The organism is Pseudomonas taiwanensis DSM 21245 (genome assembly GCF_000425785.1).
Taxonomy (GTDB): domain Bacteria; phylum Pseudomonadota; class Gammaproteobacteria; order Pseudomonadales; family Pseudomonadaceae; genus Aquipseudomonas; species Aquipseudomonas taiwanensis.
The window spans coordinates 1-57671 of record NZ_AUEC01000019.1 but is presented as its reverse complement, the minus strand read 5'-3'; the positions used below and the strand labels follow the sequence as shown (position 1 = coordinate 57671).

General features: G+C 63.0%; 48 protein-coding genes and 1 pseudogene (1 of these 49 running past the window's edge). 23 read left to right on the top strand and 26 right to left on the bottom strand.

What is annotated here, in order from left to right; translation table 11 throughout:
• Window positions 1-338: the start of an MFS transporter gene (locus H620_RS0108485; RefSeq protein ID WP_027907176.1), read on the bottom strand. 964 nt of this gene lie to the left of the window's left edge; only the first 338 of its 1302 coding nucleotides appear in the window; it begins with the start codon at window positions 336-338; its stop codon lies beyond the left edge, outside the window.
• 372 nt (window positions 339-710) lie between these two features.
• Between H620_RS0108485 and H620_RS0108480 the strand changes: the two genes are divergently transcribed.
• Window positions 711-1841: a porin gene (locus tag H620_RS0108480; protein ID WP_027907175.1), complete on the top strand. Its 1131-nt coding sequence runs from the start codon at window positions 711-713 to the stop codon at window positions 1839-1841.
• Here the strand turns inward: H620_RS0108480 and H620_RS0108475 are convergent.
• Complete coding sequence (locus H620_RS0108475; protein WP_027907174.1) at window positions 1818-2756, bottom strand: LysR family transcriptional regulator; 939 nt, start codon at window positions 2754-2756, stop codon at window positions 1818-1820. The two genes, H620_RS0108480 and H620_RS0108475, sit on opposite strands and share 24 nt — an antisense overlap.
• A gap of 133 nt (window positions 2757-2889) precedes the next feature.
• Complete coding sequence (locus tag H620_RS25660; protein ID WP_202676079.1) at window positions 2890-4245, bottom strand: carbohydrate porin; 1356 nt, start codon at window positions 4243-4245, stop codon at window positions 2890-2892.
• A 248-nt stretch (window positions 4246-4493) separates the two neighbouring features.
• Here H620_RS25660 and H620_RS0108465 point away from each other — a divergent pair, with 248 nt between their 5' ends.
• The 3 genes from H620_RS0108465 to H620_RS0108455 are packed head-to-tail and all read left to right on the top strand — an operon-like array spanning window position 4494 to window position 8225.
• Window positions 4494-6029 (top strand): GMC oxidoreductase, encoded by a 1536-nt coding sequence (locus tag H620_RS0108465; protein WP_049818746.1) that lies wholly within the window; start codon window positions 4494-4496, stop codon window positions 6027-6029.
• Window positions 6016-7077 carry a sugar phosphate isomerase/epimerase family protein gene (locus H620_RS0108460; protein ID WP_027907172.1) on the top strand — a complete coding sequence of 354 codons (1062 nt, stop codon included), beginning with the start codon at window positions 6016-6018 and terminating at the stop codon, window positions 7075-7077. Before H620_RS0108465 ends, H620_RS0108460 begins: the two co-directional genes overlap by 14 nt.
• Window positions 7074-8225 carry a Gfo/Idh/MocA family protein gene (locus H620_RS0108455; protein WP_027907171.1) on the top strand — a complete coding sequence of 384 codons (1152 nt, stop codon included), beginning with the start codon at window positions 7074-7076 and terminating at the stop codon, window positions 8223-8225. Before H620_RS0108460 ends, H620_RS0108455 begins: the two co-directional genes overlap by 4 nt.
• Here the strand turns inward: H620_RS0108455 and H620_RS25655 are convergent.
• Window positions 8148-9116, bottom strand: coding sequence for a LysR family transcriptional regulator (locus tag H620_RS25655; RefSeq protein ID WP_023380168.1), 969 nt, complete (start codon window positions 9114-9116; stop codon window positions 8148-8150). The genes H620_RS0108455 and H620_RS25655 overlap by 78 nt on opposite strands.
• Complete coding sequence (locus H620_RS25650; RefSeq protein ID WP_023380167.1) at window positions 9098-10003, bottom strand: LysR family transcriptional regulator; 906 nt, start codon at window positions 10001-10003, stop codon at window positions 9098-9100. Before H620_RS25650 ends, H620_RS25655 begins: the two co-directional genes overlap by 19 nt.
• 280 nt (window positions 10004-10283) lie before the next feature.
• On the opposite strand from H620_RS25650, the gene H620_RS0108440 reads away from it, so the two are divergent.
• Complete coding sequence (locus tag H620_RS0108440) at window positions 10284-10910, top strand: TetR/AcrR family transcriptional regulator (RefSeq protein ID WP_023380166.1); 627 nt, start codon at window positions 10284-10286, stop codon at window positions 10908-10910.
• Between the two features lie 95 nt (window positions 10911-11005).
• Window positions 11006-12232, top strand: a complete 1227-nt coding sequence (locus H620_RS0108435) for a multidrug effflux MFS transporter (RefSeq protein WP_023380165.1) — start codon at window positions 11006-11008, stop codon at window positions 12230-12232.
• A 62-nt stretch (window positions 12233-12294) separates the two neighbouring features.
• Here the strand turns inward: H620_RS0108435 and H620_RS0108430 are convergent, their stop codons facing one another.
• From H620_RS0108430 to H620_RS0108400, 7 genes are all read right to left on the bottom strand, one after another.
• Window positions 12295-13518 (bottom strand): MFS transporter, encoded by a 1224-nt coding sequence (locus tag H620_RS0108430; protein WP_209439656.1) that lies wholly within the window; start codon window positions 13516-13518, stop codon window positions 12295-12297.
• 100 nt (window positions 13519-13618) lie between these two features.
• Window positions 13619-14011 (bottom strand): C-glycoside deglycosidase beta subunit domain-containing protein, encoded by a 393-nt coding sequence (locus H620_RS0108425; protein WP_023380163.1) that lies wholly within the window; start codon window positions 14009-14011, stop codon window positions 13619-13621.
• Between the two features lie 11 nt (window positions 14012-14022).
• On the bottom strand, window positions 14023-15033 hold the full coding sequence (locus tag H620_RS0108420; protein WP_023380162.1) for a sugar phosphate isomerase/epimerase family protein: 1011 nt from the start codon (window positions 15031-15033) through the stop codon (window positions 14023-14025).
• A 22-nt stretch (window positions 15034-15055) separates the two neighbouring features.
• Window positions 15056-15823: a hydroxypyruvate isomerase family protein gene (locus H620_RS0108415; RefSeq protein ID WP_027907169.1), complete on the bottom strand. Its 768-nt coding sequence runs from the start codon at window positions 15821-15823 to the stop codon at window positions 15056-15058.
• A gap of 109 nt (window positions 15824-15932) precedes the next feature.
• The gene (locus tag H620_RS25645) at window positions 15933-18386 is read right to left on the bottom strand and encodes a beta-glucosidase family protein (RefSeq protein WP_081669659.1); all 2454 of its coding nucleotides are present in this window, start codon (window positions 18384-18386) and stop codon (window positions 15933-15935) included.
• Window positions 18379-18999, bottom strand: a complete 621-nt coding sequence (locus tag H620_RS25640; protein ID WP_049818744.1) for an NADPH-dependent FMN reductase — start codon at window positions 18997-18999, stop codon at window positions 18379-18381. The genes H620_RS25645 and H620_RS25640 overlap by 8 nt, the downstream gene beginning before the upstream one ends.
• 16 nt (window positions 19000-19015) lie before the next feature.
• Entirely contained in the window at window positions 19016-20113 is a 1098-nt protein-coding gene (locus H620_RS0108400; RefSeq protein WP_023380157.1) for an LLM class flavin-dependent oxidoreductase, read from the bottom strand.
• A gap of 243 nt (window positions 20114-20356) precedes the next feature.
• On the opposite strand from H620_RS0108400, the gene H620_RS0108395 reads away from it, so the two are divergent.
• Window positions 20357-21070, top strand: coding sequence for a GntR family transcriptional regulator (locus H620_RS0108395; RefSeq protein WP_023380156.1), 714 nt, complete (start codon window positions 20357-20359; stop codon window positions 21068-21070).
• A 7-nt stretch (window positions 21071-21077) separates the two neighbouring features.
• Here the strand turns inward: H620_RS0108395 and H620_RS0108390 are convergent, their stop codons facing one another.
• The 4 genes from H620_RS0108390 to H620_RS0108375 form a co-directional block, all read right to left on the bottom strand.
• On the bottom strand, window positions 21078-22028 hold the full coding sequence (locus H620_RS0108390) for a PDR/VanB family oxidoreductase (protein WP_027907167.1): 951 nt from the start codon (window positions 22026-22028) through the stop codon (window positions 21078-21080).
• Window positions 22029-22084: 56 nt separating this feature from the next.
• Entirely contained in the window at window positions 22085-23146 is a 1062-nt protein-coding gene (locus H620_RS0108385) for an aromatic ring-hydroxylating dioxygenase subunit alpha (RefSeq protein WP_023380154.1), read from the bottom strand.
• A 219-nt stretch (window positions 23147-23365) separates the two neighbouring features.
• Window positions 23366-23788, bottom strand: coding sequence for a PA0061/PA0062 family lipoprotein (locus H620_RS0108380; RefSeq protein WP_027907166.1), 423 nt, complete (start codon window positions 23786-23788; stop codon window positions 23366-23368).
• A gap of 126 nt (window positions 23789-23914) precedes the next feature.
• Complete coding sequence (locus tag H620_RS0108375; protein WP_027907165.1) at window positions 23915-26785, bottom strand: HD domain-containing phosphohydrolase; 2871 nt, start codon at window positions 26783-26785, stop codon at window positions 23915-23917.
• Window positions 26786-27144: 359 nt separating this feature from the next.
• On the opposite strand from H620_RS0108375, the gene H620_RS0108370 reads away from it, so the two are divergent.
• The 9 genes from H620_RS0108370 to H620_RS0108330 all read left to right on the top strand — a co-directional run bounded on the left by H620_RS0108370 (window position 27145) and on the right by H620_RS0108330 (window position 39404).
• Complete coding sequence (locus H620_RS0108370; RefSeq protein WP_027907164.1) at window positions 27145-30069, top strand: aminotransferase; 2925 nt, start codon at window positions 27145-27147, stop codon at window positions 30067-30069.
• Between the two features lie 118 nt (window positions 30070-30187).
• The gene (locus H620_RS0108365) at window positions 30188-31093 is read left to right on the top strand and encodes a LysR family transcriptional regulator (protein WP_023380150.1); all 906 of its coding nucleotides are present in this window, start codon (window positions 30188-30190) and stop codon (window positions 31091-31093) included.
• Between the two features lie 135 nt (window positions 31094-31228).
• Window positions 31229-32140, top strand: a complete 912-nt coding sequence (locus H620_RS0108360) for a LysR family transcriptional regulator (protein ID WP_023380149.1) — start codon at window positions 31229-31231, stop codon at window positions 32138-32140.
• A gap of 173 nt (window positions 32141-32313) precedes the next feature.
• Window positions 32314-33768, top strand: coding sequence for a gamma-aminobutyraldehyde dehydrogenase (locus tag H620_RS0108355; RefSeq protein ID WP_049818749.1), 1455 nt, complete (start codon window positions 32314-32316; stop codon window positions 33766-33768).
• 50 nt (window positions 33769-33818) lie between these two features.
• Window positions 33819-34964 carry a putative ABC transporter substrate-binding protein YdcS gene (gene ydcS, locus H620_RS0108350; protein WP_023380147.1) on the top strand — a complete coding sequence of 382 codons (1146 nt, stop codon included), beginning with the start codon at window positions 33819-33821 and terminating at the stop codon, window positions 34962-34964.
• 150 nt (window positions 34965-35114) lie between these two features.
• Complete coding sequence (locus tag H620_RS0108345) at window positions 35115-36143, top strand: ABC transporter ATP-binding protein (RefSeq protein WP_023380146.1); 1029 nt, start codon at window positions 35115-35117, stop codon at window positions 36141-36143.
• A gap of 1 nt (window position 36144) precedes the next feature.
• Window positions 36145-37095, top strand: coding sequence for an ABC transporter permease (locus H620_RS0108340; RefSeq protein WP_027907162.1), 951 nt, complete (start codon window positions 36145-36147; stop codon window positions 37093-37095).
• Entirely contained in the window at window positions 37085-37906 is an 822-nt protein-coding gene (locus tag H620_RS0108335; RefSeq protein ID WP_023380144.1) for an ABC transporter permease, read from the top strand. The genes H620_RS0108340 and H620_RS0108335 overlap by 11 nt, the downstream gene beginning before the upstream one ends.
• A gap of 73 nt (window positions 37907-37979) precedes the next feature.
• Window positions 37980-39404, top strand: a complete 1425-nt coding sequence (locus tag H620_RS0108330; protein ID WP_023380143.1) for a gamma-aminobutyraldehyde dehydrogenase — start codon at window positions 37980-37982, stop codon at window positions 39402-39404.
• 65 nt (window positions 39405-39469) lie between these two features.
• Here the strand turns inward: H620_RS0108330 and adhP are convergent, their stop codons facing one another.
• Both adhP and H620_RS0108320 read right to left on the bottom strand, forming a co-directional pair.
• Entirely contained in the window at window positions 39470-40480 is a 1011-nt protein-coding gene (gene adhP, locus H620_RS0108325) for an alcohol dehydrogenase AdhP (protein WP_023380142.1), read from the bottom strand.
• Window positions 40481-40562: 82 nt separating this feature from the next.
• The gene (locus H620_RS0108320) at window positions 40563-42050 is read right to left on the bottom strand and encodes a DASS family sodium-coupled anion symporter (RefSeq protein ID WP_049818743.1); all 1488 of its coding nucleotides are present in this window, start codon (window positions 42048-42050) and stop codon (window positions 40563-40565) included.
• A gap of 349 nt (window positions 42051-42399) precedes the next feature.
• Between H620_RS0108320 and mrdA the strand changes: the two genes are divergently transcribed.
• Window positions 42400-44292 carry a penicillin-binding protein 2 gene (gene mrdA, locus H620_RS0108310; protein WP_023380140.1) on the top strand — a complete coding sequence of 631 codons (1893 nt, stop codon included), beginning with the start codon at window positions 42400-42402 and terminating at the stop codon, window positions 44290-44292.
• A gap of 72 nt (window positions 44293-44364) precedes the next feature.
• Here mrdA and H620_RS27085 read toward each other — a convergent pair whose 3' ends face one another.
• Both H620_RS27085 and H620_RS25635 read right to left on the bottom strand, forming a co-directional pair.
• Window positions 44365-44826, bottom strand: a complete 462-nt coding sequence (locus H620_RS27085) for a hypothetical protein (protein ID WP_162144443.1) — start codon at window positions 44824-44826, stop codon at window positions 44365-44367.
• A gap of 200 nt (window positions 44827-45026) precedes the next feature.
• Window positions 45027-45950: a LysR family transcriptional regulator gene (locus tag H620_RS25635; RefSeq protein ID WP_023380138.1), complete on the bottom strand. Its 924-nt coding sequence runs from the start codon at window positions 45948-45950 to the stop codon at window positions 45027-45029.
• Between the two features lie 113 nt (window positions 45951-46063).
• Between H620_RS25635 and H620_RS25630 the strand changes: the two genes are divergently transcribed.
• Window positions 46064-47137, top strand: coding sequence for an AbrB family transcriptional regulator (locus H620_RS25630; protein WP_023380137.1), 1074 nt, complete (start codon window positions 46064-46066; stop codon window positions 47135-47137).
• 179 nt (window positions 47138-47316) lie between these two features.
• Here the strand turns inward: H620_RS25630 and H620_RS0108290 are convergent, their stop codons facing one another.
• Window positions 47317-47796 (bottom strand): VOC family protein, encoded by a 480-nt coding sequence (locus tag H620_RS0108290; protein WP_023380136.1) that lies wholly within the window; start codon window positions 47794-47796, stop codon window positions 47317-47319.
• A 203-nt stretch (window positions 47797-47999) separates the two neighbouring features.
• Here H620_RS0108290 and H620_RS0108285 point away from each other — a divergent pair, with 203 nt between their 5' ends.
• The gene (locus tag H620_RS0108285) at window positions 48000-48650 is read left to right on the top strand and encodes a TIGR04211 family SH3 domain-containing protein (RefSeq protein ID WP_027907159.1); all 651 of its coding nucleotides are present in this window, start codon (window positions 48000-48002) and stop codon (window positions 48648-48650) included.
• A gap of 87 nt (window positions 48651-48737) precedes the next feature.
• Here H620_RS0108285 and H620_RS25625 read toward each other — a convergent pair whose 3' ends face one another.
• Both H620_RS25625 and H620_RS0108275 read right to left on the bottom strand, forming a co-directional pair.
• Window positions 48738-49688, bottom strand: a complete 951-nt coding sequence (locus tag H620_RS25625) for a LysR family transcriptional regulator (RefSeq protein ID WP_023380134.1) — start codon at window positions 49686-49688, stop codon at window positions 48738-48740.
• 153 nt (window positions 49689-49841) lie between these two features.
• Window positions 49842-50723, bottom strand: a complete 882-nt coding sequence (locus tag H620_RS0108275) for a LysR family transcriptional regulator (RefSeq protein WP_027907158.1) — start codon at window positions 50721-50723, stop codon at window positions 49842-49844.
• Between the two features lie 104 nt (window positions 50724-50827).
• Between H620_RS0108275 and argC the strand changes: the two genes are divergently transcribed.
• Both argC and H620_RS0108265 read left to right on the top strand, forming a co-directional pair.
• Window positions 50828-51763, top strand: coding sequence for an N-acetyl-gamma-glutamyl-phosphate reductase (gene argC, locus H620_RS0108270; RefSeq protein WP_023380132.1), 936 nt, complete (start codon window positions 50828-50830; stop codon window positions 51761-51763).
• 85 nt (window positions 51764-51848) lie between these two features.
• Entirely contained in the window at window positions 51849-52535 is a 687-nt protein-coding gene (locus H620_RS0108265; RefSeq protein WP_023380131.1) for a GNAT family N-acetyltransferase, read from the top strand.
• 60 nt (window positions 52536-52595) lie between these two features.
• Here the strand turns inward: H620_RS0108265 and H620_RS0108260 are convergent, their stop codons facing one another.
• Window positions 52596-53477, bottom strand: a complete 882-nt coding sequence (locus H620_RS0108260) for a LysR family transcriptional regulator (RefSeq protein ID WP_023380130.1) — start codon at window positions 53475-53477, stop codon at window positions 52596-52598.
• Between the two features lie 128 nt (window positions 53478-53605).
• Between H620_RS0108260 and H620_RS0108255 the strand changes: the two genes are divergently transcribed.
• Both H620_RS0108255 and H620_RS0108250 read left to right on the top strand, forming a co-directional pair.
• Complete coding sequence (locus H620_RS0108255) at window positions 53606-53965, top strand: hypothetical protein (RefSeq protein ID WP_027907157.1); 360 nt, start codon at window positions 53606-53608, stop codon at window positions 53963-53965.
• A 139-nt stretch (window positions 53966-54104) separates the two neighbouring features.
• Window positions 54105-55124 carry a branched-chain amino acid aminotransferase gene (locus H620_RS0108250; protein ID WP_023380128.1) on the top strand — a complete coding sequence of 340 codons (1020 nt, stop codon included), beginning with the start codon at window positions 54105-54107 and terminating at the stop codon, window positions 55122-55124.
• A gap of 51 nt (window positions 55125-55175) precedes the next feature.
• Here H620_RS0108250 and H620_RS25620 read toward each other — a convergent pair whose 3' ends face one another.
• Entirely contained in the window at window positions 55176-57359 is a 2184-nt protein-coding gene (locus H620_RS25620; protein ID WP_049818742.1) for a lipase family protein, read from the bottom strand.
• Between the two features lie 3 nt (window positions 57360-57362).
• Window positions 57363-57671 (bottom strand): annotated as a pseudogene (locus H620_RS27260) (hypothetical protein); the annotation flags it as partial.

Sequence of the window (57671 nt, the reverse complement as noted above, 5' to 3'; positions counted from 1 at the left end):
AGCCCGGTGCCCAGGGTCATCAGCCCGAGGGTCAGGCTCAATGCTGCCTTGCGTCCATGCCGATCGGCGTAGCGACCGATGACCATCGCCCCGACCGGTCGCATCAGGAAACCGACGCCAAAGGTGGCCAGCGACATGAGCAATGAAGCCATCGCCGAGTCGGAGGGGAAAAAGTGCTTGCCGATCAGCACAGCGAAAAAGCTGTAGATCGTAAAGTCGTACATCTCCAGCGCGTTGCCCAACGAGCACGCGATCAAGGTTTTGCGGGAGGAGGATGCTTTCGCGGCTGAATGCGGGCCTGTCTGCACGACTGACGGCGCGGGGGGCGTTCTGGTCATTGTTGTCTCCGATGGCAAATCGCGGCGTGCAACGAATATCTGCCAATCGGGCACTCAACACACTTGCAGTTTCGGCATGAAGCTAACCTCTGGTTAATTGGCCTCATCGGTGGTTGGCCAATTTGCCCTGAGCTAGCGCACAGTTTGCCCTGCCTCGCCACACCGCCCCAATTATGCCCACCGAACCGCGCCTGAAGGGCCGCTTCTCGGCGGCTTGGCAGCCTCTGTAGAAACGGCGCTCCCGCGAAACACAACGCCGCGTGAAGCTGCTATTAACCAAACGGCATGACATGGCCGAATAAGCAATCACGCTGAAACGTTCCGTTCACCGACGCTACGGGCACACATCACTGTGCTGGCTTGGAGTCGTGAATGAACACTCGCATGACGTCGTTGCTGTTGATGATCCAAGGGGCTTGCCTGGCCGTTCAGGCGCAAGCCGAAGGCTTTCCGGCGCTCGATCGCCTTGCGCCAGGTTTTGGTTACTACGGCGTGGATTACGGTTTCGATGACCAACTCAAGGTCTATGGCACCGTGGATGCATTCGCCAGCTATCACGATTCGCAGCACCATTCGGGCTACCGGCTGGCCGGGGGCGGCGCATGGACCAACAAGCTCGGGTTGTATGCCCGCAAGGGGCTCAGCCCCGATACGGTGCTGGAGCTCGACGTCGAAGAGGGCTTCAACATCAACGGCAAAGCCCTGGACGCAACCTGGGACAGCATTGGAAGTCTGCGCCTGGCAACGATCGCCCTGCGCTCGCGAACCCTGGGCAAGCTCGAGTTCGGCAAGACCTACAGCATGAGCACGCCCACCTACGCCGACCCGTTCCTGGCCACCTACGGCTCGCCTTACACCTACCTGGCCCTGCCTGCCGCTGGCAAGGGCGCCTATTACCTGGACCTGCGCCCCAAGCACACCCTGGCCTATACCAGCCCGAACCTGGACGGTTTCAGCATCGGCACCGCACTGAGCTTCGGCTTCGATGATGCCGCCAGCGCGGGGCGCACCGTCCGTGGCGGCGGTGCCAAGTTGCAGTACCGCAACAGCCAGGTCATGCTGCTGGCCTCCTACAACCTGTACTACAGCGATCCGTATGACGACGGTGGCGTCTCCCGGCAGACGGCCAACCACTACAAGAGCCTGTCAGCGTTCTATGACTTCGGCCCGTTGTCCACCAGCATGACCTGGCAACGCCAGGAGGTGGACCAGTCCGGTACGCCCAGCACCACGCTGTACACCTTCGGCGTGCTGGCACCGGTCGGCAATCGGGACGTCCTGCGTCTGGCCGTGATGCAACGCCAAGTCAGCGCCGGCGACAAGGACGCAACCGGGGTGATGATCGGCTATGACCATTTCATCACCCCGCGTTGGGCCATCTATGGGCGACTCGGCAGGATCGTCAACCAGCGAGCTTCGTCGGTCACCTACGCCGGCACACCGGTGGACCAGGTTGGCGATGATCCAAGCAATGTCGCGCTAGGAATGTACTACCACTTCTGAGGGTACCGGGCGAGTTTGCCTGAGCACCTGCCCGCGCAAGCTGTGGAACAGCTCCTGGGCAGGTGCCGTAAGGCTATGGCGGTCGATGCAGACCAAATTGATGGGGTAGTCCGGAATCAGCTCCTGCACCGGCATGGCCACGTAGTCGCACTCGACGCCAAAGGTGAACCCCTGGTCCACGGCCAGCTCACTGATCGTCATCAACGATTCGGTGTTCTGAAGCAGCTTGAGCGCCATCATCACGGAGGTGCATTCGACGGTGTTCTGCGGCACCCGAAGGCCATTGCTTTCGAACAACTGATGAAACTGCGACGCCTGGTCCGACAGTTCATCCAGGCTGATCCAGTTGGCATACTGCAAGGTGCGCAGCGACTTGGCGAACTTCTGCTGATTCGACGCATGGCAGATCACCCTGCCCTTGATACTGCCCAGTGCCTCCCAATCCAGACTCATACGGCTCAGCGGCTGCTGGGAGGTAATGGCGAAATCGAGGCTGCCATCGCGCAACCGCTGCAGGATCTGGGACGGCCGCAAGTCGGTGATGGTGATCTTCACCCTCGGGTACTTACGCCGAAAGGCCAGGATGCTCTCATCGACACCGTCGAGCATCGCAGTCAGCGAAGTGACCCCGATGGATACCGCGCCCAGCGCGGCATCCTGAATGCTCGCAGCTTCGATCTGCAGGCGCCGGATACTCTCCACCACGAGGTTGGCATGGCGAATGACGCGCTTGCCTTCCTCGGTGAGCGCCATGCCTTTGTGCGAGCGCTGCAACAGGGTAAAGCCAACCTCCCGTTCCAGCTCCTTGATCGAACGGCTCAATGCGGGCTGCGTGATGTGCATGAGCTTGGAGGCTTCAAGGATGCTGCCTGCGTTATGGATGGCGACCAGCGCCTTGAGTTGGTGAAGTTTCAACCGTCTGTACCTTGTTGTTAGCGGGCCGGGTTGATGCCCCGTACAGATTACACGGCCACACACGCCCTTGAAACATGCAGGCACTTTTCACATTCACCAACTAAGCACGTGCTCTACCCTATAAAGTCCCCACCTAGAAGTTCCAATACATGCTGGTCTGCCACAAGAAGGCATCCCCGCGCTTGGGCACTAACGTTGGATTATCCTGATACGTAAACCCGTTGATCCAATAGATACCCTTGGTGACCCGGAAGGCGTGGGAAAGTGAGACGGCGGTAATAGTATCGGCGGGCGCCAAACCTCGTTCGCCCATTACGTCGCGAAAGTCCTTACTGATAAATGAGCGGGTAAAGCCAATGGATGTCATATCACGAGGCCGCCCCGGAAACAGGCCGATGTCAAATAACGTGAACTGGACATCGCCGTTGTAAGCGTTGCGGTCCTTTGGCGCCCAGCTTGCCTTGGTATCCAGGTACAACCCTTGCGCAGTACCCGGGCTGGGGGTGGTCAACTGGATCGTATTGGCAACATACGCACCGTAGTTACTGTCGGTCGGCTGCTGCGTCTTCAAATAGGTGTAGTGCGATGTGTTATAGATCAGCCCGGCTCGGAACCAATGCGAATGGCTGCCCTGACCGGGCTGGACTTTGTAGCCGAACTCATTGACGAACAGGGGATTGGCGCCATCCACGTGCCACTTCAAGCCATAGGGGTTCTTTTGCACATCGGCCAGGAACCCTTCAGGTGTCATGCTTCGGCTGATGGAGGAATGGTTGTACCAGCGTTTGCTGTCGTCGCGGAAGGTGACATCGAATGACGGCGTCGGTGCGTTCAGGCTCAGGCCCACCTGAACCGGTATCACGCTGGTCGGACCAAGGGCCGCCGATGCCGAGTTACCGCCCAGAATCATGCCGTAGAACTGGCGAATCAGGGGGTAGAAGCCGTATTGCAGCTCCAGCTTGCCGTCGTTGAACGGCTGGTTGACCGCGAGAATCGCGACGTTGTGCAACCTTGGGTAGCCCTGTTGGTAGTTGGATGTCTGCACCTGCGGCGTGAATGTCAGCTGTGCATCCTTGCTGAAGCCGATGCGCTCAAGGTCATAGGTCAAGGTCAGGGCGACACTCTGGCTGTAGGTGAAATTCTGCCCGCCGTATTCTTGCGGGTCGCGGTTCTGACCTTTCAGGTCGTAAAGCCCCATCGGGTTCCAGGTCAGCTGTGCGCCGATACCCCGGTCGGCCAGTTCGGAGCGAATGCCGCCGGCATCGCCAAGCAGCGACTCACAGTTCGATTGAGGGCGGATGACAGCGGTCGCCCGCGAGAGAAACTGGTCAAAGTATTCACAACTGTAAGGTGCCGGTGCCTTGGACGCTTGGCCGACCGTGTCGTTTGTTTCTTCAGTCGACCCGGCAAACGCCGAATGGGTGAGTACCGATGAAACCAGCAGCATTAAAATGGACGGCAGGCAACTGCCCTTGTGACTTTTAAGCACGTCAGGACTCCCGAAGTTCTTGTAGTTGTACGGAAACCATCGCAAGGCGTGGACTTGCACCACAAGTAACCCACAGCAGCCGTTAACTTAGAAATCGTTTATGGCGAGCACCTCCTATCTTCATTGATTATGCCTCGGCATTACCCATCAGCTGGACGGATACTGCCACATCGATATTTATCATGCCCCGCCGCAACGTTTGAAACGCATACTTCCGGGCTGTTAGCCACTCGCGGAGAATTCCAATAATGCGTGACGCGATGATCGATGTAGATGTGCTGATCGTTGGCAGCGGGCCGGTCGGTGCGACGTGCGCTCGCCTGCTCGTCGACCAGGGCCACTTGCACGTGCTGATGGTGGATGCCGGCCCACGATTGACCGAGCGCGCCGGCCTGCACGTTCGCAACCTGCCTGAAGAGGCCCGCGTGGCAGCACAGGTCGCCGCGCAAGGGCCGACCGCCTTCCGCTACGCAGTGCCCAGCATGCCTGAACGCGCCGGCGCTGCCGTGTCGGGCCGCTATCGACTCGAGCATCTCGTGCGCCCCGGCACTCACCTGCCGAACGGAGAACGATGGGGTGAACTGCCTGCCGCCGCTTGCTCGACCAATGTTGGCGGCATGGGCGCGCACTGGACGTGCGCGTGCCCACCGCCGGCCGACGGTGAAGCCATCGGCTTCATCCCCACCGACGAGATGCAAGCCGCCTTGGCGACAGCCAGGGAGCTGCTGCAAGTTACGGCGGCCGCGTACCCAGATACCCCTGTCAGCCAACGCCTGCGTGAACGCCTGAGCAATGCCTTCGCTGAGGTCACTTCGCGCGATCGCGCCGTGCAGCGCATGCCGCTTGCCTGCAGTGCCGAGCACGACCAACGCCGATGGAGTGGCAGCGATACGATTCTCGGTGCCCTGGCGGACGAAGCAGGCAGGCCGGAGCGATTCGAACTACGCCATGACACCGCCTGCCTGCAGTTGCTGGTCAGGCACGACCGCGTGATCGGTGCCCAACTGCTGGACCGCAGCAGCGGCACACGTTACCGCGTCGACGCCAAGACCGTCATCGTCGCCGCCGATGCACTGCGCACCCCGCAACTGCTCTGGGCCTCGGGCATACGCCCCCAGGCCCTCGGCCGCTACCTCAACGATCAGCCCCAGGTCGTGCATGCCGTTCGACTCGATGCCGAGGAATGCGGTATCACCCGCCCTGGAGAGGATGCGACGGTTGGCGTGTACTGGGTACCCTTCGACCGGCAGCATCACCCGTTTCATGGCCAGGTCATGCAGATGGAAGCGTGCCCGGTTGCACTGACGGATGAAGCCCAGGCGAACGTCGAGCACATCGTCGCCATGGGCTGGTTCTGCTGCAAGCAGGACATCCGCGCCGAAGACCGTGTGCGCTTCAGCGAGACCGAGAAGGACTTCCTCGGCATGCCCGCCATGACCCTCGAGTACAGCTTGACCGAACGCGACCTGGCACAGGTCGACAAGGCGCGCGACCTGTTGCAGCGCGCAGGCAAAGCCCTCGGCCAGCCACTGGGTGAAGCACCTTTGATGTTGCCGCCAGGCAGCTCGCTCCACTACCAGGGCACGACGCGCATGGGCGAAGCGGACGATGGCACCAGTGTCTGTGACGACCGCGGCCAGGTATGGGGCTTCAGGAACCTGTTCGTCGCAGGCAACGGCGTCATTCCCACTCCGACGGCCTGCAATCCGACGCTGACCAGCGTCGCCCTCGCCGTACGCGCCTGCGAGCGCATCCTGCAGGAGCACACCCATGGTCACGCTTAAAGGCCCCTCGCTGTTCGTTGCGCAGTTCGTGGGCAATACCGCCCCCTTCGACACCCTGGACAACCTGGCCGAGTGGGCAGCGAGCCTTGGCTACAAGGCCTTGCAACTCCCCTGCGATCCACGCCTGTTCGACCTGCAGCAGCTTGCGCAAAGCCAGGGCTATGCCGATGAGATCCGCGGTCGGTTGGACCGACACGGGGTCGTTGTCAGCGAGCTTTCCACTCACCTACAAGGTCAGTTGATCGCCGTGCACCCTGCCTACGACACGCTCTTCGACGCGTTCGCTCCCCGTGAAGTGCGCGGCAACCCCGGCGCACGTCGGCAATGGGCCAGCGAACAAGTGGCGCTGGCTGCGCGGGCCTCTGCGCGCCTCGGCTTGACGGCCCACGCGACCTTCTCCGGTTCGCTGGCATGGCCCTACCTCTATCCTTGGCCGCAACGTCCGAAAGGGCTGGTCGAGCGAGCTTTCAAGGAACTGGGCGATCGCTGGCGTCCTCTGCTGGACACCTACGACCGGCACGGCGTGGATGTCTGCTTCGAGCTGCACCCCGGCGAAGACCTGCACGACGGAGTCAGTTTCGAGCGCTTTCTGGCCGAGGTCGACCAGCATCCCCGGGCAAAACTGCTGTACGACCCCAGCCACCTGCATCTGCAGCAGGTCGACTACCTGGCCTTCATCGATCACTACCATGCACGGATCGGGGCATTTCATGTCAAGGATGCCGAGTTCCGACCCGATGGCCGCCAGGGTCTCTACGGCGGCTATGGTGACTGGATATCACGCGCTGGCCGATTCCGCTCGTTGGGCGACGGACAGATCGACTTCAAGGCGATCTTCTCGCGCCTGGCAACCTACGACTATCCAGGCTGGGCCACCCTCGAATGGGAGTGCTGCCTCAAGCATCCCGAGGACGGTGCCCGCGAAGGCGCGCGGTTCATCGCAGAGCACATTATTCCCGTGGCGCGCTACGCCTTCGACGACTTCGCAAGCAGCACCCTCGACGCAACGGCGCAATCGCATCTGCTGGGCATAGGAGGCGAGCGATGAGTGCACAGACACGGCGTCTGCGACTTGGCATGGTCGGCGGCGGTGACGGCGCGTTCATCGGTGCCGTCCACCGCATGGCAGCCCGCCTCGACGACCGCTTCGAGTGGGTCGCGGGCGCATTGAGCAGAGATCCCGCACGAGCCGATTCCAGCGCCAGGGCATTGTTCATTCATCCAGGGCGCAGCTACCACGACTGGCAGGTAATGGCGCGCGCCGAAGCGATGCGTGACGATGGCATCGATGCCGTGGTGATCGTCACGCCCAATCACCTGCACATACCGATTGCGTCGGCATTCATCGACCATGGTATCGATGTGATCTGCGAGAAGCCCCTCGCCCGCACGTACGCCCAAGCTCATGCACTGGCCGCGACCGTACGTGCGAGCGATCGCATCTTTGCCGTGACCTATCCCTACAGCGCCTACCCCATGGTGCGTGAGGCGCGCCGATTGGTAGCCGCCGGAGCCATCGGCGAGGTACGCGTGGTCCAGGTCGAGTACGCCCAGGAATGGCTCACGGATCTGTCGCAGAGCCCGCAGGCAACCTGGCGCGATGACCCTGACCAAGCTGGGCCGGCCGGGGCACTGGGCGATATCGGCAGCCACGCCTTGCACCTGGTGGAGTTCGTCAGTGGCCTGGTATTGAACGAAGTCTGCGCAGACCTCGCATCGCTGGTGTCTGGACGTCGCCTGGACGACCAGGTGCAAGCGCTGTTGAGGTTCACCAACGGCGCTCGGGGCGGCCTCTGGGCCTGCCAGGTGGCGCCCGGACAGGAGAATGGGCTACGCCTCCGGCTGTTCGGTAGCAAGGGCGCATTGGCCTTCGATCAACAACAACCCGAGGCGCTGCTGTTCACCGAAACCGGCCAGGCGACGCGCATCATCAAACGCGCAGCGGGCGAACATGCGCGACAACGGGATGCGCTGTTGCGCCTACCCGCGGGCCATCCGGAGGGATACCTGGAGGCATTCGCCCAGCTTTATTGCGATTACGCAGAGCTCTGGCTGGCACGACAAACCCTGCGTCCCGCCGCCTACGCAGCTACCCTGCTACCTGATTTCGACACAGGACTACGCGGTCTCGCCGCTATCGAGGCCATGTTGCGCAGCCACGCCCTGGGTGGCCAATGGGTGAAGCTGGGACACTGAGCGCCCTTCCCCCACTGGCGCTTGCACAAGCTGGGCTGCGCATGTGAGCAACTGCTCGCGCAGCCACGTGTGCGCGGGTTCCTGATCACGGTGTCTGGGCCATTGCATCACTTGCCGGCAACGCGGTGCCTGTTGTGAGGCGTTGAGCATCCGCAGGTTCGGGTAGCGTTGGCAGAACCTGCGCGCGATGAAATCCGGCAGCCTCACGCGCAGATTGCTCGCCCCGAGCAGTGTCGGCAGCGCCAGCAGGTGGTCGGTGCGCCAACCCTCGGTCGACTTCAGCCCAAGGTCCGAAGCGATCACCTCGCAGCCATCGTCTGGATCGACGACAAAGCTCGGCTCGACCGGGCGCTGGCAGACCAGCGTCGCCAGCGGCACGTCGAGCAGCATCTGGCTGGCGTAGGCCTCGTCGTGCTCATCGAATGGGCGGATCAGCACATCTGCGCCATGACGCTGGAAAGCATCCTGGACTGCGCTCTCGCCCAGCTGGGAAATCGACAGCACTTCCAGACGAGCCCCAGGCGCAAGCTTCACCAGGCGTTGATACAGCAGCGGAATGAGAAAACCCGCGTCGAGGTCCGAGCACATCACCTTGAACGATTGCCGGGTATGCGCAGCATCGAATACCTTGTCGCGACGCGCGATCTCGGCCGCTCGATGCACGGCATGACGCACTTTCTCGCGCATTTCCAGTGCCAGCGGGGTCGGGCGCATCCGTCGGCCGTCCGGCTCCAGCAGGGGGTCATCGAAATGCAGGCGCAACCGGGCCAGGCCAGCGCTGATCGCGGGCTGGCTGACGTACAGCTGCTCGGCTGCCCGACTGACACTGCAGTGTTCAAGCAATGCGTCCAGCACGACCAGCAGGTTCAGGTCTAGAGCCCGATAACGCATGGCAGCGCTCCTTTGTCCGGCAGGTTCACACAGCCTCGGATCATCTGACGTACCCAATCGTGCAGTGGCTCTTGTATGGCGCCAGCCCGCCAGGACAGCCGCTGCACCAGCCTTGCGGTGTCGAAAGGCAGCGGCCACACCTGGAGCGGTCTCTGCGTCCTGTACGCACGACTCAGGGACGCGGGCACGCAGGCAATCGCCTGCCCTGCGTCCAGGTAGGTATCAAGGGCCAGGTAACCCGGCACCCACGCACAGATGTCGCGGGTTTCATCGCCCGCGAAGTGCTGCCCCGCCACCCGCAGGTGCGGCAGGCGGTTGAACGTTTCCAGGCTCAGGCCGTCTTGCAAGGCGGGGTGATCGGTCCGGGCGAGACACTGCCACTGCTCATCGAAAAGTGCCTCACTATGGCTGCAGGCGTCGCTGGCGATCATGAAATCGATCTGCTGACGCGCCATCCAGGCATCGAGGTTTTCAGCGCTGCCCCGGGGTGCGGCCAGCAGTTGAACGCGCATGGCAGGCGCTTGCCGGCCCAAAGCCCTGATGATCCGTGGCAGCAGTTGCTGGGCCAGATCGTCGGTGCAGGCAATGCGCAACGTAGCATCGCACTGCGCGGGCACGAAGGCCGTTGATTGTTCGAGCAGGCCGCCCACATCCTGCAACCACTGCCTCACCAAAGGCTTGAGCTCCTGACTAAGCGCGGTGGGCAGCATGCTGTGATTGCCCTTGACCAGCAGTTCGTCTGCGAAATGCTCGCGCAACCTGGCCAGCGACGAGCTGACGGTGGACTGCCCCAGGCCCAGGCGTTGCGCGGCCCTTGAGACGTTGCACTCCTGCAGAAGGATATCCAGCACCATCAGCAGATTCAGATCCAGCCCCTTCAATCGCATGAGCGCGGCCCCTCAACGACGTGAAGACTGAAGATGGAGACACCCAAGCGCATTAGGATCGGACGGCCCTCCTGGTTGCGGCGTTGGCATTCTTGCTGGCATTTCCATGTCGACCTCCTGCACCCGCCTCGGCGAGCGGGCCTTTCTTGTTGTGGGTGGCGAGCAAAGTCGCTTGCAAATAGAACCATAATTCTGGTTCTATGAGTCATACTTAATTGCCTTTTCATGTCCGTCAAGTTTTTCCTTGCGGGCCATCGGAAAAAACTCCAAGCTTGCCACCATGACTACCCCAAACGTACGCCCGCCCCAGCAAGACCGAAGCCGCCAGTCCCTGGAAAAAGTGCTCACCGCAGCGCGACAACTACTGTGCGAAAGCCTCACCGCAGACCTCACGCTGATTGAGGTCAGCAAGGCAGCTGGCGTATCGATCGGCTCGATCTACGGCCGTTTCAAGGGCAAGGACGACTTGCTGCAAGTAGTCTTCGAAGATGCGCTCGAGAAGATGGATCTCGAGTGGCAGTCCTCGATGCGCGAGCTTGGCGCCCGCCAGCTTGACCTCTCGGAACGGTTACCACTGTTGGTGGACACCCTGGCCGAACACCTGGCCCGGCATGCCGCGATCCTCAAGCCATTCATGAACCGCGCCAGCCACGCCGATATCGCCCGTTCAGGCAAGGAATATCACGCCAGGATGGCAGCCGCGTTCATGGCACAGATCAACGCTCACCAGGATGAAATCCGTCATCCAGACCCTGACCGCGCCATCCATTCCTGCTTCCGCATCATCTACTCCTCGCTTGCCCGTTTCCTTGGGCTGGGCTCGGCGGCCGACGCCGCGGGCGAAGGCGACTGGAACCACTTGAAGCAAGACCTGGGCACCATGAGCGTGCTCTTCCTCACCCATTGACCGCCTCCCGCCTCGGCTCAACCGCCGAATCGGGATTGGCACTGCCTTAAATTAGAATTAGAATTCTTGTTTTATCCAATCAGGAGGTTAGCCCCTTGAAGGCGATAGACCCGCATGCACGCGCGTTTCTGATCCTCATGGCCGCCGTGAGCGCCTTGGGTGCGCTAGGAATCGACATGGCGCTGCCGGCCAACGGCAGCACCGCTTCAGCGCTAGGGATCGCGCCGGAGGCGATGGTCTGGTCACTCAGCGTGTTCCTTGCTGGCTTCGCCGCCGTTCCACTGATCGCGGGCCCGCTGTGCGACCGCTACGGCAGAAGGCCGGTGCTGCTTGTCTCGCTGGTGCTGTTCAGCGTGGCCAGCCTGGGCTGTGCGCTGTCGGACAGCCTCGGTACGTTGCTTTCCTGGCGGTTGCTGCAGGGCGTCGGCGGCGGCGCTGGCCGGCCGGTGATCCTGGCAATCATGCGGGACTGTTTCCAAGGCAGCGAGGCGCGCAGCAAGCTGTCGTTCATGGCCGCCCTAGGGATGCTCGCGCCTCTGCTTGCGCCGAGCCTGGGCTCGCTGCTGATCGGGTTTGCACGCTGGCAGATGCTGTACGTGTTCCTGGCGGTTTACGGGATCGTGATCGGGCTGCTGCTCGCCCGTGGTTTCAAGGAAACCCTCAAGGTTCCCCTGCCCCAGCTCAGCCCAAGGTCCCTGGCCGCGGGATACATGAAGGCGCTGGCAGAACCCCTGTTCCTTGCCGGCACCCTCGTTACGTCTGCCTCGTTCGCCTCGATCTTCGCCTACGTCGGTGCCGCCCCCAGCCTGTTCATCGATACCCTGGGGCTGACCCCACAACAATTCGGGCTCACCTTCGGCGCCTGCTCGGCGGGACTGATCGTGGGGGCCGTCAGCAACGGGCGCCTCAGCGCCAAACATGTCGAAGCACACAAACTGCTGCTCGCCGGCGCCGGGTTGGCCGTCGCGGGCTGTGTAGGGCTGGCGACCTGCGCACTCACCGACGCCCGTTCGATCTGGCCCTGGTTGGTCGCCATCCTTGCATTGACGATGTCTGGCGGGCTGGTCAGTGGCAATGCAACGCAAATGGCGCTGCAGCCTTTCCGTCAGCACGCCGGCACTGCCAGCGCGCTGATGAGTGCCATGCAGATGGCCGGTGCATCGCTGGCTGGGGCACTGGTTGCCGCCCTGGCGTCCTTCGGCAGCGGCCTGTCGATGGTGATCGTCTGCGCCCTGTGCCAGGCGTTCATGGTTGGCGGAATCGTCTGGCTACGTGCCCAGTGGCCTTCCAGGGAGAGTGCGAGCGTGGCTGCAGAGTCGTGACGCTGACAAAACAAAGGGCCTCCTGAACAGGAGGCCCTTTGTTTTACTGCCGATAAAGCGTTTCAGGCGGGAAGCTTGCGTAGCGCATGCCCGTGTCCGGAAAGCGAATAGGCGAAGATCGCGGCTGCTAGCACCAACGCCACGCCACCGAATACCGAAAACGGCACCATGATATTGCCCTCAGCCTGCACGCGCAGCAGGTTGACGAACAGTGGGCTGACGAACATCCCGGCGAAGAAGGCACTGGACCACGCCCCCATCGCCCGACCGCGATGCGCAGGCCCCACCAGCGAGGCCACCCAGAAGATCATCGCGCTGACGGCCATGCCGGCACCGACCTGTTGAACCACCGCGCCAACGCCCATGACCATCGGGTTGCGTGCCTGCCCGATAGCGATCATGCCCGCACCGATCAACGCCAACGTGACGGTGAGCACACGCTCCGGCGTGGTCCGGCTGGAGACCCAGCCGAACAGCAATGCCCCCAGCGGCACCGCCAACGACGCCAACGACATCAGCATGCCGATGCGCTGCGGCGATGCGCCGTCCAGTGCATGGAACGCGGTACCGGCGTTGATGGTGTAGACGTAGTACACGACGGCAATGACGAAGGTGGTCAGGCAGATGGTCGCCATGCGCAGCCAAGGGAAAACGCTGTCGTCGATCAGCGGCTCGTCATCGTGGCGGGTATCGGCATCGGGCTCGAACATCCATACCTTCATGGCCAAGCACAGCGGGAAGGCGATGGAGTAGATCCAGAACGCGCCATTCCAGACCAGGGCGGTCAGGTAGCCAGAGCTGGCGATGACAGCGGCGGCGAGCGAAGGCCCGACGAACCCTTGCAGCGCCAGCCAGAAGCGACGACGGCGGACATTGAAATAGTTCACCAGCATGGTGTTAGCCAGCGTCAGTACCACGGCCTCCGCCAGACCCACGCCCAGACGGCTGGCGAAGATCAGCGTCAGCGACTGGCACCACAGCGGCATGGTACCGCACACGCCGAACAGGAATGTCGCACCGATGAGCAGACGACGACGCCCCAGCCGGTCGGCAAGCAAGCCGGCAAAAGGCGCCACGAAGGCGATGACCAAGCCCGGTGCGGTGATCATCAACGGGATAAGCACCTGCGCATGGGCGACAGGCGCGAAGTGCTCGATCAGCGTCGGTACAGCCGGTGCCAGCGAGACAATAGCCAGAATGGGCAGGAATCCGGTCAGCACCATGATCAGGCCTTGCGCCACCCCGGCGCGTGGAGCGGTTTGAGCAGCAGAAAGGGGAGTTCCCACGATCTTCTCCTTCATTGTTCTTGTGGAGATCAAACGGACTGGGCACGCAGCAAGGCGAATCGGGAAGGCCCGACTCGCCCGCGTTCAGGACAGGTTCAGTTCATTGCGTCAGCGCGACATCCGCCTCGCACGTCGTGGTGGGCACGAACGGCAGGTAGGAAATCCGCAGCTTCTCGGCAAGCTTCAGGCGATGCTTGCCCTCGGCGAGGCCGCCGGGCTTGAGCACGATCAGCTCGGCTTTCTCACCAAAATTCCAGCGGTCGTCGTACACGGTTTCCAGCTCATCCAGGCTCCAGCTGCGGCCCCTTACGCTAAAGCGAATCGCACTGCGTTCGATCGCCTCGCCGTCCACGCTGATAGCGATGTCTTCGATCATCGACAGGCCCAGGCCGCGGTAATACGGCAAACGCGCGAGGAAGCGGAAGCCGGTGACCTTGCCGCCTTCGATGACATTGTTGAAGCCTTCCTGGCAAATCATGTGTTTATCGAACATCGGGGCTATCCTCAGGCGGCCAAAGCGGCGGGCAGATCTTCGTTCAGCAGTTTGCAGAACATGCGGTGTTGCAGGCGAACCTGATGCAGGCTGTCGACTTCGAAGGCGTCTTCCACCCAACGGTTGCCCTCGTACTCGGAACAGACATAACCCTCATAGCCACCTTTTTGCAGCACGCGGAAGATCTCGTCATACGGGATCGACCACTCTTGCAGCGACTCGGTCATCTCGTAGAACTTGGCGTGGATATTGTGGATGCGCGGCATGAAATCGAGCATTCGCTTGGGTTCGAACGCCGCGTTGTGTCGCAGGGTCTCGGCCATCGCCAGTTGCGGGCCCGGCCCCCATTTCTCCATGACGTCCAGGATGACGTACTCGCTGAGGCGGCGGTCTTCGTAGCTCTTTTCGATGAAGTCGGCGGCAGCGACCGGGCAGCCATTGCGGATGAACCGCTCCTTCCAGACCCGCGGGAAGCGATCGAGAAACATCCCCATGTCCGGCAAGAAGCCCAACGCCTGGGTACCGGCGCGCTCATAGGCTTCGGCGTGGCGGATGATCCAGGGATGGTCGAAGTGCAGCGGAGCATGAACTTCAAGGAGAATCTTCAGCCCCAGTTCTTCGGCATAAGGTGCGGCGGCCACCAAGACTTCCGGGTCGACCGAGACCAGCGAGCGGATGTATTTCATGCCCAGGCGCGCACCGAACTCCAGGTCGTTGCGCACACTGCGAACCTGCTCTTCGAAGGGCATCGGCCGCCCTTTGTAACGCTTGTAATCGAGCATGAAGTCGTGGCTCACCGGCACGGTGCCGTACTTCTTCATCAGGTGATGCCAATGCTCGATGGCCGTGTCGGCCACGCCCTGCTCCGGCCAGCCCGCGAAGCTCTGCTCACCGATGATCTCGATACCCAGTGCCCCCATCTGCGCGCACTGGTGGATGCAATCGGCCAGGTCCATCTTGCCGAGGAAGGTTTCGTTCTGGAAGCTGTACAGACTGACGCCGCGTTTGATCTTGTTGTTCATGGCATTTTTCCTGGAGTGGCTGTTACAGGCCGGTGGCTTGTCGCACGGTGGCCAGCGATTGCAGGGAAGGCAGGGTGGGCTTGTACTCGAGGCCGATCGCTTGCCGGTACCCCAGCGTCTCGAGCCGTCGCAGCACATCGTCCCAGTCGAGTTGCCCGGTGCCAGGCTCATTGCGCCCTGGCAGGTCGGCGATCTGCACGTGGCGCACCAGGTGCATGCGGCCGCGCAGCACATCCTCCAGCGATTCATCCATCACGCTGGAGTGGTACACATCGAACAGCAGCTTGAGGTTCGGACTGTCGACCTCCTCGATGATGTCCAGGGCTTCGCGGGTGTCGTGCAGGAACATACCGGGGTGGTCGATACGGGTGTTGAGTGGCTCGATCAGCAACTCCACGCCGGCCTGTTCGGCCAGGTGGGCGGCGTTGCTCAGCGCGTCGATGGCGGCTGCGCGTTGCTCGGCATGCGACACGCCCTCACGGGTGAAGCCAGAGGCCACGATCAGCGGAGGCGAACCGACCTTCTGGCTGGCCGCCAGACTGTCGCGCACCGCTTCGATGAACTCGGCATGCTGCGCCGGATCGACCAGGCTTCGTCGCGGATCGACGCAGAAGCTGGTCAAGGTCACGCCGGTTTCACGCAAGGCGTGCGCTACCTGGTCCATGGGTTTGTCGCGCCACAGGTGAAACTCGACATGGCTGAGCCCGGCGGATTTCGCCGCACGGATGCGATCGGCGAAATTGGGACAGTCATCCTGAAAGAGCCATTCGATACAGGCTGATGGGTACACGTCTTACCTCCTTGTAGGGCGGTTCCTGACCGCCATTGTTATTCTGAACGAGGATTCTTATTCTGATTGTCTGGCAGTGAGCCACAGCACTCGCGCCACTGCACATCATTTATCTCGTGAGCGGCCTATCGCTGGCTTGGATGGATTGATCGAACAGCGAATGCCATGCGCCCGCCTCCACGCCGCCCTTCTCATCGACCTCAAGCGCCAGCTGCAGCCAGCCGTCAGTGCTCGAAGCGCCCAGGGTCATGCGGTAAAGCCCAGGTTGCAGTCGCCACCGCTGCTGCTCGCAATCCCAACGGGAAAAACTGCGCGCCTGGAGCACCAGGTCGACAGCGGCCCTCCCCGTCGCGGGAACGTCCACCGCCGCGAAGGCCTCCAGAGAATATCGCCTGTCCTGGCCTTCTTCGGGGGGGGCCAGCAGGTAGAGCTGGGGAACAGCCTTGCCCTGGCGAGACGAGTTGTTCAGCAACCCAAGGCGCACGCTCAGTGTCTCGACGTGCTCCCCGGACAACTGGGCCACTTCAGGCTCGATCGATGCATAACCCAAGCCATGGCCGAAGGGAAAGGCAGGCGTTAGCGAGTGCGCCGCAAAATGGCGATACCCCACCCACCAACGCTCGTGGTAGTGCACCTCACCCGCCGGATCAGGCGTGAGAGACCAGACCGGATAATCCTGCTCCCGCTCAGCGAAGGTCACCGGCAACCGCCCACCTGGCTCGAGATCGCCTGCCAATACCGAGGCCAGTGCAGGCCCGAAGGCCTGCCCCGGATACCAGGCGACGATGACAGCGGCGGCGTGCTTCAGGCAGGCCGTATCGACCGGATGCCCCACATTGAGCACAACGACCGTACGCGGATTGACCTCGCAGACCGCACGAACCAGGGTTTGCTGTGCGGCGCTGAGCTGGGTGGTGTCGCGGTCGACGCTTTCCAGCCCCGCATCGGCGGTCTCCCCCACCATGAGCACGACGCTATCCACCTGCTGCGCCAACGCCACGGCTTGCGCGAGCAGGTCATGTGACTGAGGTGCTCGACAGCCGAACCACAGGCCATGCGCCAGACTTCGGCCAATGTTCATCGAGAATTCAAGCGAACACTGCTGGCCCGCCTCCAGTATCACATCGACCCAGGTGTGTGGGCTCTGCATCAACTTGCCCATGATGTCACCGGACAAGGTGACGCCATCGAAGCTGGCATAGGCCTGCCCGTTGATGGAGAGGCTGACCTCGCCCGTACCGCCGAGGAAGAAGCGATACACACCACTGTTGGCCACTTGCATGACCGTGCTAGCCGTAACGTTGGCAATGCCTTCGAGCGACAGAAGATCGCCCACACCGGGCATGTCCTTGAACCAGACCAGCGAAGAAGCATGGCGCGTTTCCTCGTGCACCAGGTGCCCTTCGGCATCGCGGAACGTCACGCTCAGGTCCAGCGGCTCGCGGGTCAACGGGGGAATCCGGTACTCGGCGACCACGCCTTCGGCATACACCACCTCGTGGAAACGTGCCGTGATCGAGGTGACCGGCATTTCCGTCGCCGGGTCGAGCGCTACCTTGGCGAACGTGCCACCTTGGAAACAAGGCTGGATCGCGTTGGGGCCGATGACCGCGATGCGCTTTTCCTTATCCGGCCGCAACGGCAACAGGCCGTCGTTGCGCAACAGCACCATTCCAGCCGCCGCCGCCTCTTTCAGCACCTCGATGCGCTCCGATTCGGCAGCGACGCTGGCGTCATAGGGAAGCGGGTTGTCGACTCGACCAGCAAGGCGCTGCAGGCGTTCGACGGCATCGACCAGGCGTTCGCCGATCGGCGCAGCGACGTCCAGCGCCGCGCCCATATGCCGGGCAGGGCCGGGCATTTCCAGGTCCAGCCCTGCCGCCAGGCTAGCGACGCCGTCGTGGGTGCCAAACCAGTCCGACATCACCAGTCCGTCCCAACCCAAGCCCTGCTTGAGCCAGCCAATGGCTTGGCCAAGCTCGGCACAGCGCACCCCATTGACGCTGTTGTAAGCCGTCAACATGCCCCACGCTCCCTGCCTGGCCGTGTGCTCGAACGGGCGGAAATACACCTCCCGCAGGGTCTGTTCGTCTACCGTCACGTTCATGTTGCGCCGGTCGGTTTCCGAGTCGTTGCACACCAGGTGCTTGATCACCGACGCCACCCCACGGGACTGCACCCCTGCAGCCCAGGCCCCACCAAGATTCGAGATCAGCAGTGGGTCTTCGCCGAACAACTCGAAGGCCCGGCCCGCCAACGGGCTACGCATCAGGTTGAGATTGGGCGCAAGGATGCCCTGGATTCCCAGACGCAGCGCCTCGTCGCCCACCACCTGGCCGACCTTGCGCACCAGCGCCCCATCCCAACTGGCCGCCAGCGCCAGACCGCACGGTGTCAGCAGCGCAAGATCGCGCTCATCCACCCGCCCTCCAGTGATGCCCATCGGGCCGTCGGAAAAACGCACGGACTTGAGCCCGATTGCCGGCAGCGGATGAGTCGACCACATATCCTGCCCGGCCGTGAGGTGCGCCACCTGGCGCCAATCGAATACTGGGCTACCCATGGCTGAACCTCTGCCCTGCCCCCTGACGCTGCTGCACCAGCGCAAGGCTCTGCTCTGCCAGTGTGGCCAACGACGCCGCTATCTGCTCATGGGTGCAACGGCCCTCGGCGTCGAACAGCGCAGCGCCGGCAGTGTTGAGCGTTACGCCCAATGGCGTTGGCCAGCCCCGCAGTGCATGGACGATGGAGCGCAGGGCTCCCAAGGTGGTGTTACACCCCTGCCATCCGGCCGCTGTGACGATGCAACCCACCGCACGGCCATCCAGGTAGACGCGGCGATCCTCACGCAGGTCTTCCAGCAGGTCGATGGCGTTCTTCACCAATCCGGAAACGCCGCCGTGGTACCCGGGTGTTGCGAAGATCACACCATCGGCGGCACGCACCGCCTCGATCAACGCCACCTCGGCCGGGGTGCGCTCGGTCACCTGCGGATCGAAGCTTGGCAAGGCAGAGAGCTCGGCGCCACCGAACAAAATGGTCCGTGCGCCCAACTGCCGCGCGCGCTCCAAGGCACAACGCAGAGCCTTCTCGGTGCTGGACCCCGGCCGGGTGGTGCCGCCGATGCCGACGATCAGTGGCCGATCAGCATCATGCAATTGAACAGTACGTTTCATGACTCAAGCCTCCGGCTCAACGAAATTGCGGCATGACTTCGCGGGAGAACAGATCCAGCGACTGGTTGGCAAAGCCGATGCGCTGCTCAGTGAGCGGCCCATTGGTGAAGCCCATCAGTACGTTGCCGATGCCAAGCTGCTTGTGCTTGTGCAGTTCTTCGGCGACCTGCTCCGGTGTCCCGTGCAAGCACCAGGTCTTGATCCATTCCGGGCTGAAGCAGTCAGGGTGTGGGTGCAGCGAGACGCCGCTGAGCACTTCGGCGCGCTTGTTGTAGTGGTACTCGCGGTCGATGGCCTGCTTGTAGGCCTTGAGGATCTGCATGAGCTCCTCTTGCGCCTGCTCCGCACTAGGGGCCAGGTGCACGCATTGGTAGGTATGTGTGGTCCAGGACAGGCAATGTGCGACGACCTCCGGCGCATGACCGGCTTCGTGCAGCGCGTCGCGGTAGCGGTGGAAGTACTTGGTCAGCTCGGTGAACGGATCGGCACTGGCCGCCACTGGCGGGGTGAACGCCGGAATGAAGGCTGGCCAGCCCGAGTCGGCGGCCCGCTGCATGCTGGTTTCGCGCAGCGCCACCGGCATGATGCGGTTGAACTTCTTCTGGTAGGCCGTCGGCACGATGCGTTGCACGACGGCGCCCTTGTAGTGCGCGGTTTCGAAGGAGATTGGGGCGTCTTCCAGTTCCTTGTCCCAGAGGCGCTGGACCAGGTCGAGATTTTCCTGCAGCAAGGCCGAAGCATGCTTGTAGTTCACACCGAAGCCAATCATCTCCTCCGGTGTGGTCCCGCTGCCCACCCCCACCAGCAAACGCCCATCGGTCAACTGGTCAAGCAGATTCACCCGCTCGGCGAAACGCACCGGATGGTGCAGTGGCACCGTGGTGACCGACATGCCGAAATGTACTCGCTTGAGCTGCGCTGCCAGGTAGGCCGCGAACATGAACGGGTCGCTGGACATGGGGGCGTAGCCGGTGAAGTGGTGATCCGGCATGAACACCGCGTCGAAGCCCAACCGTTCGGCAGCGCAGGCATGCTCTACCAGGGCGTCCATGACGAAACGGTCTTGTTCAGGGGCGGTCGAGCGGCCGACCAGGAATGCTGAGAAGCGCATCATGTGTGTCCTCTTATTGTCATGATGAGTCGCTGGGCGAGGGCTGGGAGGCCGGCGGTACCGATTCGAACCCCGCAACAGAATTAGAATTCTCGTTCCAGTTTCGAGAGAATAGTCAGCAATCGCCGCGCGCGTCAATGCATCGACCGAGGAAAAAACCGTCGACCCGGAGGCTGCCCTGCCAGCACCGCGCACGCCTGTGCTCGTTGCGTTACCATGGCGGCTCATTCCCCGAGGTCGCCTGCAATGAGCAAACATGGCCAGACCATCCTGGTCGCCCTGCGCAAGATGATCGCTTCCGGTGAGTTGGCCGGCGGTGAGCGCTTGATGGAAGTTCCCACGGCGGAGCGCTTCGGCGTTTCGCGCATGCCGGTGCGCATGGCGTTTCGTACCCTTGAACAGGAAGGCTTGCTGGTCCGCCATGGCGGCAAGGGCTTTCAGGTTCGCGCACTGAGCGTCGAAGACCTTACCGGCGCCGTCGAGGTGAGGGGTGTACTCGAGGGCCTGGCAGCACGGCAGTGCGCCGAGCGCGGCCTGGACGCCAAAGCCATGGCCACGCTCAAGCAATGCCTGGACGAGGGCGACGCGCTGTTCGACAAGGGCTACATCACCGAGCAGGACCTGGCGGCCTACCACGACCTGAACGTGCGCTTGCATCAGGTAATCATCACCGGCAGCGGTAACCCGGCAATCGCCGAGGCACTGGCACGCAACGATCATCGGCCATTCGCATCGGTGTCGGCGCTGGCCTTCGACCGCGACGACATGGCCCGCGAATACCGGCGCTTCAACTTTGCCCATATGCAGCACCACTCGCTGGTCGACGCCTTGCGCAACCGTCAGGGCGCGCGCGCCGAAAGCATCATGCGCGAGCATGCCAATGCCACGCTGCGCTACGCCGAGGTGTTCGGCGCAGCCAGCACGGCAAGTGGCGTCCAGGTGATTTCCAGGGGCGACTAGACGCCCGTTACAGATCGAGCACCAGCATGGTTGTCCTAGCCCGTGAGCAACAGGGTGTGAACTGATCGTTGGCCGCCTGCTCGTCTTCGGTCAGGTACAGGTCGCGGTGTTCTGGCACGCCTTCCAGCACCCGGGTCAGGCAGGTACCGCATACGCCCTGCTCGCACGAAACGGCAATCGACACGCCATGACGCTCCAGCACCTGGACCACGGTCTTGTCTGCTGGGATCTCGAATACCTGACCGGTGCTGCCGAGCTTGACCGAAAACGCTCCGTCATCGCGGGTGTCGACCGGCTCGGCGGCGAAGTACTCCCGATGCAGCCGGGCATCTGGCCAACCGTGGCTGCGGGCACTGTCCAGCACATGCTGCATGAACCCACCGGGGCCGCAGACATACAGATGGTCCTGCGCCCCAGGGTTTGCCAACACCTGCTCCAGGTCGAGCCGCGTGTTTGGATGCGCGTCGAAATGCAGGTGAACCTGGCTGGCATACGCGGCGCTAGTCAGACGCTCGAGAAACGCCGCTCGCTCGTGGGAGCGTGCGCAGTAATGCAGTTCGAACTCCTCGCCCTGGCTCCACAATTGCTCCGCCATGCACAGGATCGGGGTGATGCCGATCCCGCCGGCAAACAGCAGACTGCGACTGGCCTTGGGGGCCAGGGCAAAGAAATTGCGCGGCTCACTGATCAGCAGGGACTGCCCCGTCACGACCTGCTCATGCAGGCAACGGGAGCCACCGCGTGAAGCAGCGTCGTTGAGAACGCCGATCAGGTAGCGATGGCGTTCCTGGGGGTGGTTGCACAAGGAATACTGGCGCACCAGCCCTCCTGGCAGGTGCACGTCGATGTGCGCCCCGGCGCTGAATGCGGGCAGCGGGTTGCCGTGGGCGCAGCTCAGTTCGTAGCTGCAGATACCTTCAGCTTCACGGGTACGGGATGTGACGACAACTTCAATCATGGCTCACCTTCCATTGACGGCCACCCGGTGGCCGTGCTGGACATCGACAGGGACGGTTACTGCGCGGTAGCGATCAGCTGTGCTGCGACGCCAGCCTGCTCCTGAGCCACCAACCGCTCCAGGATGCGTCGCGACTGCACGCCGCCTGCGTCGATATTGAGCTTGAGCAGAGTGCGCTGTGGGTTGGCGAGCAGGTTGGCTTGCTGCTGCTCGAGCATGTCCAGGTCTTCGCTGAAGATCTTCCCCTGCCCTTCCCGGATGCTGTCGGTCAACGCCTGGTCCTGCGGATTGAAATTGCGCGCCATGCCCCAGAAGTACCAGATCGAGGTCTCGGTTTCCGGCGTGATGAAGTCCACAACGATGCTCGACGCCTTGTGTTCGGGCGCTGCGTCATAGCCTCCCTTGCCCGCGAGCGCCACGCCCACTTCGATCAGTACGTGACTCGGCGGAGTGAAACGGCAGATCTGCCAGCGATCCACCGGCAGGTCGTCAGGCAGATGATTACCCCGCAAGGCCATGCGCCAGAACGGCGGTGCCATGATGTTTTCCATGTGCCGGGCCGTGACGACTTCGTCGCCATTGACCGTTGTCACCGGAGGCGCTTCATCGATCTCCTTCTGGCCGATGCTCGAAGCATGCACGTAGGTTTCATGGGTCAGGTCCATCAGGTTGTCGATCATCAGGCGATAGTCGCACCTGATGTGGAACAACCCACCGCCGTAGGCCCATTCTTCGCTCTCGGCCCACTCCAGGTGGCACAGGGTCGCGGGATCGGCCAGTGCCTGGTCGCCGGGCCAGACCCAGACGAAACCGTAGCGCTCAACCGTGGCATAGGCCTTGTTGCATGGGAAGCCCCGTACCCGCTGGCCAGGCATTTCGAGGGTCTTGCCATCGCAGCCCATGACCAAGCCATGGTAGCCGCAGACCAGGTTGCCGTTCTCGACATACCCCAAGGACAAGGGTGCGCCGCGGTGCGGGCAGAAATCCTCCACGGCGCAGACCTGGTCCTGCTGCCCGCGGTAGAACACCATTTTTTCCCCACAGATTTGTCGGCCTAACGGCTTCTCGGTGATTTCATCAGGGGTGCAAGCCACATACCAGGCGTTTTTCGGGAACATTTGACTCTCCGGCTATTTATTTTTGTGGATCCATTAACTGATACAGAAGCGAGAAAAGTCAAATTATTTAGGCAATGGAAACTTTTTGTGGATCCACAAATCGCATCAAAGGTCATGTTCCTCAGCTAAACGCACGCGCGCGCCCATGCCCTCACAGCGAGCGCGACAACAGGAGCAAGGCGTGGATTCAGGGCGGGGGCAGATGGCCAGTGCACCACCTCAGGTGAGGCAGTAGTACTCACTGGCCTGGGCAACGACCTCATGCTTGGCGTTGAACAGCCGAGCCTCGGGGGTGAACGCCATCGAGCGGCCTTCGAGCACGTAGCGCTGGCCGGCCTCGAAATGCGCGTAGTGAAGCGTCAGGTAACAGACACGGGTGGAAGGACCGCCCATCATGCTCATGCTACCGCCACCGGCCACTTCGAAATCGAACCGTACGATCAGCTCATGGCTGCCAGGGGCGACCTCGAAGAAGCGGCCATCGCGCAGGCGCTGTTTGTCCAGCCGCTCGGCCAGCAGCAACCTGTCATTGGGAAACGGTGTGGAAAAATCGACCCAGGCCTTTTGCGGGTCTGCCACCGGCATCGGAGCCTGGCAGCCCGCGATGACGCTGGCAACGAGTAACAGCACTAACCTGCGCATGCTGAGTGTTCCGATAAGTGAGTCACCAGCATAACGCCGGGATAGCTCGCCAGCCAGTGAAAAAGCCAGGGCCGCATGCACACCCGGCAGCGGGACCTGCCCGCGCCGACGGATTCCTCGACCGCCTCAACTTTCCAGCAGCGACTGCCCCGCAATCTGGGCCAACCAGTACGTTACGTCCACCTCGTCAAGCTGCTCGGGACGCAGGAACCGCTCGCCATACTCGCGGTATACCCCACTGCTCAGGAACAGCTGAAGCAGTTGCCCGTCGACATGCCTGTCGCGCGCCATGGAGACCAGGATCTTCACCGATTCGGACAGTGTCTTCGGCGCTTTGTACGGGCGATCGGCGGCGGTCAGTGCCTCGAAGATGTCGGCAATGGCCATGACCCGTTCGGCGAGGCTCAGCTGGTCCTCGCCCAATCGGCGCGGGTAACCATTGCCATCCATGCGCTCGTGGTGGTTGCCGGCGATGGCAGGCACGCGCCGCAGCTGCCGTGGAAACGGCAAGGCACTGAGCATGATGATGGTCTGCACGATGTGTTCGTTGATCTTGAAGCGTTCCTCGTCGTTCAGCGTTCCCCGCCGAATCGACAGGTTGTACAGCTCGCCATGGTTGCTGGCATTGGCCGGCAGGCGCATGTCGAACCCCCACAGGTTGCGCGGGTCGTCGCGGGTCACGGGGGGCTTGCGCGGGCCCCAGGGTACGCGGTGCTCGTCCCGGTCAGCCAGCAATGGCTCCTCCACCGGCAGGGGCACCGGCGCCAGGCCAGCAAAGCGCTGCTCTTCATCGCGTGAAATGCCCAGACGGTCATCGAAATGCCGTTGCCAGCGGCGTTGGCCTATACGCTGCAACCGCTCGACATCTTCGTCCTGCATGAACTCCCCGCCAATGTTGGCCTTGGCGACGAACGCGAACTCATCCTGCAACTGTGCCTGGTACAGCTCCAGGGTGCGCTGCAGCCCTTGCCGGTCGCCGCCGGCGGCCAGCCCTTGCCAGTAAGCAAGCTCAGCATCGCGCCAGAGCACCTCAAAGCGCATGCGCACCTCGTGGATACGGTTGTACAAGGTCTCCAGCTTGGTGGCCTTGTCCACCACATATTCGGGGCTGGTGATCTTGCCGCAATCGTGCAACCAGGCCGCCACGCGAAACTCGTAGCGTTCACTTTCGCTCATGGCGAAGTCGGCGTAGGGGCCCGTTTCGGCCTGCACGGCCTTGTCCAGCAGCATCTGCGCCAATTGCGGCACCCGTTCACAATGGCCGCCGGTGTATGGGCTCTTGGCGTCGATGGCGTCGGCCAGCAACTTGATCATGGCATCGAGCAGTCGCTGCTGTGCCTCGATCAGCTGGCGCGTCTCGATGGCGACGGCGGCGGCACCGGACAACTCTTCGACAAAGCGTCGAAACGGCTGGCGTACTTCTTCGCGGGCGTGCTGGCTGTTCAATTGCAACACCAGGATGCCGAGCAGCGCCTGGCTGCGATCGTTGAGCACCACCGCCAGGCTCTCCCCACGCAGCTCCAGGGCATGGGCCACGGCGCTGGCCAGATCGTCGCGCTCATGGTCGTCGAGGGCCAGCTCTGCCGGGTACCCCTCGCCTTGGCAGGCGGCCAGGCGCAACGAGGCGCCCTCGGCGTCGAGCAGGTAAACCGCACCGGCACTGACTCCAGCGGCATTCACCAAGTGGGTGAGCACCCCGTCGAGCATGCGCTCCAGCTGGCTTTCTCGGCTCAGCGCCAGGGTGATCGCCTGGAAGCTGCGAATGGTGACGGACATGCGGCTGAGCACATGGCTCAGCTCACGCACCTCGGACACCCGCGAAGACACCCCAACTTCACGACTGAAATCGAAACTGGCCAGCGCCCGCACCTGCTCGGCGAGCAGGCGCAGCGGGCGCCCGATACGACGTCCGAGCAGCCCACCCAGCAACAGCAGTATGGCCATCAGTGCCAGCGTCCACAGCACTTGCTCGACCAGCACCGTGCGCGCTCCGGCCAGCAGCTCTCGAGCAGGCACGGCGATCAGCACCTGCAGTTCCTGGCCAGCCAGGGTGGTGAAGCGCACACGCATGCCGTACCAGGTCTGCCCCTGCAGTTCGTACGGCTGTGGTCGGCTGCCCTGGGGCAAGTCAGTGTATATCCGATCGAGGCTGGGGATACCCAGTTCCGAAAGGCGCGACAGGCGCACCGCTTCGCCCTCGCGCACGATTACGCGCGCAAGGTCCGGGTAAGCCACCACATTGCCCTGGTCGTCGACCACGGCGATTTCGGTGCCAGCGGTGATGCGTAGGTCACGGCTCTGGCTCGCCAGGTCGTCGACCGACACATCCATCCCGATCACAGCCCCACCATCGCGGCTGCGCTGGGCCATGGTCAGGCCGATCTGGCCGGTGGTGAAGAACACGTAGGGGTGGGTCAGCACGGTCTGTGCCTGGCTTGAGGCTTCGACGAACCAGGGGCGCTGACGTGGATCGTAGTGGTAATCCGGTTTGACCCGAGATTCGAGCAAGGTCAGGGCACGGTCGTAGAACCGCCACTCGCCCAGCATTCCCCCGCCCTCCCCCAGGCTGACGCTCTGCACCAGGAACTCCGTGCCTGGCGGTGCGGCGAAGCGCTCGAGCAACTGCGCCGTGCGCAGCGGGCGAAGCAGCATGAACTCGCCATTGGGGTAACCGACGTAGGCAGCGCTGAGCATCGGGTTGGCGTTGAGGCTTTCGACCAGCTGGGCCAATTGCTGCAGACGGTGGGCCAAGCCACTGGCGGACGGGTTGACGGCAAGCAGGCGAATGCTGCTTTGCACTGGGTCGACCAGGCGACGGGCGCGCTCATCGATGGTCCGGGCGAATTGCTCGGCCGTGTCGCCGGCTGCGGCCACCAGCGTCTGCTGTATGGCGCGATAGCCCTGCCAGGCCAAGCCAACACCCAGTACCAGCATGCCCAGCATGATCGCCAATGCCACCAGCCACTGCAGGGAAACACCCCGTCCTGGGTTGTTCATGGGGGTGTCTCCCTGGCACAAGCCGGTTCGACCGCACGAATCACCTTCCCAAGACGCGCCACCAGGCGGCCTGCCAGCCAAGCTGCACGACCCATCGACACCTCGCCCATGCCGGGTATTCCATGTATTGCGGTTTCAACAGTGTAATCAGCGATTGCAAACGTGCCGGGTTAATGTCGAAGGGTGCAAGCCTCTTACCCGAAAGCTGGCGTCGCCGCCGCCATCCCCGAGACGCCAAAAGGAGATGGGCTTTGGCTCCGGGCGCCGTTATCAGAATTTCTGATCACGATTGTCTTTTATCGTCAGCCAACTGAGGCATAGATTCGGCGCCAATAATTGTACGACCCACGGTGGCATCCATGTCCTTCCCGCACGCAACCTCCACCTCGCTCGCTTCGCTGCTCGAACGCTCCAGCCAGTCCAGCCCTTCGCTCAACGAAGACCAGGCCCATGCCTTGCTGCGTGAGCACTATGACCTCGACGGGACGCTACAGGCCCTTGGCAGCCAGCAGGACCTCAACTACCGGGTCGATAGCCCGCAGGGGCGGTATGTGCTCAAGGCCTGCCATGGCACCTACGCCCAGATCGAGCTCGAAGCGCAACACGCGGCACTGGCGTACCTGCGTGACCAGGGATTGCAGGTACCCGCCGTGCGCACGGCACGCAATGGCCGGGCGCTGCTGGCCGTCGAGGTAGGCGGCCAGCCGTTGCGTGCACGCTTGCTCGACTATCTGGACGGGCAACCTCTGACTCGTCTGGCGCACCTGCCAGCCTCGGTCGTTGCCGAATTCGGCGCGCTGTGCGCCCGGGTCGACAAGGCCCTGGCCGGCTTCGACCATCCGGGGTTGGAGCGCACCCTGCAATGGGACCCTCGCCACGCCCTGGCACTGATCGAACACCTGCTCCCCGTGCTGAAGGACCCTGCGCGCCGGGACCAGGTATCGCGCCTGGCACAGCAGGCGGCCAAGCGCCTGGAACCGCTGGTCGAGCACTTGCCGAGCCAAGCCGTGCACCTGGACATCACCGACGACAACGTCGTCTGGGGCCGCGATGCCGAACGTCACTGGCAAGTGCAAGGGGTGATCGACTTCGGCGACCTGCTGCGCACCTGGCGCATCGCCGACCTGTCGGTGACGTGCTCGGCCCTGCTCCACCACGCCGAGGGCGACCCGCTGCGTATCCTGCCGGCGATCAGTGCCTACCAGGCGCTAAACCCACTTCACGACGCCGAGGTACATGCCCTGTGGCCGTTGGTGCAACTGCGTTCGGCGGTACTGGTCCTGAGCAGCGAACAGCAACTGGCGGTCGACCCGGCCAACCAGTACACCCGTGACAACATCGCCCACGAATGGGAAATCTTCGACACCGCCTGTGCCGTGCCCGCCGCACTGATGGAGGCGGCAATCCTGCACGCCGCCGGCAAACCCCAGGCCACCGTGGACTTCGCCGGCTGCCTGCCCCTGATTCCCGCCCTGGCCGGACAGGCCGTGAGCCGGGTCGACCTGGGTGTGCTCAGCCCGCACTGCGAGGCTGGCAACTGGGAGCAGCCCGGTTTCGACCAGCACGTACTGACGGCCCAGCCCGCCCCCGCGTGCAGCCTGCATGGCCAGTTCCGTTTGTCGCAAACCCACATCGACCGCCCTGACGAACCGGCGACCTGCGCCCTGGGCGTAGAGCTCAATCTGCCGAACGGTAGCCTTGTGCAGGCGCCGGAGGCCGGCACCTGGCAGCGTACCGGCGATGGTCGCGGCTGCCTGCGCACCGCCACCTGGACCCTGTGGCTCAGTGGCCTGGAAGATGCCCCCGAGCATGGCCAGGCCTTGGCCAAAGGGCAGGCATTGGGCAGCAGCTGCGGTTTTCTCAGCGTTCAGCTGTGCCTGGACGAAGGCCTGCAGCCGCCATTCTTTGCCGCGCCCTCGCAGGCCGCCGCCTGGATGGCCCTGTGCCCGTCGCCGGCAGCGTTGCTGGGCCTGGACTGCGATGCCGAGCCACTGCCCGACCCGCAAGCCCTGCTGGCGCGCCGCGATGCCAGCTTCGCCCGCTCGCAGAAGCACTACTACGCCCAGCCGCCCCACATCGAGCGCGGCTGGCGCAACTACCTGATCGACATGCAGGGCCGCTCCTACCTGGACATGCTCAACAACGTCGCGGTGCTGGGCCACGGTCACCCGCGCATGGCCGCCGAGTCGGCGCGCCAGTGGTCGCTGGTCAACACCAACTCGCGCTTCCACTACGCGGCCATCGCCGAGTTCTCCGAACGCCTGCTGGAACTGGCGCCCGAGGGCTTCGACCGGGTGTTCCTGGTCAACAGTGGCACTGAGGCCAACGACCTGGCGATTCGCCTGGCCTGGGCCTATAGCGGCGGACGTGACCTGCTCAGCGTGCTGGAGGCCTACCATGGCTGGTCAGTGGCCACCGATGCCATTTCCACCTCCATCGCCGACAACCCGCAGGCCCTGGAAACCCGACCGGACTGGGTGCACCCGGTGCAGGCGCCGAACACCTTCCGCGGGCGCTACAAGGGCCCGGACAGCGCCGCGGACTACCTGCGCGATGTCGATGCCAAGCTCGCCGACCTCGATGCCCGTGGCCGCCAACTGGCTGGATTCATTTGCGAGCCGGTGTACGGCAATGCCGGCGGCATTTCCTTGCCAGCGGGTTACCTGCAGGCGGCCTACGCCAAGGTCCGTGCTCGCGGTGGCGTGTGCATCGCCGACGAGGTACAGGTGGGTTATGGACGCTTGGGCGAATACTTCTGGGGCTTCGAAGAGCAAGGCGTGGTGCCGGATATCATCACCATGGCCAAGGGTATGGGCAACGGCCAACCCCTGGGCGCGGTCATTACCCGCCGCGAAATCGCCGAGGCACTGGAGGCAGAGGGCTACTTCTTCTCCTCGGCAGGCGGCAGCCCGGTCAGTTGCCGCATCGGCATGGCGGTGCTGGATGTGCTGCATGGCGAAGGACTGCTGGACAATGCGCGGGAGGTCGGGCGTTACTTCAAGGCGCGCCTGCAGGACCTGGTCGACCGCTACCCCTTGGCTGGCGCCGCCCATGGCTCGGGCTTCTACCTGGGGCTGGAGCTGGTGCGCGACCGGCAGACCCTGGAGCCAGCCACCGAAGAAACCACCGCGCTGTGCAACCGCCTGCGCGACCTCGGCATCTTCATGCAGCCGACCGGCGATTACCTGAACATCCTCAAGATCAAACCGCCGATGTGCACCACGCGGGCCAGCGTCGACTACTTCGTCGACAGCATCGAGCGGATCCTGCAGGAAGGCCTGTAGCGGTCCTTCAGCCTTGCCCACCGGTGCGCCCGGTGGGCAAGGCCGATAGTTGTGATAGCGCCCTCTTGTGTTCATAATTTCTATCAATAAAACACAAGCGTCATCAGGTTTCCTGACAATGGCATTCACGAGCGATTCCCTGGCCGTGTTCCTCGCCGTGCTGGACGGCGGTTCATTCTCTGCGGCCGCCCGCAAGCTTGGCCGCGTACCCTCGGCGGTGAGCATGGCCATCGGCCAACTGGAAGCCGAACTGGACTTGGCCCTGTTCGACCGCGCAACCCGCAAGGCCCTGCCCACCAGCGCGGCGCTGGCACTCGAGCCCCAGGCCCGGCAGGTGATCTGCCAACTGAACCTGCTGGATGCACAGGCCCTGCAATTGCACAAAGGGCTGGAAAAGCGCCTGACCATCGCCATGGCACCCGAACTGCAGACCGGGCGCTGGAGCCAACCACTGGAGATGCTGGCGAACGCGTTTCCCAACCTGGAGATCGAGGTCCGCTCTGCCACGCAATCGGAAGCCATTCGCCTGCTGCATGAGGGCAGCGTGCAACTGGCCCTGGTGTTCGAACGACCTGGCATCGACGAGCGCGAGTCCTTTCTCGAAGCCGGTAGCCAACTGCTGGTGGCGGTCGCCTCGCCACGTCACCCCGCCGGTCAGCACAGCGGCACACCGCTGCCTGAGGAACAGCTTGCCGAACAGCGGCAGATCATCGTGGCGTCCGGCAACCCTACCGGGTCCGACCCGCGCATGGTGCTGTCCCGGCGCATCTGGCTGACCGACAGCTACCTGGCCACGCTCGACCTGGTGCAATCCGGCCTGGGCTGGGCCTATCTGCCGCAGCCGCTGGTCGAGCCACTGATCGCCTCCGGCGCATTGGCCGAGGTGCGCTTCGACAACATGGCCAGCCGCCTGCGGCTGTGGGTGGATATCATCTGGATCAAGTCCCGACCACTGGGCCTTGGCGCACGCCGTTATCTGGACGCCATGCGCCATTGCTTCGAACGAGAACCGCCCAGGTCCTGATTGCTTGCGTCCAACTGCTTTCTTTCGATTAAAAAGAATGCTCCCATGGGCTTTCGATAAACCACAACGAAAAAGCGCCCTACCCGCCTCGACGACGGGCTTGCGCGCCGATTGATCGAAAGCGGCCCACTACCTATGATGACGCTCCGCCAGATCCGCCATTTCATCGCCGTCGCCGAAACCGGCTCGATTTCCGCTGCCGCCCAGGCAGTGTTCATTTCCCAGTCCACCCTGACCCTGGCCATCCAGCAGCTGGAGGAAGAAATCGGCGTGCGTCTGTTCGACCGCCACGCCAAGGGCATGACCCTCACGCACCAAGGCCACCAGTTCCTGCGCCAGTCGCACCTGATCCTGGCCACGGTGGAAAACGCCAAGCGCAGCCTGCAACAGAGCACCGACCAGGTCACCGGCAGCCTGACCATCGGCGTTACAAGCCTGGTGGCCGGCTATTACCTGGCAGACCTGATCAACCGCTTCCAGCGCGCCTACCCCAACGTGCGCACTCGGGTGGTGGAGGACGAACGTCCCTACATCGAACACTTGCTGGTCAGCGGCGAGATCGACGTTGGCGTGCTGATTCTGTCCAACCTCGAAGACCGTCACGCGTTGCAGACCGAAGTACTCACCCACTCTCCACACCGGCTGTGGCTGCCGCCGCAACATCCATTGCTGGAACGCGACAGCATCGCCCTGGCCGATGTGGCCGGCGAGCCATTGATCCAGCTGAACGCTGACGAAATGGGCCTGCATACCCAGCGCATCTGGTCCCGTGCCGGGCTTGTACCGCAAGTGACCCTGCGCACGGCCTCGGTGGAGGCGGTGCGTAGCTTGGTTGCCGCCGGCCTGGGCTTGTCGATTCAGCCCGACATGACTTACCGCCCATGGTCATTGGAGGGCGACATCATCGAGGCGCGCCCACTGGTGGACCTTGGCGAGCCACTCGACGTCGGCCTGGCCTGGCGCCGTGGCACGGCGCGGCCGACGCTGGTCGACCCATTCCTCACCGTGGCCCGCGAACAGCCCAACGCCAAGCGCCTGTCGATCTGACAGCGTGTAGCATTCGATTTTTTCGAACGACGCTTTCAGTATTAAGCATTTGTCGTCCACTGGCCCGGACTCTAGTCTCTGTTGCCATAGCACAGGGCCAGTTCCGGGCTTCAACCTTGCGGAGCCTGCCTATGCCCCACGACAACAAGACCGATAAACGACGAGCGTCCAAGATGACTGGTGCCCCCCTGCACACCGCGTTGCTGATCGACGGCCAACTGGTCGCAGGCCAGGGTATTGTCGAACCGATCATCAACCCGGCCAGTGGCCAGACCCTGGTCAGCATCGCCGAAGGTTCGCTGGATCAACTCGAAGCCGCCATCGCGGCCGCCCACCGGGCCTTCCCGGCCTGGTCACGCACCACCCCCGCCCAGCGCGCCAAGGCGCTGCTGGCCATCGCCGAAGCCATCGACCACTGCGCCGACGAACTCGCCCGGCTCGAAGCACTCAACTGCGGCAAACCGCTGCACCTGGCACGCCAGGACGACATCCCCGCCACCGCCGACGTATTCCGCTTCTTCGCCGGCGCCGTGCGTTGCCAGCAAGGCCAATTGTCCGGCGAATACATTCCCGGCCATACCAGCATGGTACGTCGTGACCCGGTCGGCGTGGTGGCCTCCATCGCGCCGTGGAACTACCCGCTGATGATGGCGGCCTGGAAAATCGCTCCGGCCCTGGCGGCCGGCAACACCCTGGTGTTCAAACCGTCCGAACACACCCCGCTGAGTATCCTGGCGCTGGCACCCACCCTGGCGCAGGTCCTGCCACCCGGCGTGCTCAATATCGTCTGCGGCGGTGGCGAAGGCATCGGCAGCCATCTGGTCAGCCACCCGAAGGTGCGCATGGTTTCCCTCACCGGCGATATCGTCACCGGGCAGAAGATCCTGCAGGCTGCCTCGCGCACCCTCAAGCGCACCCATCTGGAGCTTGGCGGCAAGGCCCCAGTGATCGTCTGCAATGACGCCGACCTGGCCGCCGTGGTCGAAGGTGTGCGCACCCATGGCTACTACAACGCCGGCCAGGACTGCACCGCCGCCTGCCGCATCTACGCCCAGGCCGGCATCCACGACCGTCTGGTCGCCGAGCTCGGCGATGCCGTGGCCAGTATTCGCTTCGCCCGCAAGCGCGACGCCGACAACGAGATCGGCCCATTGATCAGCGCCCGCCAGCGCGACCGCGTGGCCAGCTTCGTCGAACGCGCCCTGGGCCAGCCGCATATCGAACGGGTCACCGGCGCCGCCGCGCATTCGGGAGCGGGCTTCTTCTACCAGCCCACCCTGCTCGCCGGCTGCAAGCAGCAGGATGAGATCGTCCAGCGCGAAGTGTTCGGCCCAGTGGTCACGGTGACCCGCTTCGATCAGCTGGAACAGGCGGTGGACTGGGCCAACGACTCGGAATACGGCCTGGCTTCATCGGTGTGGACGCAGAACCTGGACAAGGCGTTCCAGGTCGCCAACCGCTTGCAGTATGGCTGCACCTGGATCAACACCCATTTCATGCTGGCCAGTGAAATGCCCCACGGCGGCCTCAAGCGCTCGGGGTATGGCAAGGACCTGTCCAGTGACTCGCTGCAGGACTACAGCGTGGTTCGCCACATCATGGCGCGCCACGGCCAGCAGCTGGAGTGAACGCGCCTGCCGGCACATCCCAAGCGACAACAACAAGAGGAACTCACCCGATGCGCAAGACCGTACTACTCAGTGCCATCACCACCGCCCTACTGGCCAGCGCCGGCACCCAGGCCGCTGAGGCCTTGAAGGAGGTCGGCGCGGGTGAAGGCCGCCTGGACATCGTCGCCTGGCCCGGTTACATCGAGCGTGGCGAGTCCGACAAGCAGTACGACTGGGTCACCCCATTCGAAAAGGAAACCGGCTGCCAGGTCAACGTCAAGACCGCCGCCACCTCCGACGAGATGGTCAGCCTGATGGCCAAGGGCGGCTATGACCTGGTCACCGCTTCAGGTGATGCTTCGCTGCGGCTGATCTACGGCAAACGCGTGCAGCCGATCGACCCTGCGTTGATTCCCAACTGGAAGAACATCGACCCCAGGCTCAAGGATGCGGCCTGGTACGTGGTCGACGGCAAGACCTACGGCGCCCCCTACCAGTGGGGCCCGAACCTGTTGATGTACAACACCCAGGTGTTTCCCACTCCGCCGGACAGCTGGAAGGTAGTATTCCAAGGCCAGGACCTGGCCGACGGCAAGCCGAACAAGGGCCGCGTTCAGGCCTACGACGGCCCGATCTACGTCGCCGATGCCGCGCTGTACCTCAAGGCCACCCAGCCGCAGTTGGGCATCACCGACCCCTATCAACTCGACGAGAAGCAGTACGCCGCGGTGATCGAACTGCTGCGCAAACAGCGTGAACTGATCCATCGTTACTGGCACGACACCACGGTGCAGATGAGCGACTTCAAGAACGAAGGCGTCGTGGCCTCCAGTGCCTGGCCGTACCAGGCCAACGCACTCAAGGCCGAGGGCCAGCCCATCGCCACCGTCTTCCCCAAGGAAGGCGTTACCGGGTGGGCCGATACCACCATGCTGCATGCCGAGGCCAAACACCCCAACTGCGCCTACAAATGGCTGAGCTGGTCGCTGGAGCCCAAGGTACAGGGTGACGTCGCTGCCTGGTTCGGCTCGGTCCCGGCAGCCCCCGAAGGCTGCAAGGCCAGTGCCTTGCTGGGTGCCGAAGGCTGCGCCAGCAACGGCTACAACCAGTTCGACAAGATCGCGTTCTGGAAAACCCCAGTGGCCGAGGGCGGCAAGTTCGTGCCCTACAGCCGCTGGACCCAGGATTACATCGGGATCATGGGCGGCCGCTGAGCGACGGCTTTCCCGGCGCCTGGCAGCACGCGTCAGAGAGTGCCAGGCGCGCCAGCCCCACACCGAACTACCTGCATAGCGATTTCCCGTCCTTCAGAGCAACGGGCAGGGCCCTGCTACGCCGGATTCCTGCCCCTTGGAGCGTGCACCATGACCACCCCCGCTGTTCAGTTCACCCAGGTTTCCCGCCAATTCGGCGAGGTGAAAGCCGTTGACCGGGTGTCCATCGACATCAAGGACGGCGAGTTCTTCTCCATGCTCGGCCCATCGGGCTCGGGCAAGACCACCTGCCTGCGCCTGATCGCCGGCTTCGAGCAACCCAGCGCAGGCTCGATCCGCATCCACGGTCAGGAAGCCGCCGGTCTGCCGCCCTATCAGCGCGACGTCAACACGGTGTTTCAGGACTACGCGCTGTTCCCGCACATGAGCGTGCTGGAGAACGTCGCCTATGGCCTGAAGGTGAAAGGGGTTGGCAAGGCTGACCGCCTGCAGCGTGCCGAAGAGGCGTTGGCCATGGTGGCCTTGGGGGGTTATGGCCAGCGCAAGCCGGTGCAGCTTTCCGGCGGGCAGCGCCAACGCGTGGCCTTGGCCCGCGCCCTGGTCAACCGCCCACGCGTACTGCTGCTGGACGAACCCCTGGGCGCGCTGGATCTCAAGTTGCGCGAACAGATGCAGAGCGAGCTGAAGAAACTGCAGCGCCAACTGGGCATCACCTTCATCTTCGTGACCCACGACCAGAGCGAAGCGCTGTCGATGTCCGACCGCGTGGCGGTGTTCAACAAAGGCCGCATCGAGCAGGTCGACACCCCTCGCAACCTGTACATGAAGCCGGCCACACCGTTCGTGGCGGAATTCGTCGGCACCTCGAACGTGCTGCGCGGCGACCTCGCCCGCGCCCTGACCGGCAACGCACAGCCGTTTTCCATCCGTCCGGAACACATCCGCTTCGCCGACGGCGAACGCGGCGCCAGCGACATCGAGATCAGCGGCCTGCTGCACGACATCCAGTACCAAGGTGCGGCGACCCGCTACGAAATCCGCCTGGACAACGGTCAGAACCTCTGCCTCAGCCAGGCCAACAGCCAGTGGGCCGACAGCCACCTCCCCCACCAGCCGGGCCAGCAGGTGACCGCTCGCTGGTCGCGCGCGGCCATGGTGGTGCTCAACGAGGGCGCATGACATGGAACTGACCCTCAATGCACCGGCTACGGCGACAGCCAATGGCCCGCTGCGACGCCTGTCGAACCTGCTGTACCGCAAGCCGACCCTGTACCTGTCGCTGCTGCTGGTACCACCGCTGCTGTGGTTCGGCGCAATCTACCTGGGCTCGTTGCTGACCTTGCTGTGGCAGGGTTTCTACACCTTCGACGACTTCACCATGATGGTGACCTCGGACTTTACCTGGTCCAACTTCACCTCGCTGTTCAACCCGGCCAACTTCGACATCATCCAGCGCACGGTGCTGATGGCCGTGGCGGTATCCGTCGCCAGCGGCGCGGTGGCCTTCCCCATCGCCTACTACATGGCACGCTACACCCACGGCAAGACCAAGGCGTTTTTCTACATCGCCGTGATGCTGCCGATGTGGGCCAGCTATATCGTCAAGACCTACGCCTGGACCCTACTGCTGGCCAAGGGCGGCGTGGCGATGTGGTTCATCCAGCACCTGGGCCTGGAACCTGTACTGAACCTGCTGCTGGGCCTGCCGGGGCTGGGGGGCAATACCCTGTCCACCTCCAGCTTCGGGCGCTTCTTGGTGTTCGTGTACATCTGGCTGCCGTTCATGATCCTGCCGATCCAGGCCTCTCTCGAACGCCTGCCGCCTTCGTTGCTGCAAGCCTCGGCCGACCTGGGGGCACACCCGCAGCAGACCTTCTTCCAGGTCATCCTGCCGTTGTCGGTGCCTGGCATCGCCGCCGGTTCGATCTTCACCTTCAGCCTCACCCTGGGCGACTTCATCGTGCCACAACTGGTGGGTCCACCCGGGTTCTTCATCGGCAACATGGTGTACGCCCAGCAAGGCGCGATCGGCAACATGCCGATGGCGGCCGCCTTCACCCTGGTACCGATCGTGCTGATCGCCGTCTACCTGTCCATCGTCAAACGCCTGGGGGCCTTCGATGCACTCTGACTCCTCAACCCACGGCCAGGCTTCCTGGGGGCTGAAAGCCGCCGCCTGGGGCGGACTGGTGTTCCTGCACTTCCCGATCCTGATCATCTTCCTGTACGCCTTCAACACCGAGGACGCCGCCTTCAGCTTCCCGCCCAAGGGCTTCACCCTGCACTGGTTCAGCGTGGCGTTCGCGCGCCAGGACGTACTCGATGCCATCGTGCTGTCGGTAAAGGTCGCCGGCATCGCCACGCTGATCGCCATGGTGCTGGGCACCCTGGCCTCGGTGGCGCTGTACAGGCGCGACTTCTTCGGCAAGGAAGGCATCTCGCTGATGCTGATCCTGCCGATTGCCTTGCCCGGCATCATCACCGGTATCGCCCTGCTGTCGGCGTTCAAGTCACTGGGCATCGAGCCGGGCATGCTGACCATCGTCATCGGCCATGCCACTTTCTGCGTGGTGATCGTCTACAACAACGTCATCGCTCGCCTGCGGCGGACCTCCCAGAGCCTGATCGAAGCCTCGATGGACCTGGGCGCCGATGGCTGGCAGACCTTCCGCCACGTGATCCTGCCCAACCTTGGCTCGGCCTTGCTGGCCGGCGGCATGCTGGCGTTCGCCCTGTCATTCGACGAAATCATCGTCACCACCTTCACCGCCGGCCATGAGCGAACCTTGCCAATCTGGCTGCTGAACCAACTGGGCCGCCCCCGCGACGTCCCCGTAACCAACGTGGTCGCCATGCTGGTGATGCTCGTGACGATGCTGCCGATCCTGGGCGCCTATTACCTGACCAAAGGTGGCGAAGGCGTGGCGGGCAGCGGCAAGTAGCCGCGCCGTGGCACGCGCTTGAACACGACACCGACCGAATGTGCTCTACGCTCCCGAACTGGAGGTTCCACCGATGCAAACCAACCTGTTGATCAACGGCCAACTGGTCGCCGGCAAAGGCGAAACGCTTGCCATCCTCAATCCGTCACTCGGCACCACTCTGATCGAGATCGCTGAGGCCACGCCTGCCCAGGTCGATGCCGCCGTTCAGGCTGCCGATACGGCCTTCGACAGCTGGTCGCAGACCGCGCCGAAGGACCGCTCGCTCCTGCTGTTGAAGCTGGCCGACGCCATCGATGCCAACGCAGCGGAACTGGCACGCCTGGAATCGAACAACTGCGGCAAGCCCTACAGCGCCGCGCTGAACGACGAACTGCCAGCCGTGGCCGACGTGTTCCGCTTCTTCGCAGGTGCCAGCCGTTGCCTGCAAGGTTCGGCCGCTGGCGAATACCTGCCGGGCCATACCTCGATGATCCGCCGTGACCCGGTGGGCGTGGTTGCGTCGATCGCCCCGTGGAACTACCCACTGATGATGGCGGCCTGGAAACTCGCCCCAGCCCTGGCCGCCGGCAACACCGTGGTACTCAAGCCGTCCGAGCAGACCCCGCTGACTGCCCTGCGCCTGGCTGAGCTGATTGCCGGCATTTTCCCGGCTGGCGTGGTGAACATAGTCTTCGGCCGTGGCCCAAGCGTCGGTGAGCCCCTGACCGCCCACCCGAAAGTGCGCATGGTCTCGTTGACCGGCTCGGTGGCCACCGGCAGCCGCATCATTGCCGGCACCGCTGACACGGTGAAGCGCATGCACATGGAATTGGGCGGCAAGGCCCCGGTGATCATCTTCGACGACGCCGATATCGACGCCGCCGTGGAAGGCATCCGCACCTTCGGCTTCTACAACGCCGGGCAAGACTGCACCGCGGCTTGCCGCATCTATGCACAGAAAGGCATCTACGCCAAGTTCGTGCAGAAGCTCGGCGAAGCCGTTGCCAGCATTCGCTATGGCGAGCAGGACGACCCGGACACCGAATTGGGGCCATTGATCACCCAGCAGCATCTGGAGCGCGTCGCCGGTTTCGTCGAGCGTGCCCGGCAGTTGCCGCACATCGAAGTGGTTACCGGTGGCAAGCGCGCCGAACGTGCAGGCTTCTTCTTCGAACCGACCGTACTGGCCGGCGCCCTTCAGGATGACGAAGTGGTGCGTCGCGAGATCTTCGGCCCGGTGGTATCGGTCACCGAGTTCGACGACGAGGCACAGGCCCTGGCCTGGGCCAACGACTCCGATTATGGCCTGGCCTCCTCGGTGTGGACCGCCGATGTCGGTCGCGCCCACCGACTGGCGGCGCGCCTGCAGTACGGCTGCACCTGGGTCAACACCCACTTCATGCTGGTCAGCGAGATGCCGCATGGCGGCGTGAAGCTGTCCGGCTATGGCAAGGACATGTCGATGTATGGCCTCGAGGACTACACGGCCATCCGTCATGTAATGTTCAAGCACTGACCACGGCTTGAAAAACAAGGCCCCGGCCAGCACCACCCTGCGACCGGGGCCTTGCTTCGACTGCCTTACTGAGTGAAGTCGATCACCATGCGACCAGTGATCTTGCCTTGCTCCATTTCATCGAAGATCTCGTTGATCTCTTCGATGCGGCGCAGGGCGACCTTCGGCACCACTTTGCCTTGCGCGGCGAATTCGAAGGCCTCGTGCAGGTCCTGGCGAGTGCCGACCAGCGAGCCGACCACTTCGATACCGTCCAGTACCAGGCGGGGAATGTTGAGGTCCATGCTGGCGGTCGGCAAACCGACCGCCACCAGTCGCCCGCCCGCGCGCAACGCGTCCACCGCTGAGTTGAACGCCGCCTTCGCCACGGCCGTCACCACGGCCGCATGAGCCCCCCCGGTTTTCTCCTGGATGATCTTCGCGGCGTCTTCCTTGAGGGAGTTGATCGTCAGGTCCGCTCCCATTTCCCGTGCGAACGCCAGCTGGTCATCGTTGATGTCCACCGCAATGACCCTGGCATTGAAGACGTTCTTGGCGTACTGAAGGGCCAGGTTGCCCAGGCCGCCGAGGCCGTAGATGGCAATCCACTGTCCGGGGCGAATGTTGGAAATCTTCACTGCCTTGTAGGTGGTGACGCCAGCACAGGTGACGCTGCTTGCAGCAGCGGAGTCCAGCCCATCGGGCACCTTGACCGCGTAATCGGCCACCACGATGCACTCTTCGGCCATGCCGCCATCGACGGTGTAGCCGGCGTTCTTCACCTCGCGGCACAGGGTTTCGTTACCGCTGTTGCAGTACTCGCAATGACCACATCCCTGGTAGAACCAGGCGACACTGGCCCGGTCGCCTATTTTCAGCGAGGTGACACCCGGACCAACTTCCTTGACCACGCCGATGCCCTCATGACCCAGCACGACACCGGTCTTGTCACCGAAATCGGCGTTCTTCACGTGCAGGTCGGTATGGCAGACGCCACAGCACTCCATCGCCAGGAGCGCTTCACCGTGCTTCAACGGTCGCAGGGTTTTCTCGACCACTTCCACACGTTGCCCTTTTGCAACGACAGCAGCTTTCATACTCGCCTCCTTGTATTCCCACATGAGCTTGAGTGATCGCTCGGTCGGCTAGCCAACGAGCGTTGCCGGGCTTGCCGGCGGGTTACATCCAGCCCAGCCACGACCAATAGGTCCCGGCAAAGACCAACAACAGCACATAGCCGATCACACTGACCCAGATGCCAACCCGCGCGAACTGCCTGGGGGTGAAGGTATCGGTGCCCAGGCAGACCATGTTCTGCGGGGCGTTGATCGGCAGAATGAAACCGAAGCTGACGGCAAAACCGAGCAGCATGGTCATGCCTACCCGGCTGAAATCGCCGGGCAGCGTCTGCAGGACTGCAATGAGAATGGGCAGGAATGCCGACGTCAGCGCGGTGGCACTGGCAAAGCCCAGGTGAATCAGAATCAGGAATGCACTGAGGATCGCGAACACGCCCAACGAGCCGACCTGGTCCAGCCCGGTGCGCTCGACCACCTGCGCGCCCAGCCACTGCCCTGCTTGGGTGCTGAGCAGGGCAGTACCCAGGCTGATGCCGACGCCGAACACGATCACCGTGCCCCACGGAATGCGCGCCTGCACATCCTTCCAGGTCATCACGCCAAAGCGCGGCAGCAACAGCACCACCAAGCCGACATAGGTGGTGGTCGTGGTATCGAACGGGTGCAGGCGCCCTTCCGTGGCCCAGGCCAGTAACAACAGCAGCGAGACCAGGCCCAGACGCTTCTGCGCGCCAGTCATGGGCCCTAGTTGCGTCAGGCTTTGGTTGACCCCTTCCATGCCGCCCGGCACCTTGTCGCTTTCCGGTGGCAGCAGTTTCAGGACCAGCACCACCAGCACCAGCGACATGATCACCGCCCACGGCGCGCCGGCCATCAGCCAGTCGATCCAAGACACCCGCTGCCCGAGCATCTTGTCCATGAAGCCCACCGTCAGCAGGTTCTGGGCCGCGGCGGTCTGGATCCCGATGTTCCAGATGCTGGTGCCCTGGGCGACGATGATCATGATGCCTGCGGCGATGTTCGAACGTGCCGAAACCCCAAATGCCGCGATCACCCCCATCATGATCGGCACCACGCAGGCGCTGCGCGCGGTAGCGCTGGGCACCACCAGGCTCAACAGCACGATCACCGCCATCGATCCCAGCAGCACACGCTGGGTGCTGGCGCCGACCTTGCTCAGGGTGACCAGGGCGATGCGCTTGTCCAGCCCAGTGTGGGTCATCGCGGCAGCAATGAACAAAGCACCGACCACCAGCGCCAGCGCCGGGTTTGCAAAGCCGCTGAGCGCCATCGATACACCCGCCGACGACCCGTAGGTCACCGCGGGGTCTTGCAACGTGGGCGCAGTGCCCAACAGCACCGCCATGAGCGAGGTGATCATGATGGCGCTGGCTTCATAGGACACCGCTTCGGTGACCCAGACGATGACCGCGAACAACAGAATCGCCAGCATCCGCTGCCCGGCCACTGGCAGGGTGGCCGGCAGAGGCAGCAGCAAGACCACCACCAGTGCGATCACAGCGGCAACCAATCCGACGGGGAAACGGATGGCTTGCGGGGGCGTCTGCTGCAGGGGATGGTCCGTCATCGCGCTCTCACGGGCAGGGTTGGAAAAGCCAGTCTAGTCAGTACTTGGCTGCAAAACCCTGTTGCAGGTCAGTAACCGTCGCAAAAACTGTTTTTTATGCCCGTCAGTCGCATGAACGAATCTTCATGTTGGCCATGAAGGCACTGACACCGGGGGCGAGCGGCATATCCAGGCCCGTGCGGTGCATCCGGTACCTTGAGGCTCCCGGCGACCTTGCGTAGCATCGCCCGCCCATCGCGGGGCAGGTCGGCGCTGGCAGGGACACCGCTCGTCAGCGGCTGCGCCGAACCTGCCCAAGCCTGCCTGCCCCGCGATCTTGCGTATTGCCCGAGACCCGACAGCCGAGCCCATGCCCCAGCCCATACCCCTGAAGGACCACGAAAAGGAAAAGCACCTGGTCAACCGTCGGCTGCTGGCCTGCGCCGCCCTGGTCTGCAGCCTGGTGGCCGTGCTGGTGGGACGGCTGTATGTGCTGCAGGTGGTACAGCACGACCAGCAGACCGCTGTTTCGGAAAACAACCGTGTGCATGTGCTGCCCATCGCCCCCGAGCGCGGACTGATCTACGACCGCAATGGCGTGGTGCTGGCCGACAACAAGCCCAGCTTCGACCTGACCATGACCCGTGAACGGGCCGGCGATACGGCCAAGGTTCTCGATACCCTGGCCCAGGTCCTGAGCCTGTCCGAAGATGATCGCAAGCAGTTCGACAAGGACCTTCGTCGAGGCCGCAAGCCTTTCGAACCGGTGACCCTGATGGTGGGGTTGAGCGAGGAGCAGATCGCCCTGGTGGCGGTCAACCAATTCCGCCTGCCGGGCCTTGAGGTCGAGCCACAGTTCATCCGCGAATACCCCCTGGCCGAGCACTTCGCCCATTCGGTGGGCTATGTCGGGCGCATCAACGAAAAGGAAGCCAAGACCCTCGACAGCACTGAATACCGGGGCACCCAGTCGATCGGCAAGACGGGTATCGAGCACTTCTACGAAAGCCAGCTGCATGGCCACGTCGGGTACGAAGAGGTCGAAACCAATGCCCAGGGCCGTGTGATGCGAGTGCTCAATCACCAGGACCCGATTCCCGGCAAGGACATCGTCCTGAGCCTCGATGCGCACCTACAGTTGGCTGCGGAGAAGGCCCTGGGCGACCGACGTGGCGCCGTGGTAGTGCTGGACCCGGCCAATGGCGACGTGCTGGCGATGGTCAGCAACCCCAGCTTCGACCCTAACCTGTTCGTCAAGGGCATCAGTTTCAAGCAATACGCAGCCCTGCGCGACTCGATCGACCGCCCGCTGTTCAACCGCGTGCTGCGCGGTCTCTACGCGCCGGGCTCGACGGTCAAGCCGGAAGTCGCCATCGCCGGTCTCGACAGTGGTGTGATCACCCCCGGCAGCCGAGTGTTCGACCCCGGCTACTACGAGTTGCCCAACTACGATCACAAGTACCGCAACTGGAACCACAGCGGCGATGGCTGGGTGGACATGTACACCGCCATCATGCGTTCCAACGACACCTACTTCTACGACTTGGCACACAAACTCGGCATCGACCGGCTGCACGACTACATGAGTGAGTTCGGCCTGGGTCAGAAGGTGTCGCTGGACATGTTCGAGGAAGCGGCCGGCCTGATGCCGTCGCAGCAATGGAAACGTGCGACTCGCCGCCAGGCCTGGTTCCCCGGCGAGACATTGATTCTCGGGATTGGCCAGGGCTACATGCAGGTCACACCGCTGCAACTGGCCCAGGCCACCAGCCTGCTGGCCAGTAAAGGTGTATGGCACCGTCCGCACCTGGCCATGACCGTGGGCGGTGAAGCACCGGTGGACCCGAACCCGATGCCGAACATCGTGCTGCACGACCGCCATGCCTGGGACCAGGTGAACCAGGGCATGCAGATGGTCATGCACGACCCACGAGGTATCGCCCGCGCGGCGGCGGCTGGGGCGCAGTACCGGATTGCAGGCAAGAGCGGCACCGCGCAGGTGGTGGCGATCAAGCAAGGCGAGCGCTACAACCGTGACAAAACCCTGGAACGCCACCGCGACAACGCCCTGTTCGTCGGCTTCGCTCCGGCTGACCATCCAAGCGTGGTGGTGGCGGTAATGATCGAGAACGGCGAGGCCGGAGGCCGGGTGGCGGGGCCCGTGGTGCGCGAAGTGATGGATGCGTACCTGCTGGATGACCAGGGGCATTTGAAGCCGCAGTATGCCGGGACGCCGGTGGCCAAACAGGTCCCTCATACCTGACTACCCGGGGCAACCATCGACCTGAACGCCTGTACCGCCTTTCGAAACGGGCTGGTACAGGCCACGGGAATGTCAGGTCCGATCACCCCCACGGTCATCCCCGACGTCATGATTCACCCCATCATCCGCCCCCTGCCCCACGCCGTGGGGCCCACCCACATCATGGTTGGCTTCGTGATTCGCTTCGTGATTGGCCTCGTGGTTGGCCTCATGGCTGGCACCATCATCTGCCCCGTTGCGACCGCTCTCACCACGGCCCGAGCCGGCATTGCCGCCGTCGCCACCGTGTCCGCTGCCACTGCCGCCATGGCCACCGCCTGAGCCTCCGCCACCACCATGCCCTCCACCACCGCCACCGTGGCCGCCTCCGCCGCCTCCATGGCCTCCACCGCCTCCACCGTGGCCTCCACCTCCACCGCCGCCACCGTCTTTCGCATAAGCAGTGGATACGCCACCGAGCGAGTCCGGCAGCCACACCGCCGATGCCGACAGCAAGCCGCCGATGGCCAACGCCAACAAGCATTTTTTAAGCATTGATGAGCCTCCGCCAGGAGTTGCACCGGGCAACTCAAGAATTGCGTCCCCCCATAGGGCGACTTGCCGACCAGCACGGCCTTCCTGCGTAACGAACGAACGAGATCCATTAGGGCCTGCCGGGGAATATTGCAGAATGTTACTTATGCCTTGAGCGTAGATTCAGCGTGCCGCTTGTCATCAACCGGCCATCAGAATCCTCAAGCACCGTCGCTTCGCCGCCATTCACTACCCAGGAAGCTCACGCCCTTTTCCCTCAGCAACTCCACCATCGAGCTTGCCGCCGGTGGCAAATACCCTTGAGCGCGCACCGATACCGCAACGGTTCGCCGCATCGTGGTCTCCTCCAGCGGCACCTCGCGCAAACCCGAACGGCCCAGACCGTGCTCCAGCGTTTCCCGCGCCACGAAACTCAGCAGACGGGTGCGGGCGATCAGCCGGGGTAGAAGCGAAATCGAATTGGTCTCGATCTGTACCTGCGGGGAAGGCAATTGCTGGGCCATGAACACGTTGTCGATCCAGCGCCGAGCCGTGACCGTGGGGCCACCCAACACCCAGCGATAGCGGCACAGGTCCTTCAAGGTGATGGGGCCGGCAAACACCGGATGGTCCTCGCTGGCCACGACCACTGCTTCGTCTTCAACGATCGGGTAGGTGGTGAACTGCGGGTCGTCGGCGATCTGCGGCGAGATGATCACATCCAGCTGGCCAGAGCGCAGCGACTCCTTGAGCACATCGTCCTGAGCGATGGACAGTTTCAGCGTCAGCTCCGGCGCCCGCTCAAGCAGGACCGCCGTCAGGTTCGGCAACAGATGATCGGCCATGCTCGCGGCGCAGCCAAGGCGAATGTTGCCCACCAGCCCGCTGGCGAAATCGCGCACTTCACGCTCGGTTTGCGCGATGTTCATCTGCAATTGCTTGCCACGGGCCAACAGCAGCTTGCCGACTTCGGTCAGTTTGATCCGCCGCCCATCCCGCTGGAACAGGCGCGTGCCCAACGACTCTTCAAGACGCTGGATGCTCTTGCTCAGCGCGGGCTGGCTGCGATTGAGCTGTTCGGCAGCCCGGCCCAGATGCCCGAGTTCGGCGATGGTTTCGAAATACGTCAGGTCGCGAAGGTCCATGATTCATGAATTTCAGTTATGGATTCATCAAAAGTAGAAAATAGACTTGATCGGTTGCCCCGTCGATACTTTTCCCCGCACACCGCGTTATCGCTGCACAAGGAGTCTCGACCTTGCAGACCTCTGCCTCCGGCAACCCCAAGACCTTCGTCAAATGGTTCGCGCTACTGATAGGCGCCGGTGCCTTCGGCCAGTTGTTGCATACCCTGTCCGTACCGGCAGGCTTGTTCCTCGGCCCCATGCTGGTGGCCATCGTGTTCGGTATAGGCGGTGCGCGCCTGTCTCTACATCGTCAGGCGTTTCGTTTCGGCCAAGGTTGCGTCGGCCTGCTGGTGGCGCACGCGGTGAGCTGGTCGGTATTGATCTCGATGGCGCAGTCCTGGCACCTGATGCTGGTCGCCACCTTCATCACCGTGGCCCTGAGCGCCTTGGTGGGCCTGGGCACGGTGCGCTTTGGCGGCATTCCCGGCAGTACCGCTGCCTGGGGCACCGCTCCTGGCGCTGCGTCGGCGATGGTGTCGATGGCTGAGGAAAACGGCGCAGATGGCCGCGTAGTGGCCACCATGCAGTATGTGCGCGTGGTGTGCGTGGTGATGATCGGCTCGCTGGTCAGCCACCTGCTGGGCGCCACGCCGGGGCCTGGCGCGGCGGCGAACGCCCCTGCGATCAGCGAGGCACCGCATCTGCTCAATAGCCTGCTCAGTGTTGGCGTGGTGGTGGTCGGCATTGCCGCCGGCAACCGAATGCCCGCGGGGGCTCTGCTGATGCCATTATTGCTCGGTAGTGCGCTGCAGCTGAGCGGGTTGCTGACGATCACCCTGCCCGAACCCTTGCTGGCCGTGGCGTATGGCGCCATTGGCTGCTACATCGGCCTGCGCTTCGACCGGCAGACCGTGCGCTACGTGTGGACACACCTGCCGACCATGATAGCTGGAGCCTTGGTGCTGATCGTGCTGTGCGCTGCCTGCGCCTGGCTGATGGCCAAGGCGATGGGCAGCGACTTCCTGTCGATGTACCTGGCCACCAGCCCCGGTGGGCTGGATGCCATGGCGATCATCGCGGTTGAGACCCATGCCGATGTCGGCCTGGTGCTGGCCATGCAGACCTTGCGTTTGTTCGGAGTGATTCTCACCGGCGCCTACTGCGCGCGGCAGATCATACGGCTTACCCAGGCGCCCCGTCCTTAGGGTCTGTATGAAACGTCTTGAGACGAAGGTCAGGCAAGGCGAAAACAGCCGAGGAAGCGGAGTTTACGGCTTGTAAATGAGCATTCCGAGGCTGTTTTCAACGCAGCGTCACCGAGTATCAAAGCTTTACGTACAGAGCCTAGAGCCCACCCGCCGCCAAGGCCTGCCAGTCTTGCCGGTCAGCCTTTCAATGCCGCCTCGATGGCAGCCACATCGATCTTGCCCATGGTCATCATCGCCTCGAACGCTCGCTTGGCCGCTGCGGGATCAGGGTGACTGAAGGACTCGAGCAACACTCTGGGCGTGATCTGCCATGACACCCCCCACTTATCCTTGCACCAACCACACACGCTTTCCAGGCCGCCGTTGCCCACGATGGCGTTCCAGAAACGGTCGGTTTCGGCTTGGTCTTCGGTACAGACCTGGAACGAAAACGCCTCGGTCTGCTTGAACGCCGTGCCCCCATTGATGCCTACGCAGGGTAAGCCCATGACGATGAATTCCACAGTGATCACGTCGCCGACCTTGCCCGAGGGGAAGTCAGCCGGCGCCTTGTGCACGGCGACTACCCGACTATCGGGGAAAACACTGGCATAGAAGTTCGCCGCTGCTTGCGCATCCTTGTCGAACCAGAGGCAGAGGGTGTTCTTGGCAGTCATGGCCATGCTCCAGGAGCGTTGAAGGAACCATCAGTCTAGCGCCTTGGCTCGCGTGCATCCCTGCAACATTCTGCAGACATTTCCGACATTAGGCAGTGAACCTGCCTACAAAAATGCGGTCATTCCCTGACGGTCAAACCAGCGACCGGTTCACCGGCCTATTCACCGGGCCATTTTCTGTCCAGTTCCAGCGAAGACCCAACATGCCTGATTCCCGCCCCTCTGCCCCTGTCCTCCCTGCCCTGCGCGGCAGCCTGATCGCCGCGCTGGTGGCCCTCGTCGTTCCGGTGCATGCTGAAGAACCCGCCAGCGATGCGCGCTGGGTCAGTGACAGCCTGACCACCTACGTGCGCAGTGGCCCTACCGATGGCCACCGCATCGTCGGCAACCTCAAGTCCGGACAAAAGGTCACGCTCATTGGCAGCCAGGGTAACTACAGTCAGGTACGCGGGCAGAATGGCGACTTGGTGTGGATCCTCAGCACCGACTTGCAGTCGGTGCCAGGCCAGAGCGAACGCCTGCCGCAACTCGATGCCCAGGTGGCGGAGTTGTCCGGTCAGCTGAAAACCATCGACGACAGCTGGAAGAACCGCGTGCAGGGTATGCAGGAAACCCTCGACTCACGCAAGAAACTGATCGATGAGCTGGAGGCGCGCAACAAGGCGCTCAGTGAACAGCTCGACCAGAGCCAGTCCAGCTTGCGCGACACCCAGGCGCGCCTGGGCGACGAGAACAAGCAGGTGATGATGCGCTACATGGTTTATGGCGGTAGCATCGCTGGCGCAGGTTTGCTGGCCGGGCTGATCCTGCCGTCGCTGACCCGAGGCCGCAAGAAGAACGACCGCTGGTTCTAGGGGCTGTGGGAAAAGGCTTGGGACGAAGGTCAGGCAAGGCTGTTTTCAACGCAGCATCACCGAGTATCAAGGCTTTTCGTACACAGCCTAAGGGCGTGTGGGCAGCCCTGCCACAGTGCGGGCCTGCCCCAGGCTTGCACCGCTGAACAGAAAGTCGATCAGCACCCGCACCCGCAAGGGCATGTGCCGCGCCTGCGGGTAGATCAACATGAACGGCCGTGAAGTGCCGCCAAAATCACGCAACACTTCCACCAGCTCGCCACGCTCCAGAGCATCCTGTACCGTGAAGCGATAGGCCTGCATCAAGCCCGCGCCATGGCGTACCAGCGTGGCGGTGGCCAGGAAGTCGCCCTGGCAGGTGAACGATCCGTGGGTCTCCAGCTCCAGCTGCCGACCGTCCTGGCGAAAGCTCCAGGGCGGACGGCGGCCGCTGCTGGGGAGCTCGAACTGGATGCATTCATGCCGCAGCAGGTCTTCGGGCACCTGTGGCACGCCGGCCCGTGCCAAGTAGCCGGGCGTTGCCACCACCACCAGCTCGGCATCTTCCAGCCGCCTTGCCACCAGCCGCGAATCCGCGGGCTCACGACCGCGAATGGCGAGATCGAACGGCTCGTCGGCGAAATCGACATTGCGATTGCTGACGTGCACATCGATTTGCACCTGCGGGTACAGCTCACGAAAGCGCGGCAGCAGCGGCAGCAGACGGTGATGGGCATAGGGTGTCGGGGCGCTGATGCGCAGCCGGCCACTGGGCTCGAGCTGCCCACCGGCGACCTGGCGCTCGGCCTCGACCAGCTGCCCCAGTGCCTGGCGGCATTGCTGGTAATACGCCAGGCCGGCCTCAGACAGGCGCATATGGCGGGTGGTACGCACGAACAACCGCACCCCCAGACGCTCCTCCAGGCGGGCCACGCTGCGACTCACCGCTGCTGGGGTAACGCCGGCCTCGTTAGCGGCCGCCGTGAAACTACCGGTGTCGGCGGCAAGGCAGAACAGCTCCAGGCTACCCAGTTGCAGGTCATCGAAATGGCGGGTCATGGCGACTCTATTGATTACATGAAGTATCGATTGAAATGGCCTGCGGACCTTTTTTCAAGTCCGCAATGGCGCCTTCAGTCGCCCGGTCACCGAAACCCAGCCGCCAGCGGAGTGAGTATCGGGCCTCTTCAAGCACATCGGCAATGAGCCAGTCTACTGCCGCAACCGCTCCAACGCCTCCAGCACATACCCCGTGGCCCGGTCGTGCTCCCCTTCCCGGCAGGCAATACCCAACTGCCGCCACAACCCCGGTCGCAACGGGCGCCGGGCAACCCTGGGGTCGAACTCTGCCGCTGCGCCCTCCTGAGGCAGCAATGTCGCGCCATACCCCGCGCCCACCAGGCTCTTGATCGCATCGTTGTAGTTCAGTTCGATGCGCGGTACCGGGTACAACCCGGCCGCCGCGAACCACTCGGCGGTCACCCGTGACAGCTGGGTGCTGTTGTCATTGAGGATCAATGCGCGCTGCCCCAGCCAGGCTGGTGTCACCTTGGCCGGAGGCTGCCAGTCACTGGGCACGAAGGCCATGATCGGGTCACGCCGCCAGGGTGTGACCCTCAGCCCTTTGCCCGCCACCTGCGGCAATGCCACCAGGCCAATATCCAGCGTGCCGTCACGCAGCCGTGTCAGCGAAGCCTGGGAGGTCAGCACCTGTACCTGCATATCGACCCCTGGATGCGTCTGGCGCAGGTGCTCCAATGCCTGGGGCAGCAGGTGGGCGATGGCGCCGGTCGAGGCTCCCAGTCGCACGCGCCCCGTCAGGCCCTCGACCTGCCGGCGCACCTCGTCCAGCGCCAGGTCGGCATCGGCCAGCAGGCGGCGGGCACGCACCAGCAGGGTTTCGCCGAGGGCGGTAGGCCGAACCTGGCTGCGGTTGCGCAGCAGCAGCGCAGCCCCGACCCGTGCCTCCAGTTCCGCTACATGGAGACTGATGGTCGCAGGCGCCAGGTTGAGCTGTCGGGCCGCTTCGGCGAACGACCCCATATCGGCGATCACCACCAAGGTACGAAGGCGATCCAGGCTGATTTCTCGCATGGTGTTAATTCAGAATTTATGAATACAAGCATCATGATATTCAAATTTTCTTTAGTCCAGCGACGCGCGAGCATAGGCCATCCCTCCGCCACCGGAACTCGACCATGCACACGCCACTTGTCTTCATCGACGGCGACCAAGGCACCACTGGCCTGCACATTCACGCCCGCTTGCAAGGCCGCGACGACCTGCGCCTGATTACCCTCCCCGAGGCTGACCGAAAGCACCCACAACGCCGCGCAGAGGCCATCAACAATGCCGACATCGCCCTGCTCTGCCTGCCCGACGACGCCGCCCGCGAAGCCGTTGCAGCGCTGCGCAACCCGGCCGTACGCGTGATCGACGCCAGCTCCGCCCACCGCACAACCCCCGGCTGGGTCTATGGTTTGCCAGAGCTGGATGAGCAGCAGGCCGAGCGCATCGCCCAAGCCAAACGCGTCAGTAACCCTGGCTGCTACCCCACCGGCGCCATCGCCCTGTTGCGCCCGCTGATCAAGGCCGGGCTACTACCAGCCGACTACCCCCTGAGCATTCATGCCATTTCCGGGTACTCCGGCGGTGGCCGATCAGCGGTCGAGCGCTACGAACAGGCGTCAGCAGACAGCCCCCCTGCCCTGCAACTCTATGGACTGGAACTGGCGCACAAACACGTGCCGGAGATCCAGCAACATGCCGGGCTGTCGCAACGGCCGATGTTCCTGCCAGGTTATGGCGCCTATCGCCAGGGCATCGTGCTGAGCATTGCCGTGCAGTTGCGCCTGCTGCCAGGCAACGTCCGCGCCGAACAGCTGCAGGCCTGCCTGGAGCAGCATTACCAGGGCGCGCGCCATGTCCAGGTGATGCCACTGCACCAGCACGGGCCAGCGGCAGCGCTCGACCCTGAAGCCCTGAACGACAGCAACGACCTGCGACTGGCGCTGTATGCCAACCCCGCGCATGGCCAGGTGCTGCTGACGGCGGTGTTCGACAACCTGGGCAAAGGTGCATCGGGCGCGGCCGTGCAGAACCTGGACCTGATGCTGGCGGCGCTGCGGGCCTGAGCCTGCTCGGCAAAAACGGGTAGACTGTGGGTCCTGCGCCAGCGTGGCGCAGCCTAAGCCCTTGCCAGCCGGAGCCCGTCCACCGATGTTCATCCTGAGCCGCCTCGACAGCGTGCCGCCCGAGTCCTTCCAGAACCAGATTCGCCAACTGGTGATCGAAAACGTCGGCGACCTGAGCAGCGTCGCCATCCGCGTCGAGAATCCGCTGTACCCGTTGTATCAGTACGGCGTTGGCATGGAGGTACACCAGTATCTCCAGGCCCTGGACGGCACGCGTGGGCTGCGGGTGACACTGACCCTCGCCCTGGACGCCGATGCACCGGACCAACTGCTCGGGTTCGCCCTGGCGTTACCGGCCCAGGACAACGACCAGGCCTGCGCGCTGACCTTTCTTGCGGTACGGCCAAGCCACCGCCGCCAGGGCATCGCCCGTGCCCTGCTGACGGACCTCAAGACGCGCTACGCCTGCGTCGAGCTCAACGCCTTCGCCGGCCAGGTACCGTGGTTCGAAAGCATGGGAATGCAAGTGGTGGCCGCCAATGGGCCGCAGGTATTGATGAGCAGCACCGGTCACGCCAGCGGCGCGCTGATTGGCCGACTGGATATCGCGCCGATCTACCAGACCACGGAAGTGCACCAGATCCATACCTACCTGCTCAACCAGCAAGGCGAGGACGCCATGATCGACGCTGAACAGCAGCGTGATGAATGGCTGGATGAACTGACGGTGCAAGCTGCGGGGTGTGTCAGGCAGCGCAAGACCGTGCATTGATCGCGCGAGCGCGGATCGCGGCAGCCGCGCAACGTCCGCCGCACGGCAAGGGGGGGGCTGTCAGATCCCGTCCACAGCCAGCATTTGCTTGAGCACATCCGCCAGCGCCTTGACCATCACATCTGCTGTCGGGCGATGCAGGATCACGATTTCATAACTGTCCACCTCCGGCAGCCCTTGCGCCAGCCCGAGGGTGCGATGCTCACCGGTCGCGGCCCGTGGTGGCAGCAGGCTGATGCCCATCCCATCGGCCACCGCGGCCTGGATCCCGCTCAGGCTCGAACTCGTGAAGCTGATGCGCCAGCGCCGCCCCATGCCCTCGATGGCGCTGATCATGTCATCGCGATACAGCCCGCGCGGAGGAAACGTGACCAAGGGTACCGGGTCGAGCTCGAACGATGGCAGGCGCACGCTGTCGATCCACTGCAACCGCTCCGGCCAGCACGCCACCCCTTCGCGGCTGTTGCGCCGCTGCTTGAGCAACACCAAGTCCAGTTCACCGTTGTCATAGGACTGGCTGAGGTCGCGACACAGCCCACTGGTGACCTCCAGCTTGACCTGCGGGTGCTGGCGACTGAACGCCGACAACGCATGGGTGGTGCGTCCGCCGACGAAGTCCTCCGGCACGCCAAGGCGTACGGTCACGCCGACCATGGCACCGGCCAAGGCTTCGAGCATCTGGTCGTTCAACGCCAGCATGTGGCGGGCATAACCGAGCAGGGTCTGACCGGCATCGGTGGGCAGCACGTCGCGATTGCCACGCACCAGCAGGCGGTGGCCAACCATTTCTTCCAGGCGGCGAACCTTCTGGCTGATGGTCGACTGTGTCGAGTGCAAGCGTGCCGCGGCCGTGGTGAAGCTGCCGCAGTCGGCCACCACGACAATGGCTCGGAGCAAGTCGAGGTCGAAGAGGGCTCTATTCGATTTAGCGCTGATGGACATCTGGGTATTCAACTTCTGAATGGCACCCCTGCGTTCTATCACGCCTGCCCCGCCCGTGCAAAAACCAACCTCGACATTAACTGCGCTAAAGTGACGGTTTTTTCCACACACTGCCGCCAGGAGGCCTGGTGAAAGCCCTGAACAAACGTGAACTGGCGCGTATGGAGCGCGAACTGATCGCCTGCCTGACCGAAGCCTGTGAAACCGCCAAGGCCGAAATTGTCGGTTTCGCCTGGCTCACCCATCGCCTGGATCCCGATGCATTCCCCGGCAGCCTGCGTATTACCTGGGTATTCGACCGCGAAGCGGACAAGGACGCAGCCCTGGGCAGCCCTCAGAAGGCGCGTATGCTGGCACTGACAGCCCAGGCGCTCGACGAAGCCAGCATTCGTCTGGACCATGTGGCCTGGCACGTGCGTTTCGACAGCGAAGAGGCCTGCGCCCGCCGCCATGGTGGTGACTGGAACCGACGCCTGCAGGAGCGCTGACAGGCAGGCCGATTGACGTGAGCGGCAGCCAATTCGTGACTGGCCGTTCCCGATCCGCGACGGATGTATTATCGTGGCGAGGTGCGCATATCACAGCAGCCCGAGTAGATCGGGCATCTGCAAGACAATCGAGGGTGTCATGAGTAACGAGAGCATTAACTGGGACAAGCTGGGTTTCGACTACATCAAGACCGACAAGCGCTACCTGTCCGTGTGGCGCAACGGCGAGTGGGACAAAGGCACCCTGACCGAAGACAATGTGCTGCACATCAGTGAAGGCTCCACCGCCCTGCACTATGGCCAGCAGTGCTTCGAAGGCCTGAAGGCCTATCGTTGCAAGGACGGCTCGATCAACCTGTTCCGCCCCGACCAGAACGCCGCACGCATGCAGCGCAGCTGCGCACGCCTGCTGATGCCGCAAGTGCCGACCGATGTATTCATCGAGGCCTGCAAGCAAGTGGTCAAGGCCAACGAGAAGTTCGTTCCGCCGCACGGCAAAGGTGCCCTGTACCTGCGTCCGTTCGTGATCGGTACCGGTGACAACATCGGCGTGCGCACCGCCCCCGAGTTCATCTTCTCGATCTTCGCCATCCCGGTAGGCTCGTACTTCAAGGGCGGCATGAAGCCGCACAACTTCCAGATTTCCAGCTTCGACCGCGCAGCCCCGCAAGGCACCGGTGCGGCCAAGGTCGGCGGCAACTACGCAGCCAGCCTGCTGCCGGGCGCCGAAGCCAAGAAGGCGCACTTCGCCGACGCCATCTACCTGGACCCACTGACCCACTCGAAGATCGAGGAAGTCGGTTCGGCCAACTTCTTTGGCATCACCGCCGACAACGAATTCGTCACCCCGAAATCGGCCTCGGTACTGCCGGGTATCACCCGCCTGTCGCTGATGGAACTGGCGCAATCGCGCCTGGGCCTGACCGTGGTCGAAGGCGATGTCGAGATCAACAATCTCGGCCGCTTCGTCGAAGCCGGTGCCTGCGGTACCGCTGCCGTGATCACCCCGATCGGTGGTATCGAATACAACGGCAAGCTGCATGTATTCCATGACCTGGAAAAAGTCGGCCCCGTTACCCAGAAGCTCTACAACGAGCTGACCGGCATCCAGAGCGGTGACGTCGAAGCGCCAGCGGGCTGGATCGTCAAGGTCGCCTGATAGCCCACGCGCCAGTCAAAAGGGGCATGCCTTTGTGGGTGTGCCCCTTTTTCATATGAGGTTCAGCGGGTCATTCGGGTCGTCCACGGCATCCAGGTAGGCGAGGATGTCGTTGTAGGTCATGGCTGGCGTCACGGGCTCGACGGGCGCCAACTCAGCGGGTGCCTGGGCAAGCGGTTCGGTTCGGGCGTTCTGCGCATGGGCATGCCAACGCGCCAATGCGGCCATGAGATGAGGTGTGCCAGCATGCTCGCCATAGATATCGGCTGCACTGATAGGAGCATGGTTCAAGGTCGCCAGGCGCTCGCGAGTGACACTGATACGGCTCAACTCCTGCTCCACCTGCTTTTGGCTTGGCTCATGGGTGCGCGCGTAATGGTCACCGCCAGCCAGACGTGCTCGGCGCCTGACCAACTGTTCGCTGATAGACTTCAAGGCCTCTTCGACCAGCTGTATTTCTCGTCGGGTGACCGCAGGTGCCCGATCGGCCAGTGCTTGCTGGTGGCGGCGCAACACTGCCCAGCAGGCCGGTAGGTAACCGGCCGTCATGGCGTGATCCGCAACACTGATCGAGCGAAGCTCCGGCAAACCATCGACCTTGCGCAGGTAGCGACTGCACAGGGCCTGATCGGTGATGGTATCGCAGCCCGGGCTCCACAGAATGGCCGACGATGTGTGCGGCGTCAGCGCGATCGGCATGAAATGGCGCAGGCTGCCGTGATGTTCGTAATGTTCGCCCTCCTGGTTGACCAGGCCTGTGCGCAGGATTTTCATGCCAAGCAAGGCATCGATCTGCATCACCAAGGCGCCTTGGGCCATGACGTCGTAGCGCGGGTTCATCCAGGGGAGCGGGGCGTTGGGGATGACGTCGTCATGGTTGACGATGCGGTGGTGGATGAGGTCGGCAGCGTTGCGGGTGAAGGTGACGTCACCGGCGCGGGGGGCGCCGTAGGTGTAGAGTTGGATGGCAAACTCTTTGGAAGTGCGGCGCAGCATTTCGGCCAGGATCAAGGCAACTGCTCCGCCAAGACTGTGGCCGCAGATGATGAGATTCTTTGAATAGTCGAACTGATCAAGGTACGACATCGCGAAATCAAAGGCCTTGAGTGCTGACTCATAAAAACCACGATGGACGCGACCTTCTCCTTGCTCGAAGGGCACTTGGAGTGCATCAACATCCCGAAGAAAGTCCGCTGCTTCGTTTGTTCCGCGTACTGCAATCAGAGCATATTCAGATGTGTGAGTGATGAAGGCCTGGGTGTCCGTTGCATCGCTGAGACCTCTGTCATCCAAAAAATGCAAGCGCGCCGGATTTTGTTGGTCGTTTCCCAGGCTTGGGTCGTTCACTGGATACAGAGCGGGGTCAAACGGCACGATTTCCAGACGTCTGGAATAGGCCACCTCTTCGAGTATTGGGTACATGGGTTCCGATTGCTCTGGGTCGACACGCCAGATTTCATTGAACGTGTTCAACGCACTCCCGAACCAGTTACCACTGGTGGGTATGAACGGAAAGCTGACCGTAGAAGCCAGCACGGGGTGCTCGTCCGGGTCCTGTCCAAATGGGTTGTAGCTGAGCGTCGCCATCAACGCCAACTGATACAAGTTCAGCGCACAGAACTCGGCGTTCGCCGATAGCAGCGGTCGCAATGCCCGGAGCGGACGCACTTCAAGCACCGTGCAAGCATCCGGCATAAGGCAAATACCGCTATTTCCATGCTCCCCCATGATGGCATTCAAGGAGGTTCGAGGTGGAAAACCACGGTCAACGAGCGGTGGTAAATGGCAGGCATAACGAACCAGCTCACTGGTTTCTACCTGATAGTAATGGTCCGCCGCTGCTTGCGCAGGATTACTTGAAGTTCTGGATCCATCGGCATTTGCGTACTGCGTTTTCTCTGCGCGCACTTGGAGATCAGTAATTTTCAAGGGATAGGATTTACGTCGCTGAAGGTCGCTATAAAGCTCTTCCGAGCCGACATATTCGCTCTCGAACCGCAACGATATAGCACCGTGATGATTCGTCACCCTGCCGCATCCTTTGACATCTAGCGCACCACTGTACGTAACCCCTTCACTGTCTACCGCTTCATAATACAAGCCCGCATAAGGCTCACCCGCCCCCTGTTCATCCACCAATTGAAATGTTGTTTCACGACCGCGATGCGGACATGTTAGCGCTTGATCATTCAGCGAAGCTGAAATCCTCTCAGCACCATCAGTCTTCAGCTCCATCTATCATTCCTCACAACCTGGGTAAATTGTGCAACGTCTACCATCCGGCATCGTAAATTCGCTGAAATCGGTGTAATTTCCATGGCAGTACCCTTGAAGGTCATCAGGCCCATCCCCTGCACATCGTTTCCAACCATTTGGAAACTTCACCCATGTATCCCCCCAAGACGGACGCTCTTCACCGCCCACTCGAATATTCATCCGCACCGTTTTCCCAGGTAGCTGATCGAGCGTATACGCCGCAAAGGGATGGCCCAAACCACGCTCTCCGCGCTCATTGTCTTTTCTGCATGCCAGCAATTTGCGTATCAC

What these genes read in the sequence shown, in the direction of transcription:
- H620_RS25625 (WP_023380134.1), bottom strand. Translation starts at nt 49,688, where the DNA reads ATGACCCGCCATTTCGATGACCTGCAACTGGGTAGCCTGGAGCTGTTC.
- H620_RS0108460 (WP_027907172.1), top strand. Translation starts at nt 6,016, where the DNA reads ATGGTCACGCTTAAAGGCCCCTCGCTGTTCGTTGCGCAGTTCGTGGGC.
- H620_RS0108330 (WP_023380143.1), top strand. Translation starts at nt 37,980, where the DNA reads ATGCAAACCAACCTGTTGATCAACGGCCAACTGGTCGCCGGCAAAGGC.
- H620_RS25635 (WP_023380138.1), bottom strand. Translation starts at nt 45,950, where the DNA reads ATGGACCTTCGCGACCTGACGTATTTCGAAACCATCGCCGAACTCGGG.
- H620_RS0108335 (WP_023380144.1), top strand. Translation starts at nt 37,085, where the DNA reads ATGCACTCTGACTCCTCAACCCACGGCCAGGCTTCCTGGGGGCTGAAA.
- H620_RS0108480 (WP_027907175.1), top strand. Translation starts at nt 711, where the DNA reads ATGAACACTCGCATGACGTCGTTGCTGTTGATGATCCAAGGGGCTTGC.
- H620_RS0108275 (WP_027907158.1), bottom strand. Translation starts at nt 50,723, where the DNA reads ATGCGAGAAATCAGCCTGGATCGCCTTCGTACCTTGGTGGTGATCGCC.
- H620_RS0108465 (WP_049818746.1), top strand. Translation starts at nt 4,494, where the DNA reads ATGCGTGACGCGATGATCGATGTAGATGTGCTGATCGTTGGCAGCGGG.
- H620_RS0108400 (WP_023380157.1), bottom strand. Translation starts at nt 20,113, where the DNA reads ATGATGCGCTTCTCAGCATTCCTGGTCGGCCGCTCGACCGCCCCTGAA.
- H620_RS0108340 (WP_027907162.1), top strand. Translation starts at nt 36,145, where the DNA reads ATGGAACTGACCCTCAATGCACCGGCTACGGCGACAGCCAATGGCCCG.
- H620_RS25645 (WP_081669659.1), bottom strand. Translation starts at nt 18,386, where the DNA reads ATGGGTAGCCCAGTATTCGATTGGCGCCAGGTGGCGCACCTCACGGCC.
- argC (WP_023380132.1), top strand. Translation starts at nt 50,828, where the DNA reads ATGCACACGCCACTTGTCTTCATCGACGGCGACCAAGGCACCACTGGC.
- H620_RS0108260 (WP_023380130.1), bottom strand. Translation starts at nt 53,477, where the DNA reads ATGTCCATCAGCGCTAAATCGAATAGAGCCCTCTTCGACCTCGACTTG.
- H620_RS25655 (WP_023380168.1), bottom strand. Translation starts at nt 9,116, where the DNA reads ATGCGTTATCGGGCTCTAGACCTGAACCTGCTGGTCGTGCTGGACGCA.
- H620_RS27085 (WP_162144443.1), bottom strand. Translation starts at nt 44,826, where the DNA reads ATGCTTAAAAAATGCTTGTTGGCGTTGGCCATCGGCGGCTTGCTGTCG.
- H620_RS0108355 (WP_049818749.1), top strand. Translation starts at nt 32,314, where the DNA reads ATGACTGGTGCCCCCCTGCACACCGCGTTGCTGATCGACGGCCAACTG.
- H620_RS0108345 (WP_023380146.1), top strand. Translation starts at nt 35,115, where the DNA reads ATGACCACCCCCGCTGTTCAGTTCACCCAGGTTTCCCGCCAATTCGGC.
- H620_RS0108290 (WP_023380136.1), bottom strand. Translation starts at nt 47,796, where the DNA reads ATGACTGCCAAGAACACCCTCTGCCTCTGGTTCGACAAGGATGCGCAA.
- H620_RS0108420 (WP_023380162.1), bottom strand. Translation starts at nt 15,033, where the DNA reads ATGAACAACAAGATCAAACGCGGCGTCAGTCTGTACAGCTTCCAGAAC.
- H620_RS0108385 (WP_023380154.1), bottom strand. Translation starts at nt 23,146, where the DNA reads ATGTTCCCGAAAAACGCCTGGTATGTGGCTTGCACCCCTGATGAAATC.
- H620_RS0108320 (WP_049818743.1), bottom strand. Translation starts at nt 42,050, where the DNA reads ATGACGGACCATCCCCTGCAGCAGACGCCCCCGCAAGCCATCCGTTTC.
- H620_RS0108360 (WP_023380149.1), top strand. Translation starts at nt 31,229, where the DNA reads ATGATGACGCTCCGCCAGATCCGCCATTTCATCGCCGTCGCCGAAACC.
- H620_RS0108455 (WP_027907171.1), top strand. Translation starts at nt 7,074, where the DNA reads ATGAGTGCACAGACACGGCGTCTGCGACTTGGCATGGTCGGCGGCGGT.
- H620_RS0108440 (WP_023380166.1), top strand. Translation starts at nt 10,284, where the DNA reads ATGACTACCCCAAACGTACGCCCGCCCCAGCAAGACCGAAGCCGCCAG.
- H620_RS0108395 (WP_023380156.1), top strand. Translation starts at nt 20,357, where the DNA reads ATGAGCAAACATGGCCAGACCATCCTGGTCGCCCTGCGCAAGATGATC.
- H620_RS25650 (WP_023380167.1), bottom strand. Translation starts at nt 10,003, where the DNA reads ATGCGATTGAAGGGGCTGGATCTGAATCTGCTGATGGTGCTGGATATC.
- H620_RS0108250 (WP_023380128.1), top strand. Translation starts at nt 54,105, where the DNA reads ATGAGTAACGAGAGCATTAACTGGGACAAGCTGGGTTTCGACTACATC.
- H620_RS0108265 (WP_023380131.1), top strand. Translation starts at nt 51,849, where the DNA reads ATGTTCATCCTGAGCCGCCTCGACAGCGTGCCGCCCGAGTCCTTCCAG.
- H620_RS0108380 (WP_027907166.1), bottom strand. Translation starts at nt 23,788, where the DNA reads ATGCGCAGGTTAGTGCTGTTACTCGTTGCCAGCGTCATCGCGGGCTGC.
- H620_RS0108375 (WP_027907165.1), bottom strand. Translation starts at nt 26,785, where the DNA reads ATGAACAACCCAGGACGGGGTGTTTCCCTGCAGTGGCTGGTGGCATTG.
- H620_RS0108370 (WP_027907164.1), top strand. Translation starts at nt 27,145, where the DNA reads ATGTCCTTCCCGCACGCAACCTCCACCTCGCTCGCTTCGCTGCTCGAA.
- H620_RS0108365 (WP_023380150.1), top strand. Translation starts at nt 30,188, where the DNA reads ATGGCATTCACGAGCGATTCCCTGGCCGTGTTCCTCGCCGTGCTGGAC.
- adhP (WP_023380142.1), bottom strand. Translation starts at nt 40,480, where the DNA reads ATGAAAGCTGCTGTCGTTGCAAAAGGGCAACGTGTGGAAGTGGTCGAG.
- H620_RS0108390 (WP_027907167.1), bottom strand. Translation starts at nt 22,028, where the DNA reads ATGATTGAAGTTGTCGTCACATCCCGTACCCGTGAAGCTGAAGGTATC.
- ydcS (WP_023380147.1), top strand. Translation starts at nt 33,819, where the DNA reads ATGCGCAAGACCGTACTACTCAGTGCCATCACCACCGCCCTACTGGCC.
- H620_RS0108425 (WP_023380163.1), bottom strand. Translation starts at nt 14,011, where the DNA reads ATGTTCGATAAACACATGATTTGCCAGGAAGGCTTCAACAATGTCATC.
- mrdA (WP_023380140.1), top strand. Translation starts at nt 42,400, where the DNA reads ATGCCCCAGCCCATACCCCTGAAGGACCACGAAAAGGAAAAGCACCTG.
- H620_RS25620 (WP_049818742.1), bottom strand. Translation starts at nt 57,359, where the DNA reads ATGGAGCTGAAGACTGATGGTGCTGAGAGGATTTCAGCTTCGCTGAAT.
- H620_RS0108285 (WP_027907159.1), top strand. Translation starts at nt 48,000, where the DNA reads ATGCCTGATTCCCGCCCCTCTGCCCCTGTCCTCCCTGCCCTGCGCGGC.
- H620_RS25640 (WP_049818744.1), bottom strand. Translation starts at nt 18,999, where the DNA reads ATGAAACGTACTGTTCAATTGCATGATGCTGATCGGCCACTGATCGTC.